Source organism: Alphaproteobacteria bacterium (assembly GCA_020638555.1).
Lineage (GTDB): Bacteria > Pseudomonadota > Alphaproteobacteria > Bin95 > Bin95 > JACKII01.
In genome coordinates, this window is record JACKII010000001.1 from 1,253,532 (window position 1) to 1,311,202 (window position 57,671).

General features: G+C 68.5%; 42 protein-coding genes, 1 other RNA gene and 4 pseudogenes (1 of these 47 only partly in view). 14 read left to right on the forward strand and 33 right to left on the reverse strand.

The window, feature by feature from the left end:
- The 25 genes from H6844_05775 to H6844_05895 form a co-directional block, all read right to left on the reverse strand.
- Positions 1-397 carry the 5' end (the start) of a pyridoxal-phosphate dependent enzyme gene (locus tag H6844_05775; GenBank protein ID MCB9928909.1) on the reverse strand. Its footprint begins 566 nt before the window's first position, so the window shows 397 of its 963 coding nt (coding positions 1-397); its start codon is at positions 395-397; its stop codon lies beyond the left edge, outside the window.
- Entirely contained in the window at positions 394-2,478 is a 2,085-nt protein-coding gene (ligA, locus tag H6844_05780; GenBank protein ID MCB9928910.1) for an NAD-dependent DNA ligase LigA, read from the reverse strand. The genes H6844_05775 and ligA overlap by 4 nt, the downstream gene beginning before the upstream one ends.
- 72 nt (positions 2,479-2,550) lie before the next feature.
- On the reverse strand, positions 2,551-3,099 hold the full coding sequence (locus H6844_05785) for a hypothetical protein (protein ID MCB9928911.1): 549 nt from the start codon (positions 3,097-3,099) through the stop codon (positions 2,551-2,553).
- 212 nt (positions 3,100-3,311) lie between these two features.
- The gene (recN, locus tag H6844_05790; GenBank protein MCB9928912.1) at positions 3,312-5,003 is read right to left on the reverse strand and encodes a DNA repair protein RecN; all 1,692 of its coding nucleotides are present in this window, start codon (positions 5,001-5,003) and stop codon (positions 3,312-3,314) included.
- 14 nt (positions 5,004-5,017) lie between these two features.
- Positions 5,018-6,565 (reverse strand): outer membrane protein assembly factor BamD, encoded by a 1,548-nt coding sequence (locus H6844_05795; protein MCB9928913.1) that lies wholly within the window; start codon positions 6,563-6,565, stop codon positions 5,018-5,020.
- Between the two features lie 142 nt (positions 6,566-6,707).
- The gene (locus tag H6844_05800) at positions 6,708-7,676 is read right to left on the reverse strand and encodes a UDP-3-O-acyl-N-acetylglucosamine deacetylase (protein MCB9928914.1); all 969 of its coding nucleotides are present in this window, start codon (positions 7,674-7,676) and stop codon (positions 6,708-6,710) included.
- Between the two features lie 383 nt (positions 7,677-8,059).
- Positions 8,060-9,679, reverse strand: a complete 1,620-nt coding sequence (gene ftsZ, locus H6844_05805) for a cell division protein FtsZ (GenBank protein MCB9928915.1) — start codon at positions 9,677-9,679, stop codon at positions 8,060-8,062.
- 107 nt (positions 9,680-9,786) lie between these two features.
- Positions 9,787-11,031: a cell division protein FtsA gene (ftsA, locus tag H6844_05810; GenBank protein MCB9928916.1), complete on the reverse strand. Its 1,245-nt coding sequence runs from the start codon at positions 11,029-11,031 to the stop codon at positions 9,787-9,789.
- Positions 11,032-11,048: 17 nt separating this feature from the next.
- Positions 11,049-11,894, reverse strand: a complete 846-nt coding sequence (locus H6844_05815; protein ID MCB9928917.1) for an FtsQ-type POTRA domain-containing protein — start codon at positions 11,892-11,894, stop codon at positions 11,049-11,051.
- Entirely contained in the window at positions 11,879-12,826 is a 948-nt protein-coding gene (locus H6844_05820) for a D-alanine--D-alanine ligase (GenBank protein ID MCB9928918.1), read from the reverse strand. Before H6844_05820 ends, H6844_05815 begins: the two co-directional genes overlap by 16 nt.
- Positions 12,823-13,749, reverse strand: a complete 927-nt coding sequence (gene murB, locus H6844_05825) for a UDP-N-acetylmuramate dehydrogenase (protein ID MCB9928919.1) — start codon at positions 13,747-13,749, stop codon at positions 12,823-12,825. The genes H6844_05820 and murB overlap by 4 nt, the downstream gene beginning before the upstream one ends.
- Positions 13,746-15,224, reverse strand: coding sequence for a UDP-N-acetylmuramate--L-alanine ligase (locus H6844_05830; GenBank protein ID MCB9928920.1), 1,479 nt, complete (start codon positions 15,222-15,224; stop codon positions 13,746-13,748). The genes murB and H6844_05830 overlap by 4 nt, the downstream gene beginning before the upstream one ends.
- On the reverse strand, positions 15,221-16,345 hold the full coding sequence (gene murG / locus H6844_05835) for an undecaprenyldiphospho-muramoylpentapeptide beta-N-acetylglucosaminyltransferase (protein MCB9928921.1): 1,125 nt from the start codon (positions 16,343-16,345) through the stop codon (positions 15,221-15,223). The genes H6844_05830 and murG overlap by 4 nt, the downstream gene beginning before the upstream one ends.
- On the reverse strand, positions 16,342-17,472 hold the full coding sequence (locus H6844_05840; GenBank protein MCB9928922.1) for a cell division protein FtsW: 1,131 nt from the start codon (positions 17,470-17,472) through the stop codon (positions 16,342-16,344). Before H6844_05840 ends, murG begins: the two co-directional genes overlap by 4 nt.
- Positions 17,469-18,839, reverse strand: coding sequence for a UDP-N-acetylmuramoyl-L-alanine--D-glutamate ligase (locus H6844_05845; GenBank protein MCB9928923.1), 1,371 nt, complete (start codon positions 18,837-18,839; stop codon positions 17,469-17,471). The genes H6844_05840 and H6844_05845 overlap by 4 nt, the downstream gene beginning before the upstream one ends.
- A 16-nt stretch (positions 18,840-18,855) precedes the next feature.
- Complete coding sequence (locus H6844_05850) at positions 18,856-19,944, reverse strand: phospho-N-acetylmuramoyl-pentapeptide-transferase (protein MCB9928924.1); 1,089 nt, start codon at positions 19,942-19,944, stop codon at positions 18,856-18,858.
- Entirely contained in the window at positions 19,934-21,352 is a 1,419-nt protein-coding gene (gene murF / locus H6844_05855; protein MCB9928925.1) for a UDP-N-acetylmuramoyl-tripeptide--D-alanyl-D-alanine ligase, read from the reverse strand. Before murF ends, H6844_05850 begins: the two co-directional genes overlap by 11 nt.
- Positions 21,349-22,788 (reverse strand): UDP-N-acetylmuramoyl-L-alanyl-D-glutamate--2,6-diaminopimelate ligase, encoded by a 1,440-nt coding sequence (locus H6844_05860; GenBank protein ID MCB9928926.1) that lies wholly within the window; start codon positions 22,786-22,788, stop codon positions 21,349-21,351. Before H6844_05860 ends, murF begins: the two co-directional genes overlap by 4 nt.
- Positions 22,789-22,810: 22 nt before the next feature.
- Positions 22,811-24,613, reverse strand: coding sequence for a penicillin-binding protein 2 (locus H6844_05865; protein MCB9928927.1), 1,803 nt, complete (start codon positions 24,611-24,613; stop codon positions 22,811-22,813).
- Positions 24,610-25,086 (reverse strand): hypothetical protein, encoded by a 477-nt coding sequence (locus H6844_05870; GenBank protein ID MCB9928928.1) that lies wholly within the window; start codon positions 25,084-25,086, stop codon positions 24,610-24,612. Before H6844_05870 ends, H6844_05865 begins: the two co-directional genes overlap by 4 nt.
- Entirely contained in the window at positions 25,083-26,030 is a 948-nt protein-coding gene (rsmH, locus tag H6844_05875) for a 16S rRNA (cytosine(1402)-N(4))-methyltransferase RsmH (protein ID MCB9928929.1), read from the reverse strand. The genes H6844_05870 and rsmH overlap by 4 nt, the downstream gene beginning before the upstream one ends.
- Entirely contained in the window at positions 26,027-26,515 is a 489-nt protein-coding gene (locus tag H6844_05880) for a hypothetical protein (GenBank protein MCB9928930.1), read from the reverse strand. The genes rsmH and H6844_05880 overlap by 4 nt, the downstream gene beginning before the upstream one ends.
- A gap of 282 nt (positions 26,516-26,797) precedes the next feature.
- Positions 26,798-27,209: RNase P RNA component class A (rnpB, locus tag H6844_05885), an RNA gene on the reverse strand.
- A gap of 1 nt (position 27,210) precedes the next feature.
- Positions 27,211-27,933: an N-acetylmuramoyl-L-alanine amidase gene (locus tag H6844_05890; GenBank protein ID MCB9928931.1), complete on the reverse strand. Its 723-nt coding sequence runs from the start codon at positions 27,931-27,933 to the stop codon at positions 27,211-27,213.
- A gap of 17 nt (positions 27,934-27,950) precedes the next feature.
- A complete protein-coding gene (locus H6844_05895) occupies positions 27,951-29,819 on the reverse strand; it encodes an ATP-binding cassette domain-containing protein (GenBank protein ID MCB9928932.1) in 1,869 nt (622 codons plus the stop codon).
- A 196-nt stretch (positions 29,820-30,015) separates the two neighbouring features.
- Between H6844_05895 and dctP the strand changes: the two genes are divergently transcribed.
- From dctP to H6844_05950, 11 genes are all read left to right on the forward strand, one after another.
- Positions 30,016-31,023 (forward strand): TRAP transporter substrate-binding protein DctP, encoded by a 1,008-nt coding sequence (dctP, locus tag H6844_05900; GenBank protein ID MCB9928933.1) that lies wholly within the window; start codon positions 30,016-30,018, stop codon positions 31,021-31,023.
- Between the two features lie 138 nt (positions 31,024-31,161).
- The gene (locus tag H6844_05905) at positions 31,162-31,797 is read left to right on the forward strand and encodes a TRAP transporter small permease (protein MCB9928934.1); all 636 of its coding nucleotides are present in this window, start codon (positions 31,162-31,164) and stop codon (positions 31,795-31,797) included.
- Positions 31,798-31,829: 32 nt separating this feature from the next.
- Positions 31,830-33,209: a TRAP transporter large permease gene (locus tag H6844_05910; GenBank protein MCB9928935.1), complete on the forward strand. Its 1,380-nt coding sequence runs from the start codon at positions 31,830-31,832 to the stop codon at positions 33,207-33,209.
- 193 nt (positions 33,210-33,402) lie between these two features.
- A complete protein-coding gene (locus H6844_05915; protein ID MCB9928936.1) occupies positions 33,403-34,689 on the forward strand; it encodes an adenosylhomocysteinase in 1,287 nt (428 codons plus the stop codon).
- A gap of 191 nt (positions 34,690-34,880) precedes the next feature.
- A complete protein-coding gene (locus tag H6844_05920) occupies positions 34,881-36,947 on the forward strand; it encodes a PAS-domain containing protein (GenBank protein MCB9928937.1) in 2,067 nt (688 codons plus the stop codon).
- A gap of 111 nt (positions 36,948-37,058) precedes the next feature.
- Positions 37,059-38,036, forward strand: coding sequence for a quinone oxidoreductase (locus H6844_05925; GenBank protein ID MCB9928938.1), 978 nt, complete (start codon positions 37,059-37,061; stop codon positions 38,034-38,036).
- A gap of 179 nt (positions 38,037-38,215) precedes the next feature.
- Positions 38,216-39,373: a hypothetical protein gene (locus H6844_05930; protein MCB9928939.1), complete on the forward strand. Its 1,158-nt coding sequence runs from the start codon at positions 38,216-38,218 to the stop codon at positions 39,371-39,373.
- 269 nt (positions 39,374-39,642) lie between these two features.
- Positions 39,643-40,644, forward strand: coding sequence for an ABC transporter substrate-binding protein (locus H6844_05935; GenBank protein MCB9928940.1), 1,002 nt, complete (start codon positions 39,643-39,645; stop codon positions 40,642-40,644).
- Positions 40,645-40,648: 4 nt separating this feature from the next.
- On the forward strand, positions 40,649-41,461 hold the full coding sequence (locus H6844_05940; GenBank protein MCB9928941.1) for an ABC transporter permease: 813 nt from the start codon (positions 40,649-40,651) through the stop codon (positions 41,459-41,461).
- Positions 41,449-42,198: an ABC transporter ATP-binding protein gene (locus H6844_05945; protein MCB9928942.1), complete on the forward strand. Its 750-nt coding sequence runs from the start codon at positions 41,449-41,451 to the stop codon at positions 42,196-42,198. The genes H6844_05940 and H6844_05945 overlap by 13 nt, the downstream gene beginning before the upstream one ends.
- Before the next feature lie 148 nt (positions 42,199-42,346).
- Positions 42,347-42,856, forward strand: a complete 510-nt coding sequence (locus H6844_05950; protein ID MCB9928943.1) for an OsmC family protein — start codon at positions 42,347-42,349, stop codon at positions 42,854-42,856.
- Positions 42,857-42,958: 102 nt separating this feature from the next.
- Here the strand turns inward: H6844_05950 and H6844_05955 are convergent, their stop codons facing one another.
- From H6844_05955 to urtA, 7 genes and pseudogenes are all read right to left on the reverse strand, one after another.
- On the reverse strand, positions 42,959-43,291 hold the full coding sequence (locus H6844_05955) for a zinc ribbon domain-containing protein (GenBank protein MCB9928944.1): 333 nt from the start codon (positions 43,289-43,291) through the stop codon (positions 42,959-42,961).
- Between the two features lie 15 nt (positions 43,292-43,306).
- Positions 43,307-44,482, reverse strand: a complete 1,176-nt coding sequence (locus tag H6844_05960) for an acetamidase/formamidase family protein (GenBank protein ID MCB9928945.1) — start codon at positions 44,480-44,482, stop codon at positions 43,307-43,309.
- Positions 44,483-44,590: 108 nt separating this feature from the next.
- A pseudogene (urtE, locus tag H6844_05965) lies at positions 44,591-45,286 on the reverse strand (urea ABC transporter ATP-binding subunit UrtE).
- An 11-nt stretch (positions 45,287-45,297) separates the two neighbouring features.
- Positions 45,298-46,044: an urea ABC transporter ATP-binding protein UrtD gene (gene urtD / locus H6844_05970; GenBank protein MCB9928946.1), complete on the reverse strand. Its 747-nt coding sequence runs from the start codon at positions 46,042-46,044 to the stop codon at positions 45,298-45,300.
- A gap of 12 nt (positions 46,045-46,056) precedes the next feature.
- A complete protein-coding gene (gene urtC, locus H6844_05975) occupies positions 46,057-47,190 on the reverse strand; it encodes an urea ABC transporter permease subunit UrtC (GenBank protein ID MCB9928947.1) in 1,134 nt (377 codons plus the stop codon).
- A 13-nt stretch (positions 47,191-47,203) separates the two neighbouring features.
- A pseudogene (gene urtB, locus H6844_05980) lies at positions 47,204-48,130 on the reverse strand (urea ABC transporter permease subunit UrtB).
- A 103-nt stretch (positions 48,131-48,233) separates the two neighbouring features.
- Positions 48,234-49,509, reverse strand: a pseudogene (gene urtA, locus H6844_05985) (urea ABC transporter substrate-binding protein).
- Between the two features lie 179 nt (positions 49,510-49,688).
- Here urtA and H6844_05990 point away from each other — a divergent pair.
- The 3 genes and pseudogenes from H6844_05990 (at position 49,689) to H6844_06000 (ending at position 55,659) form a co-directional block, all read left to right on the forward strand.
- Positions 49,689-53,032, forward strand: a pseudogene (locus tag H6844_05990) (response regulator).
- Positions 53,022-53,951 (forward strand): response regulator, encoded by a 930-nt coding sequence (locus H6844_05995; GenBank protein MCB9928948.1) that lies wholly within the window; start codon positions 53,022-53,024, stop codon positions 53,949-53,951. Before H6844_05990 ends, H6844_05995 begins: the two are co-directional and overlap by 11 nt.
- 478 nt (positions 53,952-54,429) lie before the next feature.
- Positions 54,430-55,659 carry a cytochrome c oxidase assembly protein gene (locus tag H6844_06000; GenBank protein MCB9928949.1) on the forward strand — a complete coding sequence of 410 codons (1,230 nt, stop codon included), beginning with the start codon at positions 54,430-54,432 and terminating at the stop codon, positions 55,657-55,659.
- Here the strand turns inward: H6844_06000 and H6844_06005 are convergent.
- The gene (locus tag H6844_06005) at positions 55,644-57,515 is read right to left on the reverse strand and encodes an ABC-F family ATP-binding cassette domain-containing protein (protein MCB9928950.1); all 1,872 of its coding nucleotides are present in this window, start codon (positions 57,513-57,515) and stop codon (positions 55,644-55,646) included. The two genes, H6844_06000 and H6844_06005, sit on opposite strands and share 16 nt — an antisense overlap.
- Positions 57,516-57,671 lie beyond the last annotated feature (156 nt).

Sequence of the window (57,671 nt, forward strand, 5' to 3'; positions counted from 1 at the left end):
CCTCGTCCCAGACCCGGCCGGTCACCGTCACCTCCGCGCCCCACTGGCGGAGTTTCTGCACCTTGGCCGCCGGCGTGCTTTCCGGCACGAAAATCGCCGCCGGCACGCCGGCGCTGGCGGCGGCATAGGCGACGGCCAGGCCGTGATTGCCGCCGGACGCCGTCACCAGGCCGCGCCGGCGGGCGTTCGCGTCGAGGGTGGCGAGCTTGTTGCTGGCGCCGCGCGCCTTGAAGCTGCCGGTGACTTGCAGGCATTCCAGCTTCAGCAGCAGCCGGCCCGCATCCAGCACCGGCCCGCGCATCGGCTGCGGGTCCAGCACCGGCGTTTCGCGCACCCGGCCCCGGATGCGTTGGGCCGCGGCCTCGATCATGGCCAGATCGACGGGATGGTCGCTCATGGTGCGCTGGCCTCCCGCCCGATCAGTGCGAGCCATTCCTCCTCGCTCAGCAGGGCGAGGCCCAGATCGGCGGCCTTCTTGGCCTTGCTGCCGGCGTCGGCGCCGACCACCACATAGTCGGTCTTTTTCGAGACGCTGCCGGCCACTTTGGCGCCCAGGGATTCCGCCGTGGCCTTGGCCTCGGCCCTGGTCATGCGTTCCAGCGTGCCGGTGAAGACGACGGTCTTGCCGCTCACCGCCGACTCCTGCACCGCTTCCGGCGCCTCCAGGGTGACATACCGGGCCAGGTCGGCGATCACGTCCCGGTTGTGCCGTTCCGCGAAAAACGCCAGCAGGTCCGTCGCCATATCCGCGCCCATCTGGTCGATGGCGATCAGGTCGGCATAGGCCTCGCTTTCCGGGTCCTGTGCGGCCTCCATCGCCTGCGTCAGCGCCTCCAGCGAGCCATAGTGCCGGGCCAGCAGGCGCGAGGTCGCCTGGCCGATCTGGCGAATGCCGAGCGCGAACAGGAACCGCTCCAGCGGCCACACCCGCCGGTCCTCGACGGCGGCGAGCAGGTTGTCGACCGACTGTTCGCCCCAGCGCTCGCGCTGGATCAGATCGGCGCGGCGGTCCTTCAGGCGGAAAATGTCGGCCGGCGAGCGCACGATGCCGTCCGCCCACAATTCCTCGATCCGCTTGGTGCCCAATCCCTCGATATCGAAGGCGTTGCGCGAGACGAAATGCTTCAGCCGCTCCACCGCCTGGGCCGGGCAGATCAGGCCGCCGGTGCAGCGCCGGATCGCCTCGCCCTCCGGCCGCACGGCCTCGCTTTTGCAGACAGGGCAGGTGTGCGGGAATGCGTAGGGCTCCAGACCCTCCGGCCGCTTCTCCAGCACCACGCGCACCACCTGCGGGATGACGTCGCCGGCGCGCTGGATCACCACCGTGTCGCCGGGGCGGATATCCTTGCGGGCGATTTCGTCCTCGTTGTGCAGGGTGGCGTTGGTGACGGTGACGCCGCCGACGAACACGGGCGCCAGGCGCGCCACCGGGGTCAGCGCGCCGGTGCGGCCCACCTGGATGTCGATCTTTTCCAGTTTGGTTTCGGCCTGTTCGGCGGGAAATTTGTGCGCGATGGCCCAGCGCGGCGCGCGGCTGACCTGGCCCAACCGCTCCTGCCAGTCCAGCCGGTCGACCTTGTAGACAATGCCGTCGATGTCGTGGTCGAGGCGCGGGCGCCGGTCCAGCAGGCTGTCATAGGCCGCCAGCAATTCCTCGGCGCTCTCGCAACGCCGCGAATGCTCGTTCACCGGCAGCCCCCAGGCGGCGAGCCGGTCGAGCAGGCCGGTGTGCGTGTCGGCAATCGGCGCCGTGACCTCCCCCAGCGAATAGGCGAGGAAGCTCAACTCCCGCTCGGCGGTGATGCTGGGGTCGAGCTGGCGCAGCGAGCCCGAGGCGGCGTTGCGCGGGTTCACGTAGAGCGGCAACTCCGCCTTGGCCCGGCGCTCGTTCAGGCGGGCGAAGGCGCCGTGGCTCATATAGGCCTCGCCGCGCACCTCCAGCACGTCCGGCGCGCCGTCGATCTCGCCGGGAATGTCGGCGAGCGTGCGGGCGTTGGCGGTGATGTCCTCGCCCTCGGTGCCGTCGCCGCGGGTGGCGGCCTGCACCAGCCGGCCGCGCTCGTAGCGCAGCGAGAGCGACAGGCCGTCGATCTTCGGCTCGGCCACCACCGCCAGTTCTTCCGCCTCCGCCAGGCCCAAAAAGCGGCGGATGCGGGCGAGGAAGTCGCGCACGTCTTCCTCGTCGAAGGCGTTGGCGAGCGACAGCATCGGCCGGGCGTGCCGCACCTTGGCGAAGCCTTCCACCGGCGCCGATCCCACCCGCTCGCTGGGGCTGTCCGCGCGCTTCAGAGCGGGAAAACGATCCTCGATGGCCTGGTTGCGCAGGCGCAGCGCATCATAGGCCGCATCCTCGATTTCCGGGGCGGAGTCCGCATAATAGCGCCGGTCGTGATGCGCGATCTCATCGGCCAGCCGGCGCAGTTCCTCCGCGGCTTCGGGCTCGGTCAGGTCCTCGACGGGCTTGCGGTTGGGGCTCACGGGCGGTGCTCTGGCGCTGGGGGAAATTCGCCGTCGTGCGTAGCACAGCCGCCGCCGATCAAGCCAGCCCGATCAAGCCAGCCCGCTGAGCTCCCGCACATAGGTTTGCAGCCGGTCGATCTCGTAGTCCTCGCGCGCCAGCGTCTTCGGGTTCCAGAGGCTGCGGCCCTCGCGGTTGACCAGATTGCCGCCATAGACATGGATCGCCGACGAGCGGGTCGGCAGCGGGTTGTGGATCGCGTGAATGTCGTCGGCACTGAGGCGGCAGATATCGCCGGCGCGCAGCAGCCGCTCGGCGACCGGCTCGGGCTTGCCGCCGGCATCGCTGAAAAACCGGTTGTGCTCCTGGCCGTCATAGACGCCGATCACCGCCCACATGCAGTGATTGTGGATCGGCGAGCGCAGGCCGGGCGGCGTCGCGATCTGCACCACGGTCAGCTCTTCGTCGTTGTAGATCATCCGGTCTTGCAGCGACGGCCCGCGCACCCGCTGGGCGAACGCGGCATCGAGGCCGGCGGGATCGGCGATGGCGTCTTTCACCAACACTTCGACGGCACCGGCCGGATCGCGGGACCGCAGGGCGGCGCGGCAATCGGCAACGAAACGGTCCAGATCGACCATGGCGGAGTCTCCTTCCTGTGCAACCGATAGTCTCGCCGGCGGGCGGGGGTAGCGCAAGCCCGGTCTGTGTTCCCCGGCCGGCGCGGCGCGCCCGTGTTCCCCGGACGGTGCGGAGCGCCGATCCGGGGCCGCTCGCGGCGTGCGAACACGGACGGCGGCGGTGTTCGAATGCAGACGCCGGTCCCGGCCCGCCGCTCCGCAGCGGCCGGGATTCAGGCGGCGGTTCCGCGGCGGCCGGGATGCAGCAGGCGCAGGGCCGCGGCCCTCGCTTCCTCGGTCACCGTCTCGCCCGCCAGCATGCGGGCGATTTCCTCATGCCGGTCGGAGTCGGCCAGCCGGTCGACCTGGGTGCGGCTGCGGCCGTCCTGCTCCGCCTTGCGCACATGGAGGTGATGGCGGCCGCGCGCGGCCACCTGGGGCGAGTGGGTGACCACCAGCACCTGAACCTCCTCGCCCAGGCGGGCCAGGCGCTCGCCGACGGCGGCGGCGGTGGCGCCGCCGATGCCGGCATCGACCTCGTCGAATACCAAGGTGCCGACCGGGTCGGCGGCGGCCAGCACGACCTTCAGCGCCAGCAGGAAGCGGGCGCGCTCGCCGCCGGAGGCGATGCGCTCGATCGGGCCGAAGGGCATGCCCGGATTGGTGCGGACGGCAAACCGCACCCGGTCGCGGCCGTGCGTGCTCCACTGTTCCGGCGCCAGATCTTCGATATCGGTGCGGAAGGCGGCCTTTTCGAGCCTGAGCGGCGCCAGTTCGCCGGCAACGGCGGCGTCCAGCCGGCCGGCCGCCTCGCGACGGGCGTCGGAGAGAGCCGCGGCGCGGGCTTCGAACGCAGCGCGGGCCGCGGCGGCGGCCTGTTCGGCCTCGGCCAGGGCCTGGTCGGCCCGCTCCAGGGCCTCCAGATTGGCCGCCAGTTGCGCCTGCACCGCCGCCAACTGGTCCGGCTCGCAGCGGTGCTTGCGGGCCAGGTCGCGCAGGGCGAACAGCCGGGTTTCCACCGCATCCAGGCGCGAGCCGTCCAGGTCGACCCCGTGCGCCAGTTCGTCGATGGCGTTCAGCGCCTCGTCGAATTCGATGGCCGCCCGGTCCAGGGCTTGCAGCGCCGGGTCGAACCGGTCGCCCACCTTGTCGGCCGAGCGCTCCAGCGCCCGCATGGCCGCGCGCAGGGCGTTGGCGACGTCGGTCTTGCCGGAAACGGCGCCGCGGGCGCCCTGAATGGCCTCCAGAATGCGTTCCTGGGCTTGCAGGAAGCGCCGTTCCTCCGCCAGCTTGCTGGCCTCGTCCGCTTCGGGGCCAAGCTTGTCGAGTTCCTCCAGGGCGTGGCGCAGCCAGTCGGCATCGCCGTGCGAGGCGGCCAGCGCCGCCTGCTGGTCCTGCCACGCCTTGACCTGCGCCTGCCAGTCGCGCCAGGCGGCGGCAACGGCGCCGCTCTCCGCCTCCAGGCCGCCGAAGGCGTCCAGCAGGTCGCGATGGCCGGCGGGGTCGGTGAGGCCGCCGGAGTCGAACTGGCCCTGCACCTCCACCAGCCGCTCGCCGATCCGGCGCAGCAGGCCGGCCGACACGGGCTGGTCGTTGACGAAGGCGCGGCTGCGGCCCTCGGCGGACAGCACGCGGCGCAGCACCAGCCGGTCCTCGCCGGGCTCCAGTTCCACGCCGGTCTCGGCCAGCAGCGGCTCCACCAGCGCCAGCGCCCGGTCGCCGAACACCGCGGTGACGATGGCGCGGTCGGCCCCCGCCTGCACCAGGCCCGCATCGGCGCGGGCACCCAGTACCAGGCCCAGGGAATCGAGCAGGATGGACTTGCCGGCGCCGGTCTCGCCGGTCAGCACGCCCAGCCCGTCGGCAAAATCGAGGGTCAGATCGTCGATCAACGCGATCCGCTTGATGGCCAGCTGTCGCAGCATGGCCGCCCGACCGCTCAGGAACTGCCGCCGAACAGCCGGCCGAGCCAGCCGCGGCCCTGATCGTTCCAGTAGGTCAGGGCCTGTTCCGCGTCGTTGGCGTTCTTGGCGGCCAGGTCGCGCTCGGTCTGGGTCTCGCCCAGCCGCTCCACCGTGCGCCAATAGGTCAGCGCCGTTTCCGCCAGTTGGCGCTCCAACTGGCGTTTGCTGTCGGCGTTGTCGGGCTCGTTCAGCGCCAGATCCAGCAGATCGGCGCGCGCCTGCCAGTAGTCACCGGCCTTGCTGGCGATTTCGGCATTGTTGGCCGCGCGCTCACGCTCCTGGTCGTTCGTGGCCCCGTCGGCTGCCTTCTGCCAGGCGGCGGCCGCCGTTTTCGCGGTCTGCACATGGCCGTTTGCGGCGTCCAACTGGCTCTGAACCTTCTGGTGCACCGCAGGCGACGCCAGGGTTTCGGCGGCTTGCGCCGGCTGTGCCGGTTGCGTCCCCGGCGTCGGCAAGGCCGCATCCGCGGCGGCACCTGCCGCGCCGGCGACACCTGCGGCACCCGCGGCACCGGCAACGCCAGCAGCATTGGCGGCGTCCGCCGCGCCGGCAGCGGCGGCCTTCGCCGTGTCGTCCTGCTCGGCCTGGGCGTCACCGCCGCCCAGCGTGGCGAAGGTCGGGCCGGTCGATTCCAGCGGCGTGGTCAGGTCCTGCTTGCGTTCGGGCTCGGCATCCAGATCGACGACGCCGATCGTGTGCGAGGGGACCACCAGATAATCCCAGGTGCGGTCCAGGAAGCCGCGGTCGTCGTACTCCGCCTTGACCCTGACCCGCTTGCCGGTCAGCAGGAAATAGCTGTCGGAATACCATTGCGATCCGGGGAAATTGTATCCCAGCACGGCGGCGGTTTTCTCGGCCTCCTCGTGCAGGCCGAGCGACGTGTAGGCCTCGACCAACCGGTGCAGGGCTTCGGGCACATGGCTGGTGGTCTGGTAGTCGCGCAGCACGCTGCGGAAGCGGTTGATCGCCGCCAGCGGCTCGCCGCTGCGCAGATAGAACCGGCCGATGGACATATCCTTGCCGGCCAGGTGGTCGAACGCCAGGTCGCGCTTGAGCTGGGCGTCGCGGGCATAGACCGAGTCGGGGAAGCGGCGATAGACGTCGTTCAGCGCCTGCAGCGCCTTGGCGGTGATGGCCTGGTCCCGCTGCACGTCGACGATCTGTTCGTAATAGGCCAGGGCCTTCAGATAATAGGCGTAGGGCGCGTCTTCGTGGTTCGGGTGGAGTTGGATGAAGCGGTCGATATTGATGATCGCGTCGTCGTACTCGTCCGCCTCGAAATGGGCATAGGCGCCCATGATCTGGGCTCGCGGCGCCCAGATCGAGAACGGGTGCTGCCGCTCCACTTCCTCGAATTGCTTGGCCGCGTCCTTGTAATTGCCCTGGGCCATGTCATCGAGGCCGGCATTGTAGAGCGAGGTGACCGGTTTTTCCTGATACACCGGTTTTTCGTCACTGCTGCAGCCAGCAAGGAGGGCGGCGCTCAGGCCAAACACGACGGCATAGCGCCGGCAGGATTGCAGAACGCCAAGTGGGGAGCGCCGGTCGGACACGGTTCCTGTTCAATCCCATTGCTACGGGGCCCGGAGGACAGGGCAGAAGCGAACCGCTTGTTTAGCGCGGATTCCGGCTGGCGGGCAACCGCCGACCGCCGTCCGGTGCGCGTCAGAGCGACCGGGCTGCGGGACGGTCCGGCGTGGCCGTCCATTCGAAGGCGGCCGGGTCGGCCATCAACGCCCGCAGCAGCTGGTTGTTCAGCTTGTGGCCGGGCTGATTGCCGACATAGCGACCGAGGAACGGGCCGCCGGCCAGATACAGGTCGCCGACCGCATCCAGCGCCTTGTGACGCACGAATTCGTCCGCAAACCGCAGGCCGCCGGGGTTCAGAATCGCGTCGTCCTGGATCACCACCGCATTGTCGAGCGAGCCGCCGCGCGCCAGCCCCTGGCTCTGCAAATAGGCGACCTCGTGCGCGAAGCCGAAGGTGCGGGCCCGCGCCAGGTCCGTCTTGAACCGCATGCCGGAGAGCGGCAGGGCGATCCGCTGGTGGCCGATCGCGGGGCTTTCGAAGTCGATTGTCACGTCCATGCTGGTCCGCGACGCCGGCAGGAAGGCCGCGAATTTCGGGCCGTCCTCGACCCGGACCGGCTTGCGAATGCGCAACAAGGGGCGGGGCTTCGGCTGGAACGCGATGCCGGCGCACTCGATCAGGAACAGGAAGGGGCCGGAGCTGCCGTCCATGGCCGGCGGTTCGGCCGCGTCCAGTTCGACCACGACATTGTCGACCCCGGCGGCGGCCAGGGCCGCAACCAGATGCTCCACCGTCGCCACGCGGACGCCGTGGCGGTTGCTGACCGCGGTGCAAAGCGTCGTGTCGGACACGGCGTCCCAGCGCCCCTCGACCCAGGCGGTCTCGGGCGCCACGTCGGTGCGGAAAAAGCGGATGCCGCTGTCGACCGGGCCCGGCTTCAGGGTCAGGTTGACCACCTGCCCGCTATGCAGGCCCGTGCCCGAGCAGTGCACCGGGTGGCGGAGCGTGGTCTGATGGCCCGGCGCGAAGGCGTGCGTTGCGACGGCGAAATCCACGGACAGGCAGTCCGCCTCGGCGCAGGCATCGCTGCCGCCGAAAACCATGCTGTTCGTTGCCAAACCGTCCATCATCATCACTCGCTTTCATTGAAACGGCGCCGGCTTTCCCTCGACGGACGCGTTTCACTTCGCTCGGTAACTTCCGTGTCGCCCCTCGCAACGGGCCGGGCTCCGATGCTCCGGTCGCCGGCAGGCGAACACAGTGCGGTGACGGGGTAGGAAGCCGACTGCAAACCCAGTCGCGTCGTCCCTTGGGGACTGTATCACCGCGTATTTCTTCTTCCTGTTGCTCTACGGGGTTTTCGGGAAGGGAACAAATCACGGTTTGTTACGCAATGTTGCGGAGAATCACAGGGATTCTGCGGAGTTAAACGCAAACCGCCTCCGGCGACGGGCCCGTCGCCGGAGGCGGTCCGACAATCGTCCGGCTATCGGGCCTGACGGCGCAGAAATGCTGGAATTTCAAGCATATCCTCGGGCGGCTGTGAGGAATGCACCGGATTGGGCGAAGCCGGCGCCGGTGCCTGCTTCGGCAGGACATGAACCGTGGCGTCGTCCGCGGCCGGGCGCGGTTGGGCCGGCGCCGGCGGGGCTTCGGCCTTGCGCCCGAACAATCCGCCGAGCCCCGGACGGTTGGCCGGGGCCGATTCGCCGCCGGAGCCTGCCGCAGCCGGGGCGTGGACAGCGGTCCGCATCGGGGCGTCCTGGCCTTGCGGCGGCCGCGCCGGCGAGGCGGCGACGAAGGATTCGCCCGGTCTGGTTGCCGGCATCGGCCGTGGCTTGAGCTTGCCGCCGAACAGGGACCAGCGCCCCGGCCGGTCGTTCGGTTCCGCCGCGGCGGCGGCCGGCGGAGCCGCGGCCGGAGCCATGGGTTGTGCCGCGGGCTGAGCCGTTGGCTGTGCCATGGGCTGCGGCGGAGCGGCCGGGGGAATCTGGGCGCCGCGCGGCAGGACGATCACGTCGTCGGACGTGGCCGGCGCCTCGGGTGCGGCCGGCGCGGCGGGAGCGGGCGCTTCCGCCTGGGGCGCCGGCGCGGCTTCCGCCTGCGCAGTCGGCTTCGGCAGGTCGAGCGGCGCCGGAATGCCGTCGATCCCGGTCGCGACCACGCTCACCCGCACCGTGCCTTCGGCCTGTTCGTCGAAGGTGGCGCCGAAAATGATATTCGCCTCCGGGTCGACCTCGTCGCGGATGCGGTTCGCGGCCTCGTCGACCTCGAACAGCGTCATGTCGCTGCCGCCGGTGATGTTGATCAGCACGCCGCGCGCGCCCTTCATGGAGGCGTCGTCCAGCAGCGGGTTGGAGATCGCGGCCTCGGCCGCCTGCACCGCCCGGTGCTCGCCGGTGGCCTCGCCGGTGCCCATCATGGCCTTGCCCATTTCGCGCATGACCGCGCGAATGTCGGCGAAGTCCAGATTGATCAGGCCCGGCTTGACCATCAGGTCGGTGACGCCGCGCACACCGGAATGCAGCACGTCGTCCGCCAGTTGGAAGGCATCGGCAAAGGTGGTCTTGTCGTTGGCGATGCGGAACAGGTTCTGGTTCGGGATGACGATCAGCGTGTCCACATAGCTGGACAATTCGTCGATCCCGGCGTCGGCCGTGCGCATGCGGTGGCGGCCTTCGAAATGGAACGGCTTGGTCACCACGCCCACGGTCAGGATGCCGTGCTCGCGCGCGGCCCGGGCGATCACCGGGGCCGCACCGGTGCCGGTGCCGCCGCCCATGCCGGCGGTGATGAAGACCATGTGCGTGCCTTCCAGGTGCGCCATGATCTCGTCCAGCACCTCTTCCGCCGCGGCGCGGCCCACATCGGGGCGCGAGCCGGCACCGAGGCCGTGGGTGATGTTCAGGCCCAGCTGGATCTTGTGGTCGGCCTGGTTCGCGCGCAGCGCCTGGCTGTCGGTGTTGGCCGCCATGAACTCGACGCCGGTGAGGTGGCTGCGGATCATGTTGTTGACCGCATTGCCGCCTGCGCCACCGACTCCGATCACGGTGATATTCGGGCGCAGATCATCGATCTGGTCGGGCAAGGAGAGGTCGAGTGTCATGGGCAATCTCCCAGGTGGGCAAGGGGTGGACCGGCGACCGCGAAGGGGACGGGATTCGCGGCCGGGCGAAAGGGAAGCAGGAGAGAAAGGCGGCGATGTGGCATGGTCTAGCGCAGGCTCCGCATCCAGCCAGTGACGCGATCGAGCATGCCGGTTTTCTCCCCGTGGCTGGCGCCGGCGGCCAGAAGGCTCGCGCGGCGGCGTTGCGCAAACAGGATCAATCCCACGGCGCCGGCAAAGGCGGGATTGTCAGCCATATCCGCCAGGCCGGCGACCCCTGAAGGGCGACCGATTCGAACGCGCTTGTCCAGCATCTGGCCCGCAAGCTCCCGCAGGCCGTGCAATTGGCTGCCGCCGCCCGTCAGCACCAGGGCGCCGCCGGAGAATCGGGCCGCGCCGCTTTTGGCGATCCGGTCGTGCGCCAGCTCCAGAATTTCCTCGATCCGGGCCTGGATGATGCGCACCAGCAGGGCGCGCGGCGCCTGCATGGTTCCAACCTCGCCCTCGTCACCCAGCGGCTGGATGTCGAGGAAATCCCGCGCGTCGCTGGCGGCCGAAAGGCAGGAGCCCTGCAGGGTTTTGAGCCGCTCCGCCTGGGCCAGTGGCGTGCTAAGGCCCTGGGCGATATCCTGGGTGACGTGGCCGCCGCCGACCGGCAGGCTGTCGCAGAAAATCAGTTCGTTGTCGTAAAACACCGCGATGTCGGTGCTGCCAGCGCCCATGTCGATGACGGTGATGCCCAGCTCGCGCTCGTCCGCATGCAGGACCGCGAGGCCGGCGGCGAAGCCTGAGGCGACGATGCTCTGCGCTTCCAGATGGGTGCGGGCCACCGCGGTGCGCAGGGTGCGGATGGCGGATTCGTGGCAGGTGACCGCCACCGTGTCCAGCGCCAGCCTCTGGCCGAACAGCCCGCGCGGATCGGGAATGCCGCGATTGCCGTCCACCGTATAGCCGAGCGGCAGGAAGTGCAGTTCGGCCCGCCCCGCGCCCGGCAGGGCTTCGCGGCTTTTGCCGATGACCCGGTTCAGTTCCGCCGTACCGATGGCCTGGGTGCCGAGCAGCACGACGGCCTGGCGTTGCTCCGAGGCGATGCCGCCGCACGAAAGGTTGACGATCACCCGGTCGATGGATTCGCGCGCCATCGCCTCGGCCGCCTCGACCACGCTGCCGGCGCAGAGCCCCGCCGCTTCCAGGTCGATGATCGCGCCATTGCGCACGCCCTTGCTGGCGCGGGTCGCCGTACCCAGCACCCGGAGCCGCCCCTGCGCGTCGGCGCGGGCAATGATGCAACTGGTCTTGGCGGTGCCGATATCCAGGGCGGCCATGAGGCCGAGCGGCGGGGTGACGGACATGACGGGCACGGTCTCCCTTAAGACCCGGCGTTTTCGATGGCCATGCGCAGGCGCATGCCCGGCGGCAGGCGGAACGCCCATTGCCGGGGATTGCGGGTGTCGACGGCCAGGATGTTGCGGCGCAGCAGCCCGTGCTCGGCATCGAGCGCGGCGAGCCGGGTCCAGGCGGCATCGGGCTGCCGCTCCGGCAGGCGGACCCAGACCCGGTCGTCGATGCGCACGTCCCAGCGCCGCTGGCCCAGATAGGTGGCGGCGGTCACCCGCGCGGCCAGCGCCGGTTCCGTGTTCAGCGTCCGCAACAAGGCGGGGGCGGCGGCGGCGGCGCCCGGCCCGGTCACGGTCGGCAGTTCGGCGAACGGGGAGAGGGCGGCGCCGGGAATCTCCCGGCCCGTGGTGTCGATCAGGCTGAGCCTGCCGCTGCGCTGGAGCAGCACGGCCGGCTCCCGCTCCACCACGCGCACGATCAGATGGTCCGGCAGCGCGCGTTCGACCGAGGCGACACGGACCCAGGGCAGGGCCTCCACCCGCTGGCGCAACGCGCCCAGATCCAGGTCCAGCAACGGCGTGCCCGGCTCGACCTTCAGGGCCGCGCGCAGCGCCGCGGCTTCGGTTTCGTGCCGGCCGTAGGCGGTGACGCCGGCAACCCGGAAGCCGGCATCGGCCACCTGGCGGTCCGCCCAGGCATCGAGCCGCGCCCACTGACCGTCCAGCCAGCCGGAGCGGGACAGGTGCGAGACCGTGGCCAGATACCCGGCCACCAGCCCGACCGCAAGCAGGGCGAACACGGCGCGGCGGGCCCAGCGGGGCAGGGCCGCCCGCTGGCGCGACGGGCGCAGGCGAAGCAGGGTCAGCAGGCGGCGCATCGGGCTCCCTCCATCAGGCGGGCGACCAGGGTCGGGAAGTCGACGCCGGCATGGGCCGCGATTTCCGGCACCAGCGAGGTGGGCGTCATGCCCGGCTGGGTGTTGGTTTCGAGGATATAGATCCGTCCGTCCGGTGCGCCCGGCATGGCCGTGTCGTCATAGCGGAAGTCGGACCGCGAAACGCCCCGGCAGCCCAGCGCCCGATGCGCGGCCAGCGAGGCGGCCCGCACCTCCGTCGCCACCGCCGCCGGCACCGGCGCCGGCACCAGATGCACGCTGCCGCCGTCGGCGTATTTGCTGTCATAGGTGTAGAAGGCGTCGCGCGGGCGGATTTCCAGCGGCGGCAGGGCGGCGGCCATGCCGTCCGCGTCTTCCAGCACCGCGCAGGTCAGTTCCCGGCCGGGAATATAGGCTTCCACCAGCACGTCGCCGCCGAACGGCCAGTCGGCCGGCAGGGCGCGGTTGTCGCCGGCGCGGACAATGTGCACGCCGACGCTGGAGCCCTCCGCCACCGGCTTGATGACGAACGGTGCGGGCAGGGCCGTCAGGGCCTGGTCCAGGGGGGCGACCCGGCCCGCCGGCACGCGCAGGCCGATCCGCTCGAACAGGTCCCGGCTCGCCGCCTTGTCGATGGCGGTGGCCGACGCCCGCACGCCGGAATGGCTGTAGGGCACGCCCAGCAGGTCGAGCAGGCCCTGGACCGTGCCATCCTCGCCATGGCGGCCGTGCAGGGCGTTGAACACGGCTTCGGGTGCCTCCGGCCCGCTCAGCGCCGCCACCAGGGCGGCGACATCGCCGGTGAAGTCGATCTCGGTCACACGATAGCGCTGGCCGAGCGCGTCGGCGCAGCCGCGGCCGCTGGACAGCGAGACTTCGCGTTCGGCCGAGGTGCCGCCCATCAGCACGGCGATATGCCGGAACCGCTGGCTCATGCGCACGCCTCCCGCACCGCCATCGTGGCCGGCTCGCCGATGCGCTTGATCTCCCAGGTGAGGTCGATGCCCGTGGCCGCCCGCACCCGTTCGCGCACCGTCTCGCCCAGGCGTTCCAGGTCGGCCGCCGATGCGGAGCCGGTGTTGATCATGAAATTGCAGTGTTTTTCGCTCATTTGCGCCCCGCCGATCCGCAGGCCGCGCCCGCCGGCGGCGTCGATCAACTCCCACGCCTTGTGCGCGGGCGGGTTGCGGAAGGTGCTGCCGCCGGTGGCCGAGCCGATGGGCTGGCTGTCGGCACGCGCGGCGGCGATCCGCTCCATGTCCGCGTCGATGTCGGCGGCGCCGGGTTCGCCGCGGAAACGGGCGCGCACGAAGATCCAGTCGGCCGGCAGGTCGCAATGGCGGTAGGCATAGCCCAGGTCGGCCGGGACGAGGCGATGCAGGCGGCCCGCCGGGTCCAGCGCCTCGGCCCAGTCCAGCACGTCCTTGGTCTCGCCGCCATAGGCGCCCGCATTCATCCGCAGCGCGCCGCCGACCGTTCCCGGAATGCCGGAGAGAAAGGCCAGCCGTCCCAGGCCGGCCATTTGCGCCTGCCGGGCCAGGTTGGCGCAGAGTGCGCCCGCACCGGCAACCAAGCCGTCCGCGCCGTCCCGCGCAATGCCCGCGAACCCGCGGCCGAGCCGCACCACCACGCCGCGAATGCCGCCGTCGCGCACCAGCGTGTTGGAGGCGACGCCCAGCACCGTCACCGGCACATCGGCCGGCTTGTGCCGCAGGAAATCCCGCAGGTCGTCCAGATCGTCCGGCCGGAACAGCACCTCGGCCGGGCCGCCGACCTTGAACCAGGTCGACGGCGCCAGCGGTGCGTCCGCGCGCAGACGGCCGCGCACCGGCGGCAGGCGGTCGAGCAGGGCGCTCATGGCGAGCCTCCCGCGTCCAGCAGGGCCTGCAACTCGCCCGGCAGCGCGGCGGCCCAGCGGGTGATGCTGCCGGCGCCCAGGCAGATGACCATGTCGCCCGGCCCGGCCAGGTCCAGCACCCGCGCCGCCAGATCGGTCGGCCCGTCGATCGTGTCGGCGCCGCGATGGCCATGGGCCCGCAGCCCTTCGACCAGCGTTTCGTGGCTGATGCCGTCGCGCGGCTGTTCGCCGGCGGCATAGACCGGGGCCACCAGCACGTGCTCGGCATCGTTGAAACAGGTGCAGAAGTCCTCGAACAGGTCGGCGAGCCGCGAATAGCGGTGCGGCTGCACCACGGCGATCACCTGGCCCGCGCTGGCGCTGCGCGCCGCCTGCAGCACGGCGGCGATTTCCACCGGGTGGTGGCCGTAGTCGTCGATGACGGTGATGCCGCCGGCCTCGCCGACGCGGGTGAAGCGGCGTTTCACGCCGGCAAAGCCCGCCAGCCCCGCCCGGATCGCGTCGGCGCCGATCTCCAGGCGCAGCGCGACCGCGACCGCGGCCATGGCGTTCTGGACATTGTGGTTGCCGACCATCGGCAGGCTCAGCCCGTCCAGATGCTGCGGCTCTGCGTCCGGCGTCGGCCGGTATTCGACGTCGAAGCGCACGCCATCGGCCGAAACCGACCGGATCACGCCATAGACGTCCGCCTGGCGGTTGAAGCCATAGGTGACGATGCGCCGGTCCTGCACCCGCGCCGCCAGCGCCTGCACCTCCGGATGGTCCAGGCAGAGCGCGGCAAAGCCGTAGAAGGGGATGTTCTCGACAAAGCTGTGAAAGGCCTCGCGCACGGCATCGAAGCTGCCGTAATGCTCCATATGCTCCGGGTCGATATTGGTGACGATGGCGGCGGTGGCGGGCAGGCGCAGGAAGGTGCCGTCGCTCTCGTCCGCCTCCACCACCATCCAGTCGCCGGAGCCGAGATGCGCGTTGGTGCCATAGGCGTTGAGGATGCCGCCATTGATCACCGTCGGGTCGAACCCGCCGGCGGCCAGCAGGCTGGCGACCAGCGAGGTGGTGGTGGTCTTGCCGTGGGTGCCGGCGATGGCAATGGACCATTTCAGGCGCATCAACTCGGCCAGCATGTCGGCGCGGCGCACCACCGGCAGGCGGCGCTCGCGGGCGGCGATCACCTCCGGATTGCGCGGGTCGATGGCCGACGAGACCACCAGCACGGCGGCCTCGCCCAGATTCTCCGCCGCATGGCCGATGCAGACCGGAACGCCCAGCGCTTCCAGGCGTTCGGTGTTGGCGCCGGCGGCGATGTCGCTGCCCTGCACCCGATAGCCCAGATTGTGCATGATCTCGGCAATGCCGCTCATGCCGATGCCGCCAATGCCGACGAAATGCAGCACGCCGATTTCGAACGGCAGGCGGGCCACCGCCTGGGGCGCGTCGCTCGATGGAGAGGGGGAAGCGGAGGGGGAAAGGGTCATGGCGCAAGGCTCCGCAGCGCCGCTCCGGGCGCTGTTTTTGCCGGAACCAACAGCGATTCGGCCAGGTCCGCCAGCCGTTCGGCTGCGTCGGTCCGTCCCAGGCTGTGGGCAAGTTCCGCCCGCGCGGCGATGCAGTCCGGCAGGGTCAGCACGGTTTCCAGGCGTCGGGCCAGCGCTTCGGCGGTGAAGGCCGGTTGCGGCATCAGCCAGGCCGCGCCGGCCGCATCGATGGCGCGGGCATTGGCGGTCTGGTGGTCGTCCATGGCGTGCGGGTAGGGGACCAGCACCGCCGGCCGGCCAATGGTCAGCAGTTCGGCGATGGTGGAGGCGCCGGCGCGGGCGATCACCAACTGGCTCGCGGCCATGCGCGCCGGCAGGTCGTCGAAGAAGGGCGCAACCTCCACATCCATGGCGAGATCGCCATAGGCGGCGCGCACCGCAGTCTCGTCCTCCGGCCGGGCCTGCTGCACGATCCGCAGGCGCCGGCGCAGATTGGCCGGCAACAGGGCGCAGGCGGCAGGGACGGTTTCCGCGAACGCATGCGCCCCCTGGCTGCCGCCGAACACCAGCAGATGGAACGGTTCCTCATCCGCCGACGGGCGATAGGGACGGGCGCGCGCCGCGACCACGGCCGGGCGCACCGGAATGCCGGTGAAGCGGTGGGCGGCGCTGCCCAGCGCCTCGACCTCGGGAAAGGCGGTGGCCACCACCCGCGCCATGCCGGCCAGGCGCCGGTTGGCCCGGCCCAGCACGGCGTTCTGCTCGACCAGCACCACCGGCACGCCCAGCAGCCGGGCCGCCAGCACCGGCGGCACGCTCGGATAGCCGCCGAAGCCCACCAGCAGGCGCACCCGGTCGCGCTTCAGGTGCCAGGCGGCCGCCAGCACGCCCATGCCCAACCGGACCGCGCCCAGCGCCCGGGCGACCGGCCCGCCGCTGAGGCGCGTCGCGGGCACGGCACGGACGTCGACGCCGCTCTGGAACCGGGCGCCGCGGGCGTCGGTCAGCACGCTCACCCGATGGCCGCGCTGCACCAGCGCATCGGCTAGCGCCACCGCCGCGAACAGGTGCCCGCCGGTGCCGCCGGCGGCCAGCGCGATGTTGGAGGTCGGCGCCGTCATACGCGGTCCTCCGGCTCATAGCCGATGCGCCGGCGGGTCAGCGCCAGCAGAAAGCCCATACTGACCGCCACCGCCAGCATGGAGCTGCCGCCATAGCTGACAAAGGGCAGGGTCATGCCCTTGGCGGGGATCAGTTCCAGGGCGGAGGCCATGTTGATCATCGCCTGCATGGCAAAGCTCACCAGCAGGCCGGCGGCGGCGACGCTCACGAACAGGCTGCGCGTGTGCGCCACCCGCAACAGGCCGCGGAACACCACGACGGCGATCAACGCCACCAGCACCAGACAGAGCGCCGCGCCGAACTCCTCGCCGGCCACCGCCAGCACGAAGTCCGCATGGGCGTCCGGCAACTGGGTTTTGAGGGCGCCGTTGCCGGGCCCGACCCCGAACCAGCCGCCGCTTTCGAACGCGGCGATGGACTTGTCGATCTGGTAGGTGTCGCCGGCGGCGGGGTTCAGGAAACGGTCGATGCGGCTTTGCACGTGATCGAAGGTGAAATAGGCGAACACGAACCCGGCCAGCCCCAGGCTGCCCAGCGCCGCGGTCGCTGCGACGGGCAGGCCGGCCAGGAAGAATTGCGCCATCCAGACGGTGACGATCACCACGGTCATGCCGATATCGGGCTGGCTCACCATCAGCAGCACGGTCACGACCAGCAGGGCGATATTCGCCAGCAGATAGCGCCATTGCTTGGTTTGCTGAAAGAGCGCGAACAGCCAGGCGCCGGCCACCGCCAGGGCCGGTTTCATGAACTCGGAGGGCTGGAGCGTGAGGCCGGCAAGGCTGACCCAGCGCCGGGCGCCCTTGGCCTCGACGCCGACCAGCAGCACCATCACCAGCAGCAACAGGGTCAGCGCCACCAGCCCGGCCGCGCACCATCGCACCTCGCGCGGACCCAGCAGCGACGCCGAGACCAGGATCATCACCGCCAACGGCGCATACACCAGATGCCGGCGGACGAAATGGAACGGATCATAGCCGATGGTATCCGACACGCCGGGGCTGCCGGAGACGATCAGCACCACGCCGATGCCGATCAGCGACAGCAGGGCGGCCAGGGTCCAGCGGTCGACCGTCCACCACCAACGGCCGACAATGCTACGGTCGGTGCGGGCGAACGGGGTCATGGCCGGTGCTCCTCCAACGCGAGAACGGCGGCGCGAAAGGCATCGCCCCGGGCCTCGAAATTCGGCCACTGGTCGAACGAGGCGCAGGCCGGCGACAGCAGCACCGTGCTGGGCTGCGGGTCCGCCTGTGCCGCCGCATGGGCCGCCGCCAGCGCCGGGATCAGGTCACCTTCCAGGGAATGGGGGATGGCTGCAGCCTCCAGGGTTGTCGCAAACGCGCGGGCGGACTCTCCGATCAGAAATGCGTGCGCGACTCGTCCGAATAGAGATGTCAAGGGGACGATGCCGCCCGCTTTTGCCAACCCCCCGATAATCCAGTAGATTCTGGGATAGCAAACCAGCGCCTTGGCGGTTGATTCGGCGTTGGTCGCCTTCGAGTCGTTGACATAGTCCACATGACCGATTCGCCGCACCCTTTCCTGACGGTGCGCCAGACCCGGAAACGCGGCGAGGCCGGCCGCGATGGCTTCGGCCGGCAATCCCAGCGTCAGCGCGGCCGCGGCCACCGCCGCCGCGTTCTCGGCATTGTGGTCGCCGGGCAGGGCGCGGCAGTCGGCAAGGCGCGCCACCGTCCGGGGTTCCCCGTCGATGGCGGAGACCAGGTGCCCGTCGGCGACGCCGACGCCGCCCTCCGGCAGACGGGTGCCGGACACCGGGATCACGCGCCGGCCTTCGGCCGCGGCACGCGCCGCTTCGGCCCGGCCGAAGGCGCCGTCGGTGCCGATCACCGCCACATCGCCCGGCCGGGTGTGGCGCCACAACCGTGCCTTCGCGCTCGCATAGCCGTGCAGGCCGCCATGGCGGTCCAGATGATCCGGCGTCAGGTTCAGCCAGAGGCCGATGCGGAAATGGGCGCTTCGGCAGAGTTCCAACTGATAGGAGGACAGTTCCAGCACATAGACGCCGTCACCGCCCAGCGGCGGCAGGTCGAGGGCCGCGGCGCCGATATTGCCGCCGGCAATGGCGGGGCGTCCGGCCGTCTGCAACACATGGGCCAGCAGCGCGGTCGTGGTCGACTTGCCGTTGGTGCCGGTGACGCCCACCAGGGTCGCGCCGGTGCCGGCCTCGGCCAGCAGGTCGATGTCGCAGACCAGCGGGCAGCCTTCCCGGACGGCGCGCACGGCCACCGCGTGCGGGGCCGGATGCTCGAACGGAATGCCGGGGCTCCAGACCATGCCCTCCAGGGCGGGCCAGGGGCCTTGCGCGAAGTCGTGGCGCTGGCTGCCTTCCGGCACCGTATCGGCCTTGTCGTCCCAGGCCAGCACCTCGGCACCGCTGGCGGCGAGCGCCCGTGCGGCGGCCCGGCCGGACTTGCCGAGGCCCATGACGCCGAAGCGTTTGCCCCTGGTTTGCGGCAGCGGGATCATTGGCGTTTCGCGCTCCCTACCGCAGTTTCAGCGTGGCGAGGCCCGCCAGCGCCAGGATCGACGCGATGATCCAGAACCGGATGACGATGGTCGGTTCGGCCCAGCCCTTTTGCTCGAAATGGTGGTGCAGCGGCGCCATGCGGAAGACGCGCTTGCCGGTCAGCTTGAAGCTCGCCACCTGCACGATGACGCTGACGGCCTCCAGCACGAACAGGCCGCCGATCACCGCCAGCACGATCTCGTGCTTGGTGATGACCGCGATCGTGCCCAGCGCCGCGCCCATGGAGAGCGAGCCGGTGTCGCCCATGAACACCATGGCCGGCGGCGCGTTGAACCAGAGAAAGCCCAGCGCCGCGCCCACCACCGCGCCGCACAGCACCGACAGTTCGCCGGTGCCGGCCACATAGTGGATTTGCAGGTATTCGGCGAAAATCACATTGCCGACCAGATAGGCGATGAAGGCGAAGCAGCCGGCGGCGATCATCATCGGCACGATGGCGAGGCCGTCCAGCCCGTCGGTCAGGTTGACGGCGTTCGACGTTCCGACCACGACGAAACAGGCGAACGGCAGGTAGAACCAGCCGAAATCGACCAGCAAATCCTTGAACACCGGCACCGCCAGCGAGGTGGCGAGCGGCCGGCCGGTCAGGTGCTGGATCCAGACGAAGGCGACCGCGACGATGGCGAATTCCAGCAGCAGCCGCACCCGACCGCTGACGCCGTGATGCGAGCGGCGGGTGAGCTTGCGATAGTCGTCGGCAAAGCCGATCAGGCCGAAGCCGGCCGTCACCATCAGCACGCACCAGACATAGCCGTTGGTGATATCCGCCCACAGCAGCGTGCTGACCGTGATCGCCAGCAGGATCAGGCTGCCGCCCATGGTCGGCGTGCCGCGCTTGGTCAGCAAATGGCTGGCCGGGCCGTCCTCGCGGATCGGCTGGCCCTCGCCCTGTTTCGCCTTCAGCCAGCGGATGACCGCGGGGCCGAACACGAAGCTGAGGAACAGCGCGGTGATGACGGCGCCGCCGGACCGGAAGGTCAGATAGCGGAACAGGTTGAACAACTGGAATTCGTCGCCCAGCGGCGACAACAGGTTATAGAGCATCGGCCAGTCCTTCGGGGGCCGCAGCTTCTCGCAGCGCGCGGACGATGCGCGCCATGCCGATGCCCAGCGACCCTTTCACCAAAATCACATCGCCCGCGCGCAAGGCGGGCACGATTGTCTTTGCCAGCGCGGCCGTGTCCGGCGCGTGGCCCGTGCGTTGATCGGCGCGTAATTGCGCGACAAGTGTGGCCATTTCCGGGCCGGCCGCGAACACCGCGTCGACCGGCAGCGCGGCCAGAGCTGCGCCGAGCGCGGCATGCTCGCGGGCCGCGGTGGCGCCCAGTTCCAGCATGTCGCCCAGCACCGCGACCCGTCGCCCCGGCGCCGGCGGCGCATGGTGCGCCAGAACGGCGAAGGCCGCGCGCATGGCGGCGGGGCTGGCATTGTAGCTCTCGTCGATCAGGGTGACGGGGCCCTGGGGGAGCACCAGCCGCTCGGTCGCGCCGCGGCCGGCGGGCGGGCGCTGGTCGGCCAGCAATGCCGCGGCACGGTCGGGTTCCACGCCGAGCGCGGCCACCGCCGCCAGCGCGCCCAGGCTGTTCAGCACCCAGTGCCGGCCCGGCGCGCCCAGCCGGTAGCGCAACCGCTGGCCCAGAATGTCCGCCTCGACGGTGGAGCCGTTCGCCGCCAGGTCGCAGGCCAGCAGGCGGGCGTCGGCGTCCCGTGCCTCGCCGAAGCGCAGCACGCGCGCCGCACCGTGCCGGCGGGCAGCGGCGGCGAGTCGCTCGGCATGGCCGTCGTCGGCATTGACGATGGCGGTGCCGCCTGGGGCCAGGCCCTCGAAGATTTCCGCCTTCGCCTCCGCGATCGCCTCGACCGAGGCGAAAAACGCGCTGTGCGCCGGCGCAATGCGCGTGACCAGGGCGCAGTCGGGCCGGGCCATGCGGCTGAGGGGCGAGATTTCGCCCGCATGGTTCATGCCGAGTTCCAGCACCGCGAAGGCGGCGTCGCGCGGCAGGCGCGCCAGGGTGAGGGGGGCGCCGATATGGTTGTTGAGATTGCCCTCGGTCGCCGCGGTTGGACCCACGCTCGCCAGCAGGCGCGCCAGCATTTCCTTGGTGCCGGTCTTGCCGACGCTGCCGGTCAGCGCCACCACCTGCCCCGCAAAGCGCGCCCGTGCGGCCCGCGCCAGCGCCTCCAGCCCTTGCTGCGTATCGCCGACCCGCAGCAGCGGGGCGTCGCCGGCGATGCCGGCCGGCGCATGGTCGACCAGGGCGGCCGCCGCCCCTGCGGCCAGGGCGGCCGCCACATGGTCGTGGCCGTCGTGCGTCGGGCCTTTCAGGGCCACGAACAGGTCGCCCGCCCGCACCGTGCGCGAGTCGATGCCGACACCCCGCGCCGCCCAGGTCGCCGCGCCCGTGCCGCCCGTCGCCTGCCGGGCCTCGTCTGCGGTCCAGAGCGTGCTCATGCCCCGGCCTCCGCCAGCGCCTTGCGCGCCTCGGCCCGGTCGTCGAACGGCAGCACGGTGCCGGCGACGGTCTGGCCTTGCTCGTGGCCCTTGCCGGCGATCAGCAGCGTGTCGCCCGCCTGCAACTGGCCCACCGCCCAGGCAATGGCCTCGGCGCGGCTGCCGATCTCGACCGCATCGGGGCAACCCTCCAGGATCGCCGCCCGGATCGCCGCCGGGTCTTCCGAGCGCGGATTGTCGTCGGTGACCACGGCCAGATCGGCGAGACTTGCCGCCATCCGGCCCATTTCCGGCCGCTTGCCGGTGTCGCGGTCGCCGCCGGCGCCGAACACCACCACCAGCCGGCCCCGGGTCGCGCCCCGGAGCGCCTTCAGCGCGGCTTCCAGCGCGCCGGGCGTGTGGGCGTAATCGACATAGACCGCCGCGCCGCTCGCATGGCGGCCGGCGGGCTCCAGGCGTCCCGGCACGGTCTGCAATGTCGCCAGGGCCGCGACGGCATCGGCCCGCGGCACGCCGCTCGCCAGCGCGATGCCGAGTGCCGCCAGCGCGTTTTCCGCCTGGAAGTCGCCGGCGAGTGGCAGCAGCACGTCGAACGGCTCGCCGTCCACGGTCAGCGCGAGGCGCTGGCCCTCGGGCGTGTCGGTGCGGCGGTCGAGGCGGATGCGCTCGCCCTTGCGGCCATAGGTCCAGAGTTCCAGGCGGCGTTGCTTCGCGACCCGCACCGCCTGGGCGGAGAACCCGTCGTCGGCGCAGATCACCGCGGCCCCGCCCTCCGGCAGGCGCTCGCGGAACAGCCGCAGCTTGGCGTCCAGATAGGCGCGCTCGGTCTTGTGATAGTCGAGATGGTCGCGGCTGAACGAGGTGAAGGCGCCGATCCGCGCGGCCACGCCCGACATCCGCTCCTGCTCCAGGCCATGGCTGGAGGCTTCCGCGGCGGCGTGTTCGATCCCGCCCGCAGCCAGTTGCGCCAGCAGCCGGGCGAGGCTGACCGGGTCCGGCGTGGTGAGGCTGCCGCCCTCGCGGCCGCCCGGCAGCGTGATGCCCAGCGTGCCGATGCTGGCGGCCGGCCGGCCATTGGCGGCCCAGATCTGGCGGGCAAATTCCACGGTCGAGGTTTTTCCGTTCGTGCCGGTCACGAGGGCGATCCAGTCCGGTTGCCGGCCGAAAAACGCCGCGGCGAGTTCGGCCAGCCGGCGGCGCGGATTCGGGTCCAGCCACAGCCGCACCCGGCCGGCAAGGCCGGCCGCCTGATCGTCCGGCAGGCGGTCGGTCAGGATGGCGACGGCGCCGGCCTCGACCGCGCGGTCGATAAAACGGCGGCCATCGGACGTCTCGCCTTGCAGGGCGGCGAACAGATAGCCGGGTTTGACGGCGCGTGAGTCGGCAGTCAGGCCGGAAACGCCTGTCAGGATCGCCGAGTCACTTTGGTCCGCCATCGCATCTCCCGCCGGTGTCGAATCAGTTTTGTACCTGCATGGCCGCGGTGATCACGCCGCCGGTCTTGGCCTGCCGCACGTCCTTGGCCTGTCGCACGTCGCCTTCGGGCTCCGCCGTGGTCGGCTTGACGCCCAGCATCGGCGCGATGCGGTCGATAATCCGACCGACCGCCGGCGCTGCCACCTTGCCGCCGGTGGCATAGCGGCCGGTCACCTTCCGCTCTTTCGGCTCGTCGACCATGACGAACACCACATAGCGCGGATCGGCGATGGGAAAAGCCCCTATAAAGGACGAGATGCGTTTGTCGCTGCTGTAGCCGCCATGCTTGCTGGGTTTCATGGCCGTGCCGGTCTTGCCGCCGACCGGATAGAGATGCGTGCCGGCGTTGCGGCCCGTGCCCTTCAGCACGACCTGGCGCAGCATGGCGCGCACGGTGGCCGACGTCTCCGGCCGGATCACCCGACGGCCTTGCGCGGTTTCGGCGTTGTTCAGGCGGATATAGGTCGGCCGGTGCAGCACGCCACCGTTGACCAGGGCCGCGAACGTGGCCGCGAATTGCGCCGGCGACACCGACAGCGCATAGCCATAGGCCGCGGTCATGGCGTTCAGTTCCTGCCATTTGTCCGGCATTTGCGGCGCGCGCACCTCATAGACTTCCAGCCCCGGAACGGTCAGCAGCCCGAACCGGTCGAAATAACGGACCAGCCGGTCGGCCCCGACGTCCATCGCCATGCGCGCGGCGCCGATATTGGACGAGTGCACCAGCACATCCTGCATCGACAGCCATTTGTTGCGGCCGTGGAAGTCCTTGATGGTATAGCCATGGGCATAGATCGGATGCGTGGCGTCGAACATGGTGTCCCGCTTGGCCACCCTGGTGTCGAGCGCGACCGCCGCGACGATCGGCTTGAACACCGAGCCCAGCTCGAACACGCCATTGCTGACGCGGTTTTCTTCCACCTTCGGGTCGCGCTTGCCGATGATGTTCGGGTCGAAGTCCGGCAGCGAGACCGAGGCCAGCATTTCTCCGGTATGGGTGTCCAGCACCACGCCGGCGCCGGCAGCGGCGGCATAGGTGTCGATTCGCTGCTGCAACTCCTCGCGCACCACGGCCTGCAGGCGCATGTCCAGGCTCAGCGAGAGCGGCGCATCCGGGACGCCGGCCAGGTCGGCGTCGTAATAGGCCTCGATCCCCGAAAGCGCGGTCTGGTCCGCGCGGGTCAGGCCGACGACATGCACGGCGAGCGGGCCCTGCGGATAGATCCGCCGGTATTCCTGCTTGGCGCGGATGCCCGGCAGGCCCAGTTGCAGCGCCTTGAAATACTGCTCCGGCGTCAGATGCCGGGCGACATAGACGAACTCTTCCTTGCTGGAGAGCCGGCGGACCAGAAGGTCCCGGTCCAGATCGGGGAAGGCCCGGACCAGCGCCTCCGCCGTGCCGACCGGGTCCGGCACGTCATCGGGGTGGGCATAAAGCGAGTGCGTCGGCGCGCTGAACGCCAGCAACACGCCGTTGCGGTCGAAGATTTTCGCGCGCGGATAGAGCGCCCGTTCCTGCGGCGCCGGCGCCAGACTCGCGGGCTTGGCCGCGGCCATCAGGGCCGAAGCGTTGGCGGCGGGCACGGTGCCGGGGGCAGCGGTAACCACCAGCTTGCCCACCACCGCCAGCATGGCGGCGGCAATGCCGGCGCCGACCACGGCCAGCCGCCAGCCGCCGGCGGCGCGGGGCGCGCGTTCCGGCACGAACACGGGTGTGGTGGCGCCAGCGGACGATGCGGCTGCGTGTGGCGCGGGCTCGTCGAGGAACGGGAGCGTCCCGGTCATTGTGGCCTCCTGCGCGGAATGATGAGGGTGACGGGCTGCAAGGCGGTGGGGCTTTGCGCCTCCAGCCAGGGCGGGGTGGCCGGCCCGCCGGGCAGCGCCGGCGGCAGGCTGGGCGCCTTGGCCGGCGGTTCCGGGGCGGTCTGGCCGAACTGTTCGGTCGGCGGCTTCGGCTCCGGCCGGCGCGCGGTCGGCAGCGGGATCCGGGCCGGCAACCGGTCCAGGGCGATCAACTGGTCGCCGCGGATTTCCTGTAGCTTCAGGTGCCGGTCCGCCAGCGGCCGCAGGCGCTCGGGCGAGGTCAGAAGCTGATAGCTGGCATCCAGCAGCGCGATCCGTTCCTGCACCGCGCTCTTGCGGGCGGAAACGGCGTCGATGCGGCTGTTGATGCGGTCGACTTCCAGCGAAACCGTGACCGTCATCAGCACCATGCCGGCCAGGGCGACCAGCCAGAAAATCGTGACGCGAGACATCATGGGCGATCCTCCGTCTCCGGCTCCGCCAGTCGTTCGGCCGCGCGCAGCCGGGCCGAGCGGGCGCGGGGATTGGCGGCGATCTCCGCCGCACCGGGCACGACCGGCCGGCGGGTCAGCAGGCGCCAGGCGGCGGCCTCGGTCGCGCCGGCATCCGGCAAATGGCGCGAGCCCCGCGGCTTGGCGGCGGACCGGTCGCGGAAGAAGGCCTTCACGATCCGGTCTTCCAGCGAATGAAACGAGACGACGGCACAGCGGCCGCCGGCCTTCAGCGCACGCTCCGAGGCGGCGAGGCCGCGCTCCAACTCGCCCAGCTCGTCGTTGACGACGATGCGCAGCGCCTGAAAGGTTCGCGTCGCCGGGTGATGGTGCGGATCGGGCCGGGGGATGGCCTTGGCCACCACGGCCGCCAGATCGGCGGTGCGCTGCAACGGACGGTCGTGACGGGTGGCGACGATGGCGCGGGCGACGCGGCGCGAATACCGCTCCTCGCCGAACCGCCAGAGCCAGTCCGCCAGGATGGCCTCGTCGGTGGTGGCGACGAGATCGGCGGCGGTCGGCCCTTCGCCGCTCATGCGCATGTCGAGCGGGCCGTCCTGCTGGAACGAGAAGCCCCGGTCCGGCTGGTCCAACTGCATGGAGGACACGCCCAGGTCCAGCGCGATGCCGTCGGCGCTGGCCGGCCGGTCGAGCACGCTGTCCAGACTGCCGAAGGTGCCGTGGACCAGACGCAGCCGGTCGGGATAGCGGGCGGCGAGGGGGGCGCCGTCGCGAATCGCATTGGGGTCCCGGTCGATGGCGATCACCCGGCCGGCACCGGCGGCCAGCAGGGCCGCGGTATAGCCGCCGGCGCCGAACGTGCCGTCGATATAGAGGCCGTCCGCGCGCACCTGCAGCAACTCGACCACTTCGGGCGCCAGGACGGGGATGTGCGGCGACGCGCTCATGTCCGGCCCTCGCTGGCGGCCTGCTCGGTCATCAGCATCAGGATGCGGCGCGCGAGGCTGCGTTCTTCCGCCTCGAAATACTCGTCGACGTCTTCGGTCGGCCAGATCTCGAAAAAATGGCCCTGGCCGTGGAAGAACACCTTCTTTTCCAGGTTCGCCGCCGCCACCAGCTTGGGGTTGAGAACGATCCGGCCGGTGTCGTCGATCTTGTGTTCCAGGATCGAGCGGAAAATCTTCGAGGCGGCGCGGCGGATGTCGACGCTTTCGCTCGCCAATTTCACCTGAACCTGCGGCAGAACCTCGACCATGGAGAAGGTGCAGCCGAACACGGTCGGGTAGTCGGCTTCGGGCGAGGCGAAAAGCGCGATCATCTTCTCGCGGCCGGCATCCGGGTCGGATTCGATGCGGTTGCGGAACGGCGCGGGGATCGAGACCCGCCGTTTCGCGTCCAGGCCGCTCTCGAATGTGCCGTAGAATACCGGCATGGCGCTCTTCGCCCGACCTCTCGTCCGTGCCGTCTTCGGGCGCCGGGGTGGGATGGCGCTGGACGGCGTTGAATGGGTTAATGCGGGATAATATGGGACATCGAGATTAACGCCAAGTGAAAATCGCCCCTAGTCGGTGGATGAGTTGAAAGAATTCGCGGATTGGCAATAGAAACAATTACGATTAATTGTTCGCGGACAGTTCTGGTTTAATGGGATATTAAGAGAACAAAACAGGATATTTGGCACAAAATTTGCGCTTTTGCGCCTGTTTGGGGATAAAGGGTCAGGCGGTCTGTAAGCCGGGTTCTGTGTCCCAAAAAATCCCATGGGATGGGAAATCGTGGGATGGCGACCATTCATCTGGGGCAGCGGTTGCCCGTCTGCCTCGGTGCGACCGACCCGGACGACGACCCGAAGACAGGGCCTGTTGCATACCCGCATACGCAGGCTGCGACGGTCGTCCCTATATGGTCTTGCTCCCGGTGGGGTTTACCGTGCCGGTGCTGTTGCCAGCCCCGCGGTGGGCTCTTACCCCACCCTTTCACCCTTACCCCGGTCGGAACCGGGGCGGTTTGCTTTCTGTGGCACTGTCCCTGAGGTCACCCTCGCCGGCCGTTAGCCGGCACCGTGTCTCCGTGGAGCCCGGACTTTCCTCCCTCCGCGAACGGAGAGCGGTCGCCCGACCGCCTGACCTAGGGGATAGATAAGCCGGCCGCGGCCGGCTCGCAACCGCATTGGCGGAGCAGGTCGGCGAGCCGGCCGGCGCAGTCGCCGTCGAACACGCCGTCCAGGCAGGCGGGCCGGAAATGGCGCTGGAACGCCAGCACGGCGTTGCGGGTGGCCAGGTCGCAGGAGCCGTTGGGGGCCAGGTCGTAGCCGAACGCCGCCAGCGCGGCCTGCACCCGCACCAGCGGCGGCACGGGCAGGGGGGCGCAGGAACGCGGCGAGAGCCCGATCCCCGCCGCGGCGAAGGCCGGCCAGGGAAACCCCTCGCCCGGATCTTCCTTGCGATTCGGCGCGACATCGCTGTGGCCGACGACATTGCGGGCCGGGATGCCATGGCGCGCGACGATCCCCCGGCAGAGCGCCTGCACGGCCGCGATCTGGGCCGCCGGAAACGGGCGATAGCCGAAGGCGTGACCGGGATGGGCGATCTCCACGCCGATGGAATGGCTGTTGACGTCGTGCTCGCCGCGCCAGCAGGCGAGGCCCGCGTGCCAGGCGCGGCGGTGTTCGGCGACCAACTGCCAGACCGTCCCGTCCGTGCCGACCAGATAATGGGCACTCACCTGGGCGTCCGGGTCCGAGAGCCGCGCCAGCGCGCCTGCGGTCGTCGGCATGCCGGTATAGTGCAGCACCAGCAGGTCGACCGCGCCGCGCCGCTCGCCATGGTTGGGCGAGGGGTGCCAGACCAGCGCGGGCGGTGGGGCGGTCACGACGCCTGTGCCTCGATCTCTTCCCGCTTCGTCTCCAGCGCCAGCCAGCGTTCCTCGGCGGCGGTCAGGGCCTCCTTGGCCTCGGCCAGCCGGTCAACGGCCTTTTCGAACTTGGCCGGGTCTTTCTGGTAGACGTCCGGGTCGGCGAGGAAGGCATTGGCCTTGGCAATGTACTCTTCCAGCTTGGCGATCCGCTCCGGCAGGTCGTCCAGTTCGCGCTGTTCCTTGAAGGTGAGGCGGTGCTGGTTGCGCTCGGCTTTCGCTTCGGGCTTCGGCGGCAACGGTTTCGGCGCGGTCGGCTTTTTGGCCATCATGGCGGGGCCGCCGGCGAAGCCGCTGCCGGTCTTGCGCGGCGCGATCCGCTGGCGGACATAGTCGTAATAGCCGCCCACATATTCCCGGGCCTCGCCGTCGCCCTCCAGCGCGATCACGCTGGCGACGGTGCGGTCGAGGAATTCGCGGTCGTGGCTGACCAGCAACAACGTGCCCTCATACTCGCCCAGCGCATCCTCCAGCAGGTCGAGCGTGTCCATGTCCAGGTCGTTGGTCGGCTCGTCGAGGACCAGCAGGTCGCTGGACTGCGCCAGGATCTTGGCCAGCAGCAAGCGGTTGCGCTCGCCGCCGGAGAGGGTGCCGACCGGCGATTTCGCCTGGTCGAACGGAAACAGGAAATCCTTCAGATAGCCGACCACATGGCGGGGGTTGCCCTGGACATAGACCGTGTCGCCGCCATCGGGGCAGAGCGTTTCCCACAGCGTCTTGGTGGGGTCGAGCTGGGCGCGGTGCTGGTCGAAATAGGCGGGCTGGGCGCTCTTGGCGACGCGCACCCGGCCACTATCCGGTTGGAGCTGGCCCGTCAGCATGCGCAGCAGCGTGGTCTTGCCGGCGCCGTTCGGCCCCAACACGCCGATGCGCTCGCCGCGCAGGATGCGGGTGGTGAAATCGTGGACGATGACCCGTTCCTGGCCGTTGGGAAGCGTGACCGACTTCGAGATTTCCTTGGCCTCGATCACCATGCGGCTGCGCACGTCGCCCTCGTCCAGGACGATCCGCACCTTGCCGCGTTTCTGGCCCAGCAGGGCCGAGCGCTCGTCGCGCATGTCGGCCAGCCGGCGCAGGCGCAGCTGGTTGCGGCTGCGCCGGGCGGTGACGCCCCGTTGCAGATAGCGCAATTCCTGGGCGATGACGGTGTTCATGCGCTCCAGTTCGCGCGCGTCCTCGTTATAGACGTCTTCCTGCCATTTCTCGAACTCGCTGAACGGCCGCTCGCTCTGGCGCAGCCGGCCGCGGTCGAGCCACCAGATTTTTTTGGTCACCCGGTTCAGGAAGGCGCGGTCGTGGCTGACGATCAGGGTCGCGCCGCGGAAATCCTGGATGAACTGTTCCAGCCATTCGATGGTGGGCAGGTCCAGGTGGTTGGTGGGCTCGTCCAGCAGCAGCACGTCCGGCGGCCGCACCAGCGCGCGCGCCAGCGAGGCACGCCGCGCCTCGCCGCCCGAAAGCGTGTCCATGGCCCGGTCGCCGTCCAGCGCCATCCGGTCCAGCACCGCGTCGACCTCATAGGGCTCGGGCCGGTCGTCCGGCGGGCCGGCTTCGGCGATGTGCTGGCGCACGGTGATGCCGGCGCGCAATTGTGGCTCCTGCGGCAGCCAGGTGAGACGCAGGCCCGGCAGGAAGAAGGTGTCGCCCAGGTCCGGTTCCAGATCGCCCATGATCAGCTTCATGAGGGTGGACTTGCCGCAGCCATTGCGCCCGATCAGGCAGATGCGGTCGCCGGGCGTGATGCTGAACGACAGGTCCTCGAACAGCGGCGTGGTGCCGAAGCCGATGGTGACGTCGCGAAAGGTGATGACGGGAGGGGCCATGATGCGCGCTGCATGGCTGGCGGCCACGGGCTTTGTCAAGGCGTCAGAGACAAGCCCTGCAAATTCGGCATACCTCTTGCGCAAAATTGCATGCCTTCGTATGGTGCGCGCCGCAATCGGCAGGATAACGAACAGCAAAGAGGCGACCTGCTCGGTTTCGGCAACACCGATGAGCGAATGGGAGAAGGATCCGATCATGCGAAGCGTTCTGATTGCGGCCGCGGCCGTGCTGGTCGCCGGCCAGGCGGTCGCGGCCGAGAAGGTGCAGTGGAATTACTCGATGTGGGGCAATCCGCGCGCCTTCACCAAAGGCGTGGAAGCCGCGGTCGACTACATCAAGGAAAAGAGCGGCGGCAATTTCGAGATTACCATTCACTATGGCGGCACCATTTCGCCGCCGAAGGAAAATCTCGACAACGTCTCGCTTGGCGCGCTGGAAGCGGCGCATCTCTGCACCTTCTACCATCCCGGCAAGAACCCGGTCGGCACCGTGCTCGACCTGCCCTTCCTGCCGGTGGAGAACATCGACCAGCTGATCAAGGTCCAGGACGCGTTCGAGTCCTATGAGCCCTGGATGAAGGAAATGGCCGGCTGGCACGCCCGGCCCTGGTTCGCCGGCGTGCTGCCGACCTACGAGTTCATGGGCGTCGGCAACCCGCCGAAAAAGCTGGAGGACTGGAAGGGCATGCGCGTGCGTGCCGGCGGCGGCATGGGCGACGCCATGCGCAAGCTGGGCGCGGTGCCGACCACCGTGCCGGCCCCGGACGTCTATCAGACGGTGGAGCGGGGCGTGGTGCAGGCGGCCTCCTGGCCCTACAGCTATGCGTTCGGCGCCTATCGCCTGCACGAAATCTCGAAATGGTACACCGAAGGCATGGCCATCGGCTCGGCCCACTGCCCGTCGGTGATCAATATCGACACCTACAACGCGCTTCCGGACGAGTACAAGCAGTTGCTGGAGGAGGCCAAGGCCGTCGCCTACGACGCCTATCGCGTGGTCTACAAGGAAGCTGACGACAAGTGGCGTCCGATTTTTGCGAGCCGCATGGAACGCGTCACCTACTCTCCGGAGCAGATGGCCCATTTCCGCGAGATCGGCGCCAAGCCGGTCTGGGGCGACTGGGTGAACGAGCATAAGAAAGAGTTCGACTCGCAGGCCGTCCTCGACTTCGTGCTCGACCAGGCCAAACAGGCCAAAATGTAAGGCGCTGGCGGCCGGAGCCGGGCATTCGCCCGCAGCCGGCCGCCGCCGGGGTCGGATGCCGGGGCGGCCGGATCGGATGCGGTTCGGCCGCTCTCGCGCGCACGCCGCCGCCCCCCGAATCCTGCTGCGGGATCCCCCATGATGACGACGAATTCCCCCTCTGCGCCCGACAGTGGCGGCGGTCTGCTCGGCCGGATCGACCGGGCGGTGGCGGTTATGGAGAACGTGTTCAACGCGCTCGCCGCCCTGTTCATCCTCATCATGATGCTGTTCATGGTGGCCGAAGTGCTGGGGCGGAAGCTGTTCAACAGCCCGATTCCCGGCGCCATCGACTGGGTCGAGGTCTGGATGGCGACCTTCGCCTTTCTCGGCGCGGCCTATTGCCAGCGCAAGGGCGCGCATGTGCGCATGGAACTGGTGATCGACCGGCTGAAAGGGCGGCTGCTCTATTGGGCCGAGTGCTTCGCCGTGTTCGTCGGCTTCGTCTATGTCTCCATCATCGCGGTCCAGTCCTTCCACCATTTCCAGCGGGCGTGGGAGCGGGGCGACAGCACCATCGACATCCGCCTGGAACTCTGGCCCTCCAAGCTGATCGTGCCGGTGGCGCTGACCCTGCTGGCGCTGCGGCTGGCGTTGCAGGTCTGGGCCTATGTCCGCCTGGCGATGGACCCGGAGCGCCGCCCGGTCGCGGTGCCCGAACGCCATGACGCCGTGGCGGAAGCGCGGGAGGAAATCGAACACGCCATGGGCCATGACGCCCACGATGCGCGCTGAACGGCGCGTCTGACTCGGAAGGAAATCGCGTCATGGATCCGTTTGTCGCCGGCATCGTCTCGCTGTTCGTGATCATTTCGCTGGTGGTGCTGGGCGTGCGCGTCGCCTATGCCGCCGGCATCACCGGCCTGTTCGGCCTCGTCCTGCTGATCGGCAGCCGCAAGGCGCGGGACGGCGGCGTGCTCGACTGGATCGATGCCGGCTGGAGCGCCGGCGCCGGCCTCGCCGGCACGCTGGCCCATTCGGAGGTCAGCCATTACTCGCTGTCGGTGTTGCCGATGTTCATTCTCATCGGCTTTCTGGCCTATTACGCCGGCCTGACTCAGGGGGCGTTCCGGTGTGCCCGGGCCTGGCTCGGCTGGTTGCCGGGCGGCCTGGCGGTCGCCACCGTGTTCGCCACCGCCGGCTTCGCCGCGGTTTCCGGCGCCTCGACCGCGACGGCGGCGGTGTTCAGCCGGGTCGCGATCCCGGAAATGTTGAAATACGGCTACGATCCGAGGCTGGCGGCCGGTGTCGTCGCGGCCGGCGGCACGCTCGCCTCGCTGATCCCGCCCAGCGCCATCCTGGTGATCTATGCCATCATCGTCGAGGAAAGCGTCGGCTCGCTGTTGCTGGCGGGTTTCATCCCCGGTGCGGTCTCGGCCATCGTCTATGCGGCCATTATCGTCATCCGCTGCAAGATCAGCCCGGACCTGGGCCGGCCGGTCGCCGGCCTGAACTGGGGGGAGCGGATCAACTCCCTGCCCGGCATGATGCCGATTGTCGGCGTGATCGCGATCATTCTGGGCGGCATCTATACCGGCTGGATGACGCCGACCGAAACCGGCGCGGTGGGCGCGTTCATCGTGTTCTGCATGGCGCTCGCCCGCCGGCTGGCGACGGGGCAGGGCATGACCCGGACCGATTTCCGGGACGCGATGATGGAGACCTCGAAACTCACCGTGATGATCTTCACGATCATCTGGAGCATCCTGATCTTCGTCCGCTTCCTGGGCTTCACCGGCCTGACCACCGCCTTTGCCGACTGGATCGTCCATCTGGACGTGGCGCCGGTGGTGGTGGTGATCCTGATCCTGTGCGTCTACATCGTCCTCGGCATGTTCATGGACGGCATCGGCATGCTGCTGCTGACGCTGCCGGTGGTGCACCCGGCGGTGCTGGCGCTGGGCTATGATCCGATCTGGTTCGGCATCATCGTCGTCAAGATGGTGGAGATCGGCCTGGTGACGCCGCCCATCGGCCTGAACTGTTTCGTCGTCAACGGCGTGCGGCCGGACATCCCGCTGGAGCAGGTGTTCAAGGGCATCTGGCCGTTCGTGGTGGCCGACATCATCACCGTGGCCGTGCTGATCGCCTTCCCCGGCATCGTGCTCTATCTGCCGCATCTGATGCTGGCGAACGTCGCCGGCTGACGCGCCGCATCGGCGCCGTTCCCGTCCGCACCCCGGCACCATGCCGGGGTGCGGACGGCCCGGCTGGCTCCACCCTCTTGCGTCCACCCCTTGCGTCGGGGCGATGGGTGCGATAAGAAACTATATAAAGATATCCTTATGCGGCCAGGGGCTCCCTGGTCGTTTTTTTCGTGAGCATAGGAGGTGTCCGCACATGTCGGATTACAAAGTCGCCGATATCGGCCTGGCCGATTGGGGTCGCAAGGAAATCGCCATCGCCGAGACCGAAATGCCCGGTCTGATGGCTCTGCGTGCGGAATATGGTGCCAGCCAGCCCCTGAAGGGCGCGCGCATTGCCGGCTGCCTGCACATGACCATTCAGACCGCGGTGTTGATCGAGACGCTGACGGCGCTGGGCGCCGAGGTGCGCTGGTCGTCCTGCAACATCTTCTCGACCCAGGACCAGGCCGCCGCGGCCATCGCCGCCACCGGCGTGCCGGTGTTCGCCTGGAAGGGCGAGACCGAGGAAGAATACGAGTGGTGCATCGACCAGACCATCAACGGCCCGAACGGCTGGCACCCGAACATGATCCTGGATGACGGCGGCGACCTCACCCTGATCATGCACGAGCGTTTTCCGCAGTTGATCGAAGCGGTGAAGGGCGTCTCGGAAGAGACCACCACCGGCGTGCACCGTCTCTACGAGATGGCGAAGGCGGGCACGCTGAAAGTGCCGGCGATCAACGTCAACGACTCGGTGACCAAGTCGAAATTCGACAACCTCTATGGCTGCCGCGAAAGCCTGGTCGACGGCATCAAGCGCGCGACCGACGTGATGCTGGCCGGCAAGGTGGCCGTGGTCTGCGGCTATGGCGATGTCGGCAAGGGCTCGGCCGAGAGCCTGCGCAGCCAGGGCGCCCGCGTGGTCGTGACCGAGATCGACCCGATCTGCGCGCTCCAGGCGGCCATGGCCGGCTATGAGGTCAAGCGGGTCGAGGACGTGGTCGACTACGCCGACATTTTCGTCACCGCCACCGGCAACAAGGATGTCATCACCGTCGACCACATGCGGCGGATGAAGGACCGGGCCATCGTCTGCAATATCGGCCATTTCGACACCGAGATTCAGGTGGCCGGCCTGCGCAACTTCAAGTGGCACAACGTCAAGCCGCAGGTGGACGAGGTCGAATTCCCCGACGGCAAGCGCATGATCCTGCTGGCCGAGGGCCGGCTGGTGAATCTGGGCTGCGCCACCGGCCATCCCAGCTTCGTCATGTCCGCCAGCTTCACCAATCAGGTGCTGGCCCAGATCGAGCTCTGGAACAACAACGACAAGTACAGCAAGCAGGTCTATGTGCTGCCGAAGCATCTGGACGAAAAGGTGGCGGCCCTGCATCTGGAGAAGCTGGGCGTTCACCTGACCCAGTTGTCGAACGAGCAGGCGGCCTATCTCGGCATTGGCGATCACGGCCCGTTCAAGCCCGAGCATTACCGCTACTGATCCTGCGCGCGCCTGGTCGGAAGCCGCAAGGCCAAGGCCGCCTGCCCTGGAAATTCCCGGTGGCAGCGGCGGCTTCCGCAACGGCCGGGCGCGGTGGGAATTGGTGTCCGGAGACGCCGGTTGACGCTTGTCAGCCGGCGTTTTCCTGTTTTACGGTATCGCCTTAAGGTTGTCGTTGCCCGAGGGCTTGCGTGCTGGACCCGATATTGCAGGACTGGGCGGTGCGGGCCATTGCCTGGTCGTTGCTGATCGCGGCCGGCGGTGCCCTGGCGGTGGTGTGGCTGCGCGGGCGCCGATCCTCCGACAGCGCCGCCAACGCGCCGTCGCGCGGCCATCGGCCGGGCGCAGCCGCTGGGTCGGGCGCAGCCGCTGGGCCGACGCGCGGCCCGTTGGGCGGTGCCGCGATCCGGGCGCGGGAGCGCCGTCATCTTCGCGCCCTGCTGGACGGTCTGCCCCATCCCGCCTGGCTGCGCGCGCCCGACCTGACCATGATCGCGGCCAACGCCGCCTACGCCCGTGCGGTTTGCGCGCCCGACCCCGTCGCGGCGGTCGTGGGCGGGCGGGAACTGGGGCGGGGCGACCTGGGCCATGACGGCCGCTCCCTCGCGGTTTCGGCCCGGCGCACCGGCGTCGAACAGACCCAGAGCGCGACGGTGGTGGTGGCCGGTATGCGCCGGCTCTACCAGTTTTCGGAACGGCCCCTGGCGGACGGTTGGGTTGTGGGCGCGGCTCAGGACATGTCCGCCATCGACGCCCTGCAGACCGACCTGACCTCGCATATCGAGGCCCACCAGGACGTGCTGGAGCAGCTGCGGGCCGGGATCGCCGTGTTCGACGGCGACCGCCGGCTGCGCTTCTTCAACCGGGCCTATGCCGCCATCTGGGGTTTGGATCCGGACTGGCTGGCAAACGGCCCGCTGCTGAGCGAGGTGCTGGAATCGCTGCGCCAGAAGCGCCGGCTGCCGGAGGTTGTCGACTTCGCCGAATTTCGCCGCCGGTCCGAACGCCGGTTTCAGACGCTGCTACAGCCCGAAGACCAGTTGTTGCACCTGCCCGACGGCCGCACGCTGCGCGAGGTGGTGGCGCCGCACCCCCTGGGCGGCCTGCTGTTCGTGCTGGAGGATGTGACGGACCGGTTGGCCCTGGAAAGCGGCTACAACACGCTGATTGCCGTGCAACGGGGCATTCTCGACCAGCTGGCGGATGGCGTCGCCGCGTTCGGCACCGATGGCCGGCTTTCGGTCGCCAACCCGGCCTTCCTGAACGTCCTGGGCCTGGCCGCCGTGCGGTTCGACACCGGCTCGCATATCACCGATCTGCTGGACCGCTTGACGCCGCAGATCGCCGATGCCGACGCGTGGCCGGCCGCGCGCGCGGCGCTGGCCATCGCCGTCACCAACCGCGAGCCCCAGACCCGCCGCCTGTTCCTGGTCGACGGGCGCGTGCTCGATATCAGTTGCACGCCGCTCTCGGACGGCCGGGTGCTGATGCGGGTGCGTGACATCTCCGACACCTACAATGTCGAGCGGGTGCTGCTGGAGCGCAATGCCGCGCTGGAGGAGGCGAACCGCCTCAAAACCGACTTTCTCGCCAATGCCAGCTACGAACTGCGCACGCCGCTCACCACCATTGCCGGGTTCGCGGAATTGTTGCAATCCGAACCCGATAGCCCGCTCGGCCCGCGCCAGCGGGAGTATCTGGCCGGGATCACCAAGGCTTCGGATGCGCTGGCCGCGCTGATCGACAGCGTGCTCGACGTGTCCCTGGGGGAGGCGGGGCAATGGGATGCGGGCGCCGCGGACATCGCCGTCGCCCCGATTATCCGCTCCGTTGCCGCGGTGGTGCGACCCCAGATCGAGGCGCAGGGGCTGGAACTGACCGTGGTCACGGCGCCGGGCCTGGCCTCGATCCAGGCGGACGAACGGCGGCTGCGGCAACTGGTGTTCAACCTGATGACCAGCGCCGCCCGCCACAATCGCGGCGCGTCCGGCATCGCCGTGACCTGCCGGGGGACGGACGACGGCGTCGAGATCGCCGCCGGCATCCAGCTGCCGCCCGTGGGCCCGGATCGTCACCTGTTCGAGAAGGAGCTGGCCCTGACCCTGGTGCAGCGTCTCGCGGTCCTGCACGGCGGCACGCTGGCCATCGACCGCGAGGCCGACCGGGCGCGGCTGGTCTGCCACCTGCCGCGCCGGCGTGGACCGTCGGCCGCGCCGCCCGCCGCCGCGCCGGCCGATCCCGCCACCGCGGCGCAATAAAGCTTTGTCGGTCGCGGCGAGCCGAAGGCATTCCGTCTCTCCGGGTTTTGCTCTAGGGTCGGGCCTTCGCAATCCAGGGCAATTCCCATTCGAACAAAGGCTTCTTGTCTCATGAAGGTCCATGCAATCCGCTTCGCCAAGACCGGCGGCCCCGAGGTTCTGGAATGGCAGGAGGTCGAACTCGGCCAGCCGGGACCGGGCGAGGCGCTGGTGCGCAACAAGGCCGTCGGCCTGAACTATATCGACACCTATCACCGTTCCGGCCTGTATCCGCTGCCGCTGCCCTCCGGCATCGGCCTGGAAGGCGCCGGCGTGGTCGAGGCCGTGGGCGAGGGGGTCACCAATGTGCAGGCGGGCGACCGCGTTTCCTATGGCACCGGCGCAATCGGCGCCTATGCCGAGGCCCGCGTCATGCCGGCGGCCAGCCTGCTGAAACTGCCGGACGCCATCCCGTTCGAGGCGGGGGCGGCGATGATGCTGAAGGGCATGACCGTCGAATACCTGCTGCACCGCACCTATGAGGTGAAGGCCGGCCAGACCGTGCTGTTCCAGGCGGCGGCGGGCGGCGTCGGCCTGATCGCCGGCCAGTGGCTGAAGGCGCTGGGCGTCACCGCCATCGGTACCGCCGGCGGCGCCGAGAAATGCGCGCTCGCCAAGGCGCATGGCTACGCTCATGTCATTGACTACACCAAGGAAAGCGTGCCCGAGCGCGTGCGCGAACTGACCGGCGGCAAGGGCGTGCCGGTGGTCTACGACTCCGTCGGCAAGTCGACCTGGGAAGGCTCGCTGGACTGCCTGAGCCCCCGCGGCCTGATGGTGAGCTTCGGCAACGCCTCCGGTCCGGTCGACGGCGTCAATCTGGGCATTCTGGGGGCCAAGGGCTCGCTTTACGTCACCCGCCCGTCGCTGATGGCCTACACGGGCACCCGTGCGGACCTGGAATTGTCCGCCGGCCGGCTGTTCGACATGGTCGCGGGCGGCAAGGTCGGGATCAAGATCAACCAGACCTACCCGCTGGCCGAGGCCGCCCAGGCCCATCGCGACCTGGAAAGCCGCAAGACCACCGGCTCGACGGTGTTCACGGTCTGATTCCGCGGCGCGTCCTCGGGGCGCGCCGCCCTCAACCCAATTTACCCTAGTGACTTGAAATTGCGTGATATTCCGGGGTATCGGCCGCCGAAAACCCGGACGCCGCGGCAATTGACACGTCAGGCGCCGCCCCATACGGTGATCGTCACCCAATCATTCCGTCGAGATGTGCGCTTCGCATGAGCCTGTCAGACGCTGCCTGGACGCAGTTGATTTCCGCCGCCCACACCTCCGGTCGCAAGGCGGCGCTGGCCATAACCGGCGGCGGCACCGGTGCGGTGGGGGAATTGTTGCGGATTCCCGGCGGGTCGCAGTTGTTGATCGAGGTGCAGGTTCCCTACAGCGAACAGGCGCTGGAGACGTTCCTGGGGTTTGCGCCCGGCCAGGCGTGCAGCGCCGATACGGCGATCGCCATGGCGCAGAAGGCGCGGTTGCGGGCATCGGGGATGGTGGCGAGGGATGCCGACCTCGTCGGGCTCGGGGCGACGGCGGCGCTTGTGAGCGACCGGCCGCGCCGCGGCGAACACCGATTTCATATCGCCTGCGTCGGAGCCGACAGCATTGCCCATTGCACGGTCGTGCTGGCGAAGGGCCGGCGCGATCGGCCGGCGGAAGAGGCGCTGGTCGCCCGCGCGATCATTCTCTGGCTGGCGCGGGCCTGCGGCGTCGCCGCGCCGTCGCCGCAAAGTCTGCTCGACCCGGACGAACGCTTCGCCCAGGCGGAGGTTGCCGCCGCGGATAGGATCGACGCGCTCTTGGCCGGCAGTGTCGATCGGGTGACGGCTTTGCCCGACGGGCAATTGCTTCTGGCCTCGGCGCCGCCGGCGATGGTGATGCCGGGCTCGTTCAATCCGGTGCATGCCGGGCATGTTCGACTGGCCCAGGCGGCGTCGGACATTCAGCAGCAGCCCACGACGTTCGAAATTTCGGTGACCAATGTCGACAAGCCGCCGCTGACGGGCGACGTGGTCCGCCACCGTCTCCGGCAATTCGCCTGGAAATCGCCGGTCGAACTGACCCGGGCGCCCACCTTTCTGGAAAAGTCGCGGCTGTTCGCCGGCGCGACATTCGTTATTGGTGCCGATACGGCGGAACGCCTGGTGGCGGCAAAATACTATGACGACGACGAGGACCGCATGCACGCGGCCCTGGAGGAAATCGGCGGGTCCGGGGGAAGTTTCCTGGTGGCGGTGCGCGTTGATTCCGGCGGCCGTCTCATGACCCTGCGGGACATTCCCGTCCCGCACCGTTTCGCCGACCTGTTTCTGGAGATTCCCGAACACCGCTTCCGTCTGGATACGTCTTCGTCGGCGATCCGGCAGCAGGGTGACCGCTGAGAGGTCCGTTCGTTCGCCGGTGCCGCCTTTCGCGTAAGGGGCTGGCGGAGCCGGGCCCCAGGCGGCGGGTGAAGGAATTTCCGACTCTCCCGACAACACTCGACGGTTTGCCCTTGCGCGCCCGGAATTTGGGATAATTCGTTAATTATCCAATCTATTGAGGAAACACATCTCTATTTATCGCGGATAGTGGCGGAAATCGGGAAAATTTTCTATATTCCCGAAATCTCTTCCCGACCGAACACAAGGACTCGGCCATGACCCGCTGGATGAGTGGCTTCGCGGCCGCCGCCCTGTTGCTTTTCACCACCATCCGTCCCGCCGCCGCCGAGACGTTGGAAATCGGCTATATGCCGATCCTGCCGGTTTCCCAGGTGTTCGTCGCGCTCGAGGAAGGGTGGCTGGCGGATGCCGGCATCGAGCCGAAGTTGATCCAGTTCCAGAACGGGCCCGCCATGGTCCAGGCGCTGCTGGCCGGCCAGCTCGACGTGGCCCATTTCGGCATCGGCCCGGCCATGGTCGCCCGCGCCAAGGGCGTCGACCTGAAGGTGGTGGCGTCCAGCACGGTCGAACAGATCAGCATTGTCGCCCTGCCGGACCTGGCGGCGGCTTTCGATGCCGGCCCGCCCGAAACCGCGTTCGCCCGATTCGCCGAAACCCATGGCCGCAAGCCGGTGATCGCCACCTTCCCGCTCGGCTCGGTGCCGGAGACGGTGCTGCACTACTGGGTCGAACGCCAACTCGGCATTTCGCGCGATACCATGACCGTCGTTTACCAGGGCGCGGCCCAGGTGCAACAGGCGCTGCTGACCGGCGCGGTCGACGGTGCGGCCATTCTGGAGCCGGTGGTGGCGCTGACGCTCGACCGGGTCGATGGCGCGAAGGTGGTGGCGAAGGGTTCCGAGCTTTTTCCCGGCCAGCCCGGCGCCGTGCTGGCCGTGCGCGAGGCGCTGATCGCACGCGCGCCGCAACTGGTCCAGGCCCTGGTCGCGGCCCAGATCCGCGCCACCGAAACGCTCCGCAACGACCCGGAGGGAGCCGCCGCGGCTGTCGGCAAATATGTCGGTGGCGGCCGCATGCCGAAGCCCGTGGTGGTCCAGGCGCTCCAGAACAGCCAGCAGGCGTTCGTCGACGACCCGGACTACATCATCCCCGGCACCCGCACCATGCACGACTATCAGGCCGAGGTCGGCACGTTGAAGGCGAAGGTCGATCTGGACGCGCTGTTCGACACCCGGTTCTACAAGGCCGCAAAGGCCGCGGCGAACTAGGGCCATGGGGACGCTTGCGGAACCCCGAGGGCACGCGGTCCGGCGCAGCGCACCGCTGCGCCCACTGCGCCTGCCCCGTCGCGCACTGCTGGGGCTTGCCGGCGTGCTGGCCTTTGTCGCGCTCTGGAAACTCTCGCACGATTACGCCTGGACCGGTGCGGGCACCATGCCGGACCCGTTCAAGCTGCCCCGGGCGCTGTGGGACGAGTGGACCAGCGGGCGCCTGCTGCCGGCCATCGGCTCCAGTCTGATCCATTACGTCTGGGGGCTGGGCATCGGCGCCGTGCTGGGCATGGCCGTTGGCTTCGCGGCCGCTGCCAACGACACGTTCGAGGCCGCCCATGCCTATATCGCCCGGCTGCTGCGGCCGATCCCGCCGCTCGCCTGGGTGGTGTTCGCCATTGCCTGGTTCCAGGTAAGCCATGCGGGCGCCGCCTTCGTCATCGCCATCGGCGTGTTCTGGGTCAACTATTTCGCCACCCACGCCGCCGTGCGCGGTGTCGACCCGCGCTATTACGAGCTGGCACGGGTGTTCGGCCAGGGCGGGGCGGTCCGCCGGAGCGTCACCGTCACCTTGCCCGCCGCCGCGCCGGGGATGCTGTCCGGCTTCCGCACCGGAGTCGGCCAGGCCTGGATGGCGTTGATTGCCGCCGAACTGCTGGGCGTGCCCGGTATGGGCCAGGAAATGAACTCGGCCGCCGGTGTCGGCGCCTACGAGGCCGTGGTGATCTACATGTTCGCGATTTCGGCGGTCTATGCGATTTGCGACTTCGCCTTCGTCCGTCTGGAGAATTGGATCCTGCAATGGCGTCCCTGAGCCTGCCGGTGGTCGAAATCGACCGGGTTACGCTGCGCCACCCGAAAGCCGCGGCACCGGTCTTGCGCGACGCCTCGCTGGCCGTCGGCGATGGCGAGTTCGTCTGTGTGGTCGGCGGGTCCGGCGTCGGCAAATCCACCCTGTTGCGCGCCATTGCGGGCCTGCTGGAAACGGAGCGGGGGGATGTGCGGGTGAACGTGCCGTCGGCGCCGGACCGCCGCGACCGGTCCGTGGTGTTCCAGGACAGCCGCCTGCTGCCCTGGCGCCGGGTCGCGGCCAATGTCGCGCTCGGCCTGACGGGCCTGCGGCTGGACCAGGGAGAGGCGGAGGCGCGGGTGCGCGATGCGCTGGCGCTCACCGGGCTGGCGGATTTTGCCGGCCGCTGGCCGCACCAGCTTTCCGGGGGGCAGGCCCAGCGGGTCGGCATTGCCCGGGCGCTGGCGGTGCGGCCCGCCATCCTGCTGATGGACGAGCCCTTCAGCGCCGTTGACGCCATCACCCGCACCCATTTGCAGGACGAGTTGGTCCGCATTTGGCAGGCGAGCGGCACGTCCGTTGTGTTTGTCACGCACGATATCGCCGAAGCGGTGTTTCTGGGCGATCGCGTCGTGGTCCTGGCCGGCGCGCCGGCGGGCATTGCCGCCGATATTCCCGTGACCATTCCCCGATCCCGGCGGCGCGACGAGCAGGCGTCGGCGGCCTTGGTCCAGTCCATCGCGCAGCGCTTGCACGCGTGAGGAAGCCGCTGCCCCCCATGGCACCAGCCCCACCACCCCCGATGCCGTCGCGGTCCGCGTCGGCTGCAACAGCATAGCGTATCCAATCCGGGTCGACGGTTCCGCGAGGTGCCGTCTGTCCGGTTCTCGGGAAGCAGAAGAGGCCATTATGAGCGATCTGAAATCCATCATTGCGAACATGCAGGCGAATCTGCGGGTCAGGCCCGACAGTGCCAAGGCGACGTTTCAATCCCAGTCGCGCTTGCAGGATGGCCTGCGGACCGTCGCCAAGATCCGCCAGCACGAGGTGACCGTCGACGAACCGCCGGCGCTCGGCGGCGAGGATGCGGGGCCGAACCCGGTCGAACTGATCCTGGCGGCACTCGGCACCTGCCAGGAAATCACCTACCGGGCTTACGCAACCGCGCTCGGCATCCCGTTGGAAAACGTCTCCGTCACGCTGGCGGGGGATCTGGATCTGCGCGGCTTCTTTGGCGTCGATGACAGCGTGCGCGCGGGCTATCAGCGGATCACGGGCACGGTCCGTCTGGAATCGAGTGCCGACGAGGAGACGCTCCTGGCCCTGCGCCAGGCGGTGAACGCGCACTGCCCGGTGCTGGACATCATCAGGCAACCGGTGCCGGTCACGCTGGAACTGGACATCAAATCGCCCGGTTGAGCCGCCCGAACCGGTCCCGATCGTCCCGGCGCCGGGGTGCCGGGCCGGCGTGGTCGGGACCGGGGGCAGGATCGGGCGCAGGCGGTCCGCCGCACCCGGCCATCAGTGCGAGATCATCCACGGTCTGGCCGTCGGGAAGGATTTGGAGCCGTCCGGCCGGCTGAGCGTCTTGCGGGACGCGGTCCGGCCGCCGCTGCAACAGGCGCAGCCGGGGCCATGACTGGAAAGGCGTTTCGGACTGTCCGCCGCGCGCTCGTTGGTGGCGTGGGCCTGGCGCTGGACAGCGTCCATGCGCAGCACCCGCGGCACCGTCAGCATGACCCGCGGCGCGTCGGCGCCGCAGTCGGGGCAGGCGCAGGGGCGGTCGTACTCGGCCATGGGGCGCATGGCCGAGAACACGCCGTCCTGCTCGCACCGATATTCGTAGAGGGGCATGGGCGATGGCTCTCCTTACAGGTCCGGGGCGAGCGGCACGTCGACGGAGCCGTCGAGATATTTCACCGGGCCGTTCGCGTTCGGCATCAGGTCCCATTCGAAGATGTCGGTCGGCAGCCAGAGCGTGGCGCAGGCGTTGGGAATGTCGACCACGCCCGAGATATGCCCTTGGCACGGCGCGGTGCCGAGAATGGCATAGGCCTGGGCGCCGGAATAGCCGAACTTCTTCAGATACTCGATGGCATTCAGGCAGGCTTGGCGATAGGCGACGTGGACGTCCAGATAGTGTTGGGTGCCGCTTTCGTCGACGGAAATGCCTTCGAAGATCAGGAAATCGTCGTATTTCGGCGTGATCGGCGACGGTTTGAAGATCGGGTTCTTCACGCCGTATTTGGCCATGCCGTCCTTGATCAGGTCCACCTTCAGGTGCAGCCAGCCGGCCATTTCGATGGCGCCGCAAAACGTGATCTCGCCGTCGCCCTGGCTGAAATGCAGATCGCCCATGGAGAGGCCGGCGCCGTCGACATAGACCGGAAAATACACCTTGGAGCCGCGCGACAGGTCCTTGATATCGCAGTTGCCGCCATGCTCGCGCGGCGGCACGGTGCGCGCGCCCTCGGCGGCGGCCGCCGCCTTGGCGTCGCCCTTGAGGCGGCCCATATGCGCGGTCGGGCCGCCGTCGGGCAGGGCGGCGAGCGGCGGCACGCGGCCTGGGTCGGTGTCGAACAGCGCCTTTTCGCGCGCGTTCCACAGGTCGAGCATTTTGCGATCCGGCAGGCAGCCGATCAGGCCCGGATGGATCAGGCCGGCATATTTCACGCCCGGCACGTGGCGCGAGGTGGTGAACATGCCGTGGAAATCCCAGATCGACTTCTGCGCCAGCGGAAAATGCTCGGTCAGGAAGCCGCCGCCGTTCTGCTTCGAAAAGAAACCGTTGAAGCCCCAAAGGCTCTCGTCCTTGGCGCCGATGTCCAGGATTTCGACCACCAACAGGTCGCCCGGCTTGGCGCCCTTCACGCCGATCGGGCCGGAGAGATAGTGCACCTGCTCCAATTCCACGTCGCGGACGTCGGCCGCATCGTCGTTGTTGGCGATCTGGCCGCCGGTCCAGTCGTAGGTTTCGACCTTGAAATCATCGCCCGGCGCGACCCAGACGCCGATCGGGATGTCCGGGTGCCAGCGATTGTGCACATTCTCGTTGGTGTGCGGGTTTCGCTCAGATTGACTTCAATGATCGGCGTGTCAGTCTGGCTCCCTTTCGGCCGGTGCTGGCTTTTGCGCGGGGATTTGCGGGAAGGGTCAGACGGACAGGAAGCGGGAGACCTTGCGCCTCGTCGATGCGGCGCGCGCGGCGCTTCGTGCACGAATTCGCCGTTTTCGATCACGAGCACGCGGTCGGCGACGTCGAGCGCGAAGCGCAGCACCTGCTCCGAGACGACGATCGGCGAGGCCGCGCTGGTCGCGGATGCGCTTCAAGGTGCGCGCCATTTCCTTGATGATCGACGGCTGGATGCCCTCGGTCGGCTCGTCGAGCAGCAACACCTTGGGGTCGGACGCCAGCGCGCGCGGCGATGGCGAGCTGCTGCTGCTGGCCGCCGAGAGATTGCCGCCGCGGCGGGACTTCATCTCCAGCAGCACCGGGAACAGCTCGTAGATGCTCCTCGGGCTGACCGCGGACTTGCCGGTGGCGGTCAGGCCGGTCTCCACATTCTCCTGCACCGTCATGGTGGAGAAGATTTGCCGGCCCTGGGGCACATAGGCGATGCCGTTGGCGACGCGCTGATAGGGCTTCAGCCGGGTGACCTCGGTGCCGTCGACGCTGACCGCGCCGGTCTTGGCCGGGACGATGCCGATCAGGGTTTTCATCAGCGTGGTCTTGCCCATGCCGTTGCGGCCCATGATGGCGACGATCTCGCCCGGCTCCACCTGGAAGTCGAGGCCGTGCAGCACCTCGGATTCGCCATAGGCCGCGCGCAGGTTGGCGATGGAAAGCATGGCGGTCTCCTTTAGTGTCCCAGATAGACTTCGACGACCTTCGGGTCGGCCTGCACGTGCTCCATCGAGCCCTCGGACAGCACCTTGCCCTGATGCAGAACGGTGACGCGGGTGGCGATGTCCTCGGCGAACTTCATGTCATGCTCGATCACGATCACCGAGCGGTCGCGGACAATGCGCTGTAGCAACTCCGCGGTCTTGACCCGCTCGGCCACCGACATGCCGGCCACCGGCTCGTCTAGCATCAGCAATTGCGGGTCCTGGATCAGCAACATGCCGATTTCGAGCCATTGCTTCTGGCCATGGCTGAGAAAAGCGGCCTTTTCGTTCAGGGCGCTGTCCAGGAAGATGGTCTCGGCCACCTCGCGGATGCGCTCGATCACCGCCGCGTCGCGCTGGAAGAACAGCGCGCCGAAGACGCCGTGGCCCTTGGGGTATGAAATCTCCAGGTTTTCGAACACGGTCAGGTCCTCATAGACCGACGGCGTCTGGAATTTGCGGCCGACGCCGGCATGGACGATCTGGTCCTCGCGCAGGGTCAGCAATTCCTGGCCCTTGAACTTGACCGAGCCGGCGGTGGCCTTGGTGCGGCCGCAGATCAGGTCCAGAACCGTGGTCTTGCCCGCACCGTTCGGGCCGATGATGACCCGGCACTCGTTCGGGTCGATATAGAGGCTGAGATCGTCCACCGCCTTGAAGCCGTCGAACGAGACCGTGAGCCCTTCCACCGCCAGCAGGAATTCGGATGCGTCTGCCATGGGAACTCCCTCCTACTCGGCCGGCGCGCGGACGGTGGGCGCGGACGCCTTGTCGGCGGCGCGTTGCGGCAGCAGCTTGCGCAGATTGGGGGCGATATACTGGTCGTAGATGCCGGCCAGGCCGTTCGGGAACACCAGCACCACGGCGATGAACAACCCGCCGAGGCCCAGGAGCCAGATTTCGGGAAAACTCTCGGAGAAGGTGGTCTTGGCCCAGTTCACCAGCAGCGCGCCATAGACCGCGCCGAAGATCGAAAGCCGTCCACCGACGGCGCAGAAGATCACCATCTCGATCGAGGGCACGATGCCGACGAAGCTCGGCGACATGAAGCCGACCTGCAACGTGAACATCGCCCCGCCGATGGCGGCGAAGGCGGCGCCGACGCAGAAGACGAAGATCTTGAAATTGGCCACGTCATAGCCGGAAAAGCGCACCCGGTCCTCCTGGTCGCGCATGGCGATCAGGATGCGGCCCAGCTTCGACTTGGCGATGAAGTGGGCGGCGAACAGGCAGGCGAACAGCAGCGCGCCGTTGACGAAATAGAGGACGGTCTTGGCCTCGTCCGTGCGGATGTCCCAGCCTTGCAGCGTGCGCAGGTCGGTGATGCCGTTGACGCCGCCGGTATAGCCCTGCTGGCCGATGATCAGGATGGTGAGGATCGCGGCCACGGCCTGGGTGATGATGGCGAAATAGACGCCGCCCACCCGCCGCTTGAACATGGCGACGCCGATGACGAAGGCGAAGAGGGTCGGCACGGCCACGACCGCGAACAGGGTGAAGTGCAGGCTGTAGAAGGGCTGCCACCAGGACGGCAAGGCCGTGAGCTGGTTCCAGTCCATGAAGTCGGGGATGCCCGGCGTGGACTGGATCTTGGTGGCCTCGGGCGTGGAGGCTTCCAGCTTCAGGAACATGGCCATGCAATAGCCGCCCAGGCCGAAGAAAATGCCCTGGCCCAGGCTCAGAATGCCGCCCGCGCCCCAGCACAGCACCAGGCCGACCGCGACGAAGGCATAGGTCAGGTACTTGCCGAACAGGTTGAGGCGGAAGGAGTCGAGGGCGGCCGGCAGCACCAGGAAAATGACGGCGGCGAGGACGGCGAAGCCGACCATCTCCGACAGGGTGAAATAGCGGTTGCGCGCAAGCATGACGGTCTTTCCCCTATTTCCGCAGCTTCAGGGCGAACAGGCCCTGCGGGCGCAGCATCAGAATGCCGACCACCGTCATCAGCGTGAGCACCTTGGCCATGGAGCCGGACAGGAAGAACTCCATGATCGATTGCGCCTGGCTGATGGAAAACGCCGAGGCGATGGTGCCGAGCAGGCTGGCCGCGCCGCCGAACACCACCACCAGGAAGGTGTCGACGATATAGAGCTGGCCCGCCGTCGGCCCGGTCGAGCCGATCATGGTGAAGGCCGCGCCGGCGACCCCGGCGACGCCGCAGCCGATGCCGAAGGTCAGGCGGTCCGTGCGTTCGGTGTTGATGCCGACCGCGCCCGCCATGGTCCGGTTCTGGGTGACGGCGCGGACCTGCTTGCCCCAGCCGGAGCGGAACAGCAGGAAATAGACCGCCAGCGAAATGCCCAGCGCCAGCATCATCACGAACAGGCCGTTGATCGGCACCTCGATCAGGTCGGTCACCTGGAGCGCGCCCATCATCCAGTCGGGAATGGTGACGCCCACCTCGCGCGCGCCGAACACCGAGCGATAGACCTGTTGCAGGATCAGGCTGAGGCCCCAGGTGGCCAGCAGCGTATCCAGCGGCCGTTTGTAGAGGTGGCGGATCAGCGCCCACTCCACCAGCATTCCCAGCCCGCCGGAGACGAAGAAGGCCGCAATCATCGCGATGAAGAAATAGATGCCGAACAGGCCCGGCAGGTAATCGGCGAAGACGTGCGACAGCAGGTAGGTGACATAGGCGCCCAGGATCATGAATTCGCCGTGGGCCATGTTGATGACGCCCATCTGGCCGAAGATGATCGCCAGGCCGAGCGCCATCAACACAAAGACCGAAAAACAGGATCAGGCCCGCAAAGCCCTGCATCGCAAAGATGGCGCCAATTCGCCAATCGAATAGTCGGCGAACATGGGATTCCGTTCTCCGTCGGCGGCCCGGACGCCGCCCGCGTCGCGGGCGCGCGACGCCGGCGGTCCCGGTCGCGGAGTGCTGTGCGCGGCGGGGGGCAGAGGCTTACTGGTAGCCCTCCGGGAACGGATCGGGCTCGACCAGGTCGGCGGTCTCGTACACCACCTCGTACTGGCCGTCGCTGCGGGCCTTGCCGACGCGCGTCTTGGACCAGAGGTGATGGTTTTCGTGGATGCGGACGTAAGCCTTCCGGCGCCTTGGTGAACTCGATGCCCGGCGACGCCGCCGCGATCTTGTCGATATCGAAGGAGGCCGGCCTTTTCCGACCGCCATTTCCACAGCCACGGCCCGAGATAGGCGGCCTGGCGTCACGTCGCCGATCACCATGTTCTCGCCCCACATCTTCTTGAAAGGCGGCGACGAACGCGCCTTGTTGTTCGGGTTGTCCAGCGCTCTGGAAGTACTTCATGCAGGCGCATGCGCCGACGATGTTCTCGCCGCCGATGCCGCGATTTCGTCTTCAGTCACCGAAATGGTGAGCAGCAGCGGTTTTGCTTGGTCGATCGATGCCGGCCGCCTTCAACTGCTTGTAGAAGGCGACGTTGGACCCGCCGACGACGATGGCATAGATCACGTCCGGCTTTTTCAGGCGGATCTTGTTGATGACCGAGTTGAACTGGGTGTGGCCGAGCGGATAATACTCCTCGCCCACCACTTTCAGGCCCAGCTGGCTTTCGATGTGCTTGCGCGCGATCTTGTTCGAGGTGCGCGGCCAGATATAGTCGGAGCCCAGCAGATAAAACGACTTGGCGCCCTTGGTCTCGGCCACCCAGTTCAGGCCGGCAATGATCTGCTGCGTCGCCTCCTGGCCGGTGTAGATCACGTTCGGCGACTGTTCCAGGCCCTCATAGAAGGTCGGATAGTAGAGGAAGCCGTTATACTGCTCGAATACCGGCAGCACCGCCTTGCGGCTGGCCGACGTCCAGCAGCCCATGACCGAGGCAACCTTGTCGTTGACCAGCAGCTTCTTCGCCTTTTCGGCGAAGGTCGGCCAGTCGGAGGCGCCGTCTTCCTGGATGAATTCGATCTTGCGGCCCAGCACGCCGCCCATGGCGTTGATCTGCGCGATGGCCAGCTTTTCCGCCTGGACCGACCCGGTCTCGGAAATCGCCATCGTGCCGGTGATCGAGTGCAGAATGCCGACGGTCGCCGTGGTGTCGGTCACGGCCAGGCCCGTGGTGTTGACCGCCGCGGTCGGGAAGTCCGCCGCCCGCAGGAATTTCGGCGCGAACAGGCCGGCGGTCAGCGCCGCACCGCCCGCCAGGACGCTGCGGCGGCTCAGGGGGCCGAGAATGGGCGATGTGGGATCCTTGTCGGACATAGCGCGCTCCTTCGTTTCATGACCGGGGCGGATGAACCGCCGACTTGACGAAGGATCGATGTGATGTTGCATTGCAACAATGGGCAGAAATGCGTAGTGCCCTCGGCAAAAGTGCGGCTTAGCTTTCCTGCAATCCCGGCCAGGCGTCGTCTGTCCGAACACCGCGATTGAGAGGCCCGATGGCCGGCGACATTTCGGTTTCCCGCTTGAGGCGCACCTATAATCAATGGGTTGCCAACGAGACGCTTGAAGATTTTGCCCTGCGTTTCACCGCGTTCCGGGCGCGGAAATGGTCGTCACTGCGCGTGGCGAACACCGCCATCGGTTCTATTTCATTCCTGGCGCTGGAGGCCATCGGTGGGGCGATGACCCTGACCTACGGCTTTAACAACGCAGTTGCAGCAATTTTAATCGTCGGCGCCGTTTTGTTCATCACCGGGGTGCCCATCGCCTATCACTCGGCCAGGGCCGGGGTGGATATCGACCTGCTGACCCGCGGCGCCGGCTTTGGCTATCTCGGTCGACGATCACCTCGTTGGTCTATGCCAGCTTCACCTTCATCTTCTTTGCCCTCGAAGCCGCGATCCTCGGCGCAGCGCCTGGAATGTGCCTCGGATTCGCTTGCCGATCGGCCTATCTTCTCAATGCGTTGCTGGTTATTCCGCTGGTCACCCACGGCTTCGCCCGCATCGGCGTCTTTCAGAAATGGACGCAACCGCTCTGGATCGTCTTGCAGGTGCTGCCGTTCGTGGCCCTGGCCTGGGTCGGCAGCGAGGCCCTGCCGTGGGTGCGCCACCAGGGCCTGCCGCAAGGGCAGGTGGGCGCGAGCCTGGACCCGATCATGGTTGCCGCAGCAACGGGCATCGCGTTCGCATTGATCGCGCAAATCGGCGAGCAGGTCGACTTCCTGCGCTTTCTGCCCCAACCCGAAAACCGGCGCGAGCGGCTTTCCTGGTGGCTCGCCCTGCTGGCGGCCGGGCCGGGCTGGGCCGTGATCGGCACGCTGAAAATGCTGGCCGGCTCGATCCTGACCGTGTTGATCCTGAATGCGGACGTGCCGGTGGAAGCCGCGATCGAGCCGACCATCATGTATCTCGCGGCCTATGAGCGGTTCCTGCCGCCGGAGGCCGCGCTCGTCTTCACCATCGGCTTTGTGATCCTGGCGCAGCTCAAGATCAACGTAACCAACGCCTATGCCGGCTCCATCGCCTGGTCGAACTTTTTCGCCCGCGTGACCCACAGCCATCCGGGCCGCGTGGTCTGGCTCGTGTTCAATGTCGCCATCGCGCTGATGCTGATGCAGTTCGGTGTGTTCGGGGCGCTGGAGAACACGCTGGCATTCTACTCCCACGTGGCGCTGGCCTGGATCGGGGCGATCACGGCGGACCTGATGATCAACCTGCCGCTCGGATTGCGCCCCCGACGGATCGAATTCCGCCGGGCCTATCTCTTCGACATCAACCCGGTCGGTGTGGGCGCGGCGGTGCTGGCGACGGGCCTTTCCCTGGTCGCATCGCTGGGTTTTCTCGGCGGCAATGTCGCGGCGTTTTCCAGCTGGATCGCGTTCGGCACCGCCATGATCGCGGCGCCGGCGATCGCCATCGCCACGAAAGGCCGGTTCTACCTGGCCCGGACGCCGCCGCCGCAGAGCCGCGCGGGGGAGCGCACGTGCATCATCTGTGAACACAAGTTCGACGGCCAGGACATGGTCGACTGCCCGTTTCACGGCGGCGCGGTCTGCTCGCTCTGCTGCACGCTGGAATCGCAATGCGAGGATGCGTGCAAGCCGGCGGCCCGGCTGCATCGCCAGGCGGCGGTGCTGGCCGGCCGGGTGCTGCCGGCCGGGATGCAGAAAACCGTGCTGACCCGCTATGGCGCCTTCGCCCCGATCTTCGGCGCCATGGCGTTGGTCGTCGGCGTGCTTTTGCTGATCGTCTACCAGAATTTTCGCGTGGTCTCGCCCGATGCGGCCGATGCGGTCGGGCGCGCCCTGGCCCTGTCCTTCATGATCCTGGTGATCCTGGTGGGCGTTACCGCCTGGCTCTACACGCTGTCCGAGGAAAGCCGCATTCTCGCCAATCGCGAGCGGGAGCAGCAGACGCAGCGCCTGGTGGCCGAGATCGAGGCCCACCGGCGCACGGATGCGGAATTGCAGGAAGCGAAGGAGGCGGCGGAGGCCGCCAATCGCGCCAAGAGCCGGTATCTGGTGGGCATCACGCACGAATTGCGCACGCCTCTGAACGCGATTCTCGGCTATGCGCAGTTGCTGGAAAACGACCAGACCATTCCCGAACATCGCCGCCCGAGCGTGCGCACCATCCGCCATTCCTCCGAACACCTGGCCGACCTGATCGAAGGGCTGCTCGACATTTCCAAGATCGAGGCGGGGCGGATCGACGTCTACCGGATGGAGGTCAATCTGCGCGAACTGCTCGACCAGATTTGCGCCATCTTCGCCATCGAGGCCCGGGCCAAGGGGCTGGAATTCGTGGCCGAAATCGCCCCGGACACGCCGGCCTTCGTCTTTGCCGACGAGCGCCGGCTGCGGCAGATCCTGATCAATCTGCTGGCGAACGCGGTCCGCTACACCGACAGGGGATCGGTCCGCCTGTCGGTGTTCTTCCGCAACGACATCGCGCATATCGCCGTGTCCGATACCGGCCGCGGCATTCCCCGTGCCGACTGGGACCGGATTTTCACGCCGTTCGAGCGCATCGTCGATCCGAACAATGTCGTCCCGGGCACGGGGCTTGGGCTGACCATCACCAAGCTGCTGGTGGAGATGCTGGGCGGCGAACTGACGTTCGAGAGCGCCGTCGGCAAGGGGTCGAGTTTCCGCGTGCGCCTGTTCCTGAACCGCAGCGGGCGTGTGGCGCCGGCCGCGCAGGTGCGGCCGCGTTGCGGCTATCTGGGGCCGCGCCGGCATATTCTGATCGTCGACGACAATCACAGTCATCGCCAGTTGCTGGCCGATGCGCTCGGCCCGCTCGGCTTCCTGCTGTCCATGGCGGAGTCGGGTGACGTGGCGCTCACCGTCGCCCGCACCAAGCCGCCGGATCTGGCCCTGATCGACGTGGCCATGCCGGGCATGACAGGGGTGGAGCTGGCCGAACGCCTGCGCCACGAATGCGGGCTCAAGGCGCCGTTGATCCTGGTCTCCGCCCATGCCGGCGACCAGTTGCACGGCCTCGGCGGCAATCCCACCCATGACGGATTCATCGCCAAGCCGGTCAATATCCCGGCCTTGCTGGACCGGATCGGCGAGGCGCTCCAACTCGCCTGGACCCATGACGCCCCCGCGCCGGCCGCCGACCTGCCGCTCTGGGCGCCCTCTGAGACGCTGGCGGCCCTGGAGGAGAAGCTGGCAATCGCCCATCTGCGCGGCTTGCAGACGCTCCTGGCCGGCATGGACGCCACCGACCCGCGCACCGGGTCCTTCCGGCATCGGGCCGCGGCGCTCGTCGAGGCGGTCGATCTGGAAGGTCTCGCTGTCCTGATAAGGGAAACCCGCCATGCCGCCTGAGTCCCCCATGGAGCCGCGCCGGCTGGTGCTTTTGGTCGATGACAGCCCGGAGGCCCTGACGGCCCTGGTCGAGGCGCTGGAGGATGCCGCCCTGACCGCGTTGGTGGCCCGCGACGGGCTTTCCGCCCTGGCCCTGCTCGACCGGGTGCGTCCCGATTTGATCCTGATGGATGCCGCGATGCCCGGCATCGATGGGTTCGAGACCTGCCGGCGGATCAAAAAGCGGCCCGAATTCTCGCTGACGCCGATCATCTTCATGACCGGGCTGACCGAGCGCGAGCATGTGCTCGCCGGTCTGGAGGCGGGCGGGGTCGACTATGTGACCAAGCCCATCGACCAGCAGGAAATGCTGGCGCGCATCCGCATTCACCTGACCAATGCCGGTTTCGTCCAGGATGCGCGCGCGGCATTGGATGCGGCGGGGCCGGGTGTGCTGGCCATCGCCCGCGATGGCTCGACGCAATGGCTGTCCCGCCGGGCGGAGGAGCGGCTTGGCAGCGGCCTGGAGAACGTGTCCGAGAATGGCCGCAGCACCATATCCCTCTGGTTGGCCGAGACCGCGGGGCAGCCGCTGTCCGAATGCCGGCCCTTGGATATCCGCCTTGAGGACGGCAAGCTCGCCCGTCTCCAGGTTATCGGCCGCCCGGCCAGCGGCGATACCCTGGTCGGCGTTGCCTTGCAGGAGAACAGCAAGGACAGCGAAGTGCTCAGCCGCAAGCTGGGCCTGTCGCAGCGGGAAGGGGAGGTGCTGTCCTGGCTTGCGAAAGGGAAATCGAACAAGGACATCGCCACCATCCTGCACCTGAGCCCGCGGACGGTGACCAAGCATATCGAGAAAATCCTGGAAAAACTGGGCGTGGAGAACCGAACCTCCGCCGCGATCCTTTCCGTCAAGATATTGATGAATTCGCAAGTGTGATTGCAAAGGCGATGGCAGTGACAAAAGCAATGCGTGCGTGAGGCCGGGTTCCGGCGGTATCCGATGGCTGCGTCGTGTCCGAGGCCGTATCCGAGGCGCGATGTGCGCGGTTGGCCGCTCTCGGCGCTGCGCGGCGGCTACGGTTTTCCGGCGCGCTCGCACCCCATCGCGTTGCGAGGCCCCGGCGGGCCGAACCCGGCGGTGTGCGGCGGACGGCGGGGCTTCCGCGCCCTTGCCGCCGCTCGGGGCGGAATTGCGGTCCCGGTCTCGCGTCAAAAAGGGCCATTGAACCGCTTACCGCAATCGATCCTATCTCGCCGGGCGTCGGGGGCAGACGGACGAGGCCGACTTGAGCGGCGACGGATGCGCAGGGCGCGAGATTGAGGAGCGAGGCCATGGCGCACCGCTACGCACACGATCGCCATCACACGCACGACCCCGCAGCCGCCCCGCCGGGCGCGGGCCGGGGGGCGCGGCCATGATCCGCCATTCGGTTCGCGGCTGCATCACCGTCATCCCGGTCGTCGCAGCCCTGCTCGTCGCCCCGCTCGATCCGGCCCTGGCGCACCTGGCCGAGGCGATCACGGCGCGCACGGCCTGGGCCGCCTGGGATTTCACGCCGGATGTGGTCCTGCTCACCGGGTTGGCGGTGGCGATCTACATGGCCGGCCTGGTCCGGCGGCATGGCAGCAAGGTGACGACCCATTGGTGGCGGCACGCGTTGTTCCTGGCCGGTGTGGCGGCGGTCTTCCTCGCCCTGGAATCGCCGATCGACCCGATCGCGGAGCACCTGTTTTTCGTGCACCAGATCCAGCACCTGCTGTTGCATATGGTGGGGCCGATGCTGCTGGCGCTGTCCTGGCCGCAGGCGACGTTGACCGCCGGCCTGCCCGGTGCGGTCAAGACCGGGGTGCTGGCGCCGACCCTGACCAATGTCACGCTGCGGCGGGTGTTCGGCTTCCTGACCCATCCGGCCATCGTGACCGTGTTGTTCATCCTGTCCCTGTATTTCTGGGAAATCCCGCGCTTCCACAATTTCGCGCTGCTGAACGAGCCGGTTCACTACCTGATGCATGTCACCATGCTGGTGGCGGGCCTGCTGTTCTGGTGGCGGGTTTTCGACCGGCGTCCGCCGCGAACGCCCATCGACCTGGACGACGATTTCGTGCCCTGGTGGCGCCCGTTCGCAAGGCGCCGTGCCGGCCATGGCCTGAATTACGGCGTTCGGCTGATGATGGTGTGGATCGTCGTTCTCTCCAACATTCTGCTCGGCGCCTACACCACGCTCAAAATGGCCCCGCTCTATACGGCGTATGCGGCGCTGGGGCGTCTGTTCGGCTACACGGCCCATGCGGACGAGATGCTGGGTGGCTTCGTCATCTGGATTCCCAGCAGCATGATGTGCCTGATCGCCGTGCTGATCGTGATCCATCTCTGGGGGCTGTACGAAACCCGGATGGACCGGCTCCGCGTCGCGCGGCCGTTGTCGAATTCCGACGCCCTGCTCTATCCGCGGACCCGTCAGGCGGTGATCGAGCGCGCGGCCCCCAAGAACCGCGCGGTGGCGAGCGGGCTGGTCGTGTTCGTCATCGGCGTGTTCGTCACGGCCATCGTCACGGGCATTCTCGGCGCCGCGGCGGGTTCCGGGCGGGCCGCAGCGCCGCAGACGACGCTTCGGCCGCACCGCGGCGGTCACGCGGCGGAGTAGGCTTCCAGCTTTTCCATGTGCAGCAGCCATTGCGCCTCGGCCCGGTCGAGCGCCTCCGTCACCTCGGCAAACTTCTTTTGCAGCGTCTCCGCCTGCTCGGAACTGGCCTTGGTGTAGAAGTCCGGGTCGGCCAGGGTGGCGACGATCTTATCCTTGATTCCGGTAAGCTTTTCGACCCGCTCTTCCCAGGCGCGCACGGTCTTGCGCAGGGCCAGGGTTTCCTCCCGGCTCGGCCGTTTCGCACCGCGGGCGGGTTCGGCGGGTTTGGCCGGCTTTGCCTCCTCTTTCGCCGTGGCGACGCCCTTCAGATACAGGTCGCGATAGGCTTCGAGGTCGTCCTCGTACGGGCGGACGCGGCCCTTGTGCACCAGCCAGAGCCGGTCGGCGACGGCCGAGAGCAGGTGCATGTCATGGCTGACCAGGATCACGGCGCCGCTATAGGCGTTCAGCGCCTCCACCAGCGCCTCGCGGCTTTCGATGTCGAGGTGGTTGGTGGGCTCGTCCAGGATCAGCAGGTGCGGCGCCGGCAGCGTGGCGAGCAGCAGCGACAGCCGCGCCTTCTGGCCGCCGGACAACCGGCCGACCGGCGTTTCCGCCTGGTCCGGCCCCAGGCCGAAGCCGGCGAGGCGCGCGCGCAGGCGGCTTTCGTGCTGGCCCGGCTGTTCGCGCATCAGGTGCTGCAACGACGTCTCGCGGACGTCCAGCTCCTCCACCTGGTGCTGGGCGAAAAAGCCGACCCGCAGCTTGCGCGCCGCCGTGATCTCGCCCGCCATCGGCTTCAGCCGGTCCGACAGCAGCTTGGCGAGCGTGGTCTTGCCCTCGCCGTTGCGGCCGAGCAGCGCGATGCGGTCGTCCTGGTCCAGGCGCAGGTTCAGGCCCGACAGCACCGGCCGGCCGTCATAGCCGACGGCGACGCCGTCCAGCGTCAGGATCGGCGAGGCCAGTTCCTCCGGCTCCGGAAAGGTGAAGCGGGTGCGCGCCTCGTCTTCCGGCGCGCGGATGATCTCCATCTTTTCCAGCATCTTGACGCGGGCCTGCGCCTGCTTCGCCTTGGTGGCCTTGGCGCGGAAGCGGTCGACAAAGCTTTGCAGGTGGGCGCGCCGCGCCTCCTGCTTTTTCGCCTGGGCCGCCTGCAACGCCCGCTGGGCGGCACGCTGGCGGGCGAACTGGTCATAGGGGCCGGAGTAATAGGTGAGGCTGCGGTTTTCCAGATGCAGGATCGAGCCGACCGCCCGGTTCAGCAATTGCCGGTCGTGGCTGATGATCAGGACCGTGTGCTCGTAGCGGGCCAGATAGGTCTCCAGCCAGAGCGCGCCTTCCAGGTCCAGATAGTTGGTCGGCTCGTCCAGCAGCAGATAATCGGGGGCCGAGAACAGCACCGCCGCCAGCGCCACCCGCATGCGCCAGCCGCCGGAAAAGGCGGAGCAGGGCATTTGCTGCTCGTCGTGGCTGAAGCCCATGCCGGCGAGGATGGTGGCGGCCCGGCTTTCGGCCGACCAGGCGCCGATGTCGGCGAGGCGGGTCTGGATTTCGGCGATGCGGGCCGGGTCGCTGGCGGTTTCCGCCTCCGCCAGCAGGGCGGCGCGTTCGGTGTCGGCCGCCAGCACGGTGTCCAGCAGCGAGACCTCGTTGGAGGGAACCTCCTGGTCGACGCCGCCGATGCGGGCGCGGGCCGGGATGGCGATCTCGCCGCCATCCGGCTGCAACTCGCCGCGGATCAGGCGAAACAGGGTGGTCTTGCCGGCGCCGTTGCGGCCGATCAGGCCGACCTTGTGGCCGGTCGGGATCGTGGCCGACGCGTCCTGGAACAGCGGGCGGCCTTCGATGGCGAAATTGAGGTTGGTGATGCGCAGCATGACGGCGGGATGTGCCGGATGCGGGCCGGGCCGTCAATCGGCTAGGCGGGGGAGGGGGCGGGATGCCACGGCCGGTACGGCCCCGTTGCGGGCGGTGGACAGGGCGGCGGGAATCGCCTATCCAATTCCGGTGTCCAATCCGTCCCCCCGAACAAA

Coding starts and splice junctions, on each gene's coding strand:
- rsmH (MCB9928929.1), bottom strand. CDS start 26,030: ATGAGCGCGTCGCCGCACATCCCCGTCCTGGCGCCCGAAGTGGTCGAG.
- dctP (MCB9928933.1), top strand. CDS start 30,016: ATGCGAAGCGTTCTGATTGCGGCCGCGGCCGTGCTGGTCGCCGGCCAG.
- H6844_05820 (MCB9928918.1), bottom strand. CDS start 12,826: ATGAGCCAGCGGTTCCGGCATATCGCCGTGCTGATGGGCGGCACCTCG.
- H6844_06005 (MCB9928950.1), bottom strand. CDS start 57,515: ATGCTGCGCATCACCAACCTCAATTTCGCCATCGAAGGCCGCCCGCTG.
- H6844_05865 (MCB9928927.1), bottom strand. CDS start 24,613: ATGACCGGGACGCTCCCGTTCCTCGACGAGCCCGCGCCACACGCAGCC.
- H6844_05850 (MCB9928924.1), bottom strand. CDS start 19,944: ATGCTCTATAACCTGTTGTCGCCGCTGGGCGACGAATTCCAGTTGTTC.
- H6844_05930 (MCB9928939.1), top strand. CDS start 38,216: ATGAGCCTGTCAGACGCTGCCTGGACGCAGTTGATTTCCGCCGCCCAC.
- ftsA (MCB9928916.1), bottom strand. CDS start 11,031: ATGTCCGTCACCCCGCCGCTCGGCCTCATGGCCGCCCTGGATATCGGC.
- H6844_05800 (MCB9928914.1), bottom strand. CDS start 7,676: ATGGTTTTCGGCGGCAGCGATGCCTGCGCCGAGGCGGACTGCCTGTCC.
- H6844_05950 (MCB9928943.1), top strand. CDS start 42,347: ATGAGCGATCTGAAATCCATCATTGCGAACATGCAGGCGAATCTGCGG.
- H6844_05870 (MCB9928928.1), bottom strand. CDS start 25,086: ATGATGTCTCGCGTCACGATTTTCTGGCTGGTCGCCCTGGCCGGCATG.
- recN (MCB9928912.1), bottom strand. CDS start 5,003: ATGCTGCGACAGCTGGCCATCAAGCGGATCGCGTTGATCGACGATCTG.
- murG (MCB9928921.1), bottom strand. CDS start 16,345: ATGACGGCGCCGACCTCCAACATCGCGCTGGCCGCCGGCGGCACCGGC.
- H6844_05815 (MCB9928917.1), bottom strand. CDS start 11,894: ATGCGCCGCCTGCTGACCCTGCTTCGCCTGCGCCCGTCGCGCCAGCGG.
- H6844_05785 (MCB9928911.1), bottom strand. CDS start 3,099: ATGGTCGATCTGGACCGTTTCGTTGCCGATTGCCGCGCCGCCCTGCGG.
- H6844_05910 (MCB9928935.1), top strand. CDS start 31,830: ATGGATCCGTTTGTCGCCGGCATCGTCTCGCTGTTCGTGATCATTTCG.
- H6844_05935 (MCB9928940.1), top strand. CDS start 39,643: ATGAGTGGCTTCGCGGCCGCCGCCCTGTTGCTTTTCACCACCATCCGT.
- H6844_05925 (MCB9928938.1), top strand. CDS start 37,059: ATGAAGGTCCATGCAATCCGCTTCGCCAAGACCGGCGGCCCCGAGGTT.
- H6844_05830 (MCB9928920.1), bottom strand. CDS start 15,224: ATGACCCTTTCCCCCTCCGCTTCCCCCTCTCCATCGAGCGACGCGCCC.
- murF (MCB9928925.1), bottom strand. CDS start 21,352: ATGAGCACGCTCTGGACCGCAGACGAGGCCCGGCAGGCGACGGGCGGC.
- H6844_05945 (MCB9928942.1), top strand. CDS start 41,449: ATGGCGTCCCTGAGCCTGCCGGTGGTCGAAATCGACCGGGTTACGCTG.
- H6844_05940 (MCB9928941.1), top strand. CDS start 40,649: ATGGGGACGCTTGCGGAACCCCGAGGGCACGCGGTCCGGCGCAGCGCA.
- H6844_06000 (MCB9928949.1), top strand. CDS start 54,430: ATGATCCGCCATTCGGTTCGCGGCTGCATCACCGTCATCCCGGTCGTC.
- urtC (MCB9928947.1), bottom strand. CDS start 47,190: ATGCTTGCGCGCAACCGCTATTTCACCCTGTCGGAGATGGTCGGCTTC.
- H6844_05880 (MCB9928930.1), bottom strand. CDS start 26,515: ATGCCGGTATTCTACGGCACATTCGAGAGCGGCCTGGACGCGAAACGG.
- H6844_05955 (MCB9928944.1), bottom strand. CDS start 43,291: ATGCCCCTCTACGAATATCGGTGCGAGCAGGACGGCGTGTTCTCGGCC.
- H6844_05995 (MCB9928948.1), top strand. CDS start 53,022: ATGCCGCCTGAGTCCCCCATGGAGCCGCGCCGGCTGGTGCTTTTGGTC.
- H6844_05895 (MCB9928932.1), bottom strand. CDS start 29,819: ATGGCCCCTCCCGTCATCACCTTTCGCGACGTCACCATCGGCTTCGGC.
- murB (MCB9928919.1), bottom strand. CDS start 13,749: ATGAGCGCCCTGCTCGACCGCCTGCCGCCGGTGCGCGGCCGTCTGCGC.
- ftsZ (MCB9928915.1), bottom strand. CDS start 9,679: ATGACACTCGACCTCTCCTTGCCCGACCAGATCGATGATCTGCGCCCG.
- H6844_05840 (MCB9928922.1), bottom strand. CDS start 17,472: ATGACCCCGTTCGCCCGCACCGACCGTAGCATTGTCGGCCGTTGGTGG.
- urtD (MCB9928946.1), bottom strand. CDS start 46,044: ATGGCAGACGCATCCGAATTCCTGCTGGCGGTGGAAGGGCTCACGGTC.
- H6844_05915 (MCB9928936.1), top strand. CDS start 33,403: ATGTCGGATTACAAAGTCGCCGATATCGGCCTGGCCGATTGGGGTCGC.
- H6844_05860 (MCB9928926.1), bottom strand. CDS start 22,788: ATGGCGGACCAAAGTGACTCGGCGATCCTGACAGGCGTTTCCGGCCTG.
- H6844_05845 (MCB9928923.1), bottom strand. CDS start 18,839: ATGATCCCGCTGCCGCAAACCAGGGGCAAACGCTTCGGCGTCATGGGC.
- H6844_05905 (MCB9928934.1), top strand. CDS start 31,162: ATGATGACGACGAATTCCCCCTCTGCGCCCGACAGTGGCGGCGGTCTG.